Origin of the sequence: Pseudomonas sp. F1_0610 (assembly GCF_047470865.1) — a bacterium.
Taxonomy (GTDB): Bacteria; Pseudomonadota; Gammaproteobacteria; order Pseudomonadales; family Pseudomonadaceae; genus JAZDRH01.
Map to the genome: position 1 here is coordinate 56807 of NZ_JAZDRH010000010.1, position 50809 is coordinate 107615.

General features: G+C 44.2%; 51 protein-coding genes. 18 read left to right on the plus strand and 33 right to left on the minus strand.

Annotated elements, in window-relative coordinates; all coding sequences use genetic code 11:
- Nucleotides 1–54 precede the first annotated feature (54 nt).
- Together VQ643_RS07620 and VQ643_RS07625 are read left to right on the plus strand one after the other, a co-directional pair.
- Nucleotides 55–846: a DNA polymerase beta superfamily protein gene (locus VQ643_RS07620; protein WP_414198952.1), complete on the plus strand. Its 792-nt coding sequence runs from the start codon at nt 55–57 to the stop codon at nt 844–846.
- 8 nt (nt 847–854) lie between these two features.
- The gene (locus VQ643_RS07625; RefSeq protein WP_414198954.1) at nt 855–1907 is read left to right on the plus strand and encodes an FG-GAP repeat protein; all 1053 of its coding nucleotides are present in this window, start codon (nt 855–857) and stop codon (nt 1905–1907) included.
- 35 nt (nt 1908–1942) lie between these two features.
- Here the strand turns inward: VQ643_RS07625 and VQ643_RS07630 are convergent, their stop codons facing one another.
- On the minus strand, nt 1943–2557 hold the full coding sequence (locus VQ643_RS07630; protein WP_414198955.1) for an arylesterase: 615 nt from the start codon (nt 2555–2557) through the stop codon (nt 1943–1945).
- A 10-nt stretch (nt 2558–2567) separates the two neighbouring features.
- Between VQ643_RS07630 and VQ643_RS07635 the strand changes: the two genes are divergently transcribed.
- Complete coding sequence (locus VQ643_RS07635; protein WP_414198957.1) at nt 2568–3236, plus strand: ABC transporter ATP-binding protein; 669 nt, start codon at nt 2568–2570, stop codon at nt 3234–3236.
- Nucleotides 3236–5740 carry an ABC transporter permease gene (locus tag VQ643_RS07640; RefSeq protein WP_414199033.1) on the plus strand — a complete coding sequence of 835 codons (2505 nt, stop codon included), beginning with the start codon at nt 3236–3238 and terminating at the stop codon, nt 5738–5740. Before VQ643_RS07635 ends, VQ643_RS07640 begins: the two co-directional genes overlap by 1 nt.
- 63 nt (nt 5741–5803) lie before the next feature.
- On the opposite strand, the gene VQ643_RS07645 is transcribed toward VQ643_RS07640, so the two are convergent.
- Nucleotides 5804–6472: a hypothetical protein gene (locus tag VQ643_RS07645; RefSeq protein ID WP_414198959.1), complete on the minus strand. Its 669-nt coding sequence runs from the start codon at nt 6470–6472 to the stop codon at nt 5804–5806.
- 169 nt (nt 6473–6641) lie between these two features.
- Between VQ643_RS07645 and VQ643_RS07650 the strand changes: the two genes are divergently transcribed.
- Entirely contained in the window at nt 6642–7241 is a 600-nt protein-coding gene (locus VQ643_RS07650) for a hypothetical protein (protein WP_414198960.1), read from the plus strand.
- Between the two features lie 68 nt (nt 7242–7309).
- Here VQ643_RS07650 and VQ643_RS07655 read toward each other — a convergent pair whose 3' ends face one another.
- Complete coding sequence (locus VQ643_RS07655) at nt 7310–7702, minus strand: hypothetical protein (protein ID WP_414198962.1); 393 nt, start codon at nt 7700–7702, stop codon at nt 7310–7312.
- A gap of 140 nt (nt 7703–7842) precedes the next feature.
- On the opposite strand from VQ643_RS07655, the gene VQ643_RS07660 reads away from it, so the two are divergent.
- On the plus strand, nt 7843–8226 hold the full coding sequence (locus tag VQ643_RS07660; RefSeq protein ID WP_414198964.1) for an acyl-CoA thioesterase: 384 nt from the start codon (nt 7843–7845) through the stop codon (nt 8224–8226).
- Nucleotides 8227–8605: 379 nt separating this feature from the next.
- Here VQ643_RS07660 and VQ643_RS07665 read toward each other — a convergent pair whose 3' ends face one another.
- Complete coding sequence (locus VQ643_RS07665) at nt 8606–9616, minus strand: hypothetical protein (protein WP_414198966.1); 1011 nt, start codon at nt 9614–9616, stop codon at nt 8606–8608.
- Between the two features lie 574 nt (nt 9617–10190).
- Between VQ643_RS07665 and greB the strand changes: the two genes are divergently transcribed.
- From greB to speA, 3 genes are all read left to right on the plus strand, one after another.
- Entirely contained in the window at nt 10191–10700 is a 510-nt protein-coding gene (greB, locus tag VQ643_RS07670) for a transcription elongation factor GreB (RefSeq protein ID WP_414198968.1), read from the plus strand.
- Nucleotides 10701–10932: 232 nt separating this feature from the next.
- On the plus strand, nt 10933–11304 hold the full coding sequence (locus VQ643_RS07675) for a translation initiation factor Sui1 (RefSeq protein WP_414198971.1): 372 nt from the start codon (nt 10933–10935) through the stop codon (nt 11302–11304).
- A gap of 21 nt (nt 11305–11325) precedes the next feature.
- Nucleotides 11326–13239, plus strand: a complete 1914-nt coding sequence (speA, locus tag VQ643_RS07680) for an arginine decarboxylase (RefSeq protein WP_414198973.1) — start codon at nt 11326–11328, stop codon at nt 13237–13239.
- 260 nt (nt 13240–13499) lie between these two features.
- On the opposite strand, the gene VQ643_RS07685 is transcribed toward speA, so the two are convergent.
- The 3 genes from VQ643_RS07685 to VQ643_RS07695 form a co-directional block, all read right to left on the minus strand.
- The gene (locus VQ643_RS07685; protein WP_414199036.1) at nt 13500–13685 is read right to left on the minus strand and encodes a hypothetical protein; all 186 of its coding nucleotides are present in this window, start codon (nt 13683–13685) and stop codon (nt 13500–13502) included.
- Between the two features lie 64 nt (nt 13686–13749).
- Nucleotides 13750–16248, minus strand: coding sequence for an AAA family ATPase (locus VQ643_RS07690; RefSeq protein WP_414198975.1), 2499 nt, complete (start codon nt 16246–16248; stop codon nt 13750–13752).
- Nucleotides 16245–16460 carry a hypothetical protein gene (locus VQ643_RS07695; protein ID WP_414198977.1) on the minus strand — a complete coding sequence of 72 codons (216 nt, stop codon included), beginning with the start codon at nt 16458–16460 and terminating at the stop codon, nt 16245–16247. The genes VQ643_RS07690 and VQ643_RS07695 overlap by 4 nt, the downstream gene beginning before the upstream one ends.
- A 190-nt stretch (nt 16461–16650) precedes the next feature.
- On the opposite strand from VQ643_RS07695, the gene VQ643_RS07700 reads away from it, so the two are divergent.
- Nucleotides 16651–16842 (plus strand): hypothetical protein, encoded by a 192-nt coding sequence (locus VQ643_RS07700; RefSeq protein ID WP_414198978.1) that lies wholly within the window; start codon nt 16651–16653, stop codon nt 16840–16842.
- Between the two features lie 52 nt (nt 16843–16894).
- On the opposite strand, the gene VQ643_RS07705 is transcribed toward VQ643_RS07700, so the two are convergent.
- The 13 genes from VQ643_RS07705 to guaB form a co-directional block, all read right to left on the minus strand.
- Nucleotides 16895–17119 (minus strand): type I toxin-antitoxin system ptaRNA1 family toxin, encoded by a 225-nt coding sequence (locus VQ643_RS07705; RefSeq protein ID WP_414198980.1) that lies wholly within the window; start codon nt 17117–17119, stop codon nt 16895–16897.
- A 64-nt stretch (nt 17120–17183) separates the two neighbouring features.
- Nucleotides 17184–17429, minus strand: a complete 246-nt coding sequence (locus tag VQ643_RS07710; RefSeq protein WP_414198981.1) for a hypothetical protein — start codon at nt 17427–17429, stop codon at nt 17184–17186.
- 4 nt (nt 17430–17433) lie between these two features.
- Nucleotides 17434–19086 carry a P-type conjugative transfer protein TrbL gene (gene trbL, locus VQ643_RS07715; RefSeq protein WP_414198983.1) on the minus strand — a complete coding sequence of 551 codons (1653 nt, stop codon included), beginning with the start codon at nt 19084–19086 and terminating at the stop codon, nt 17434–17436.
- 10 nt (nt 19087–19096) lie between these two features.
- On the minus strand, nt 19097–19333 hold the full coding sequence (gene trbK / locus VQ643_RS07720; RefSeq protein WP_094112760.1) for an entry exclusion lipoprotein TrbK: 237 nt from the start codon (nt 19331–19333) through the stop codon (nt 19097–19099).
- 12 nt (nt 19334–19345) lie between these two features.
- Nucleotides 19346–20128, minus strand: a complete 783-nt coding sequence (gene trbJ, locus VQ643_RS07725; RefSeq protein ID WP_414198985.1) for a P-type conjugative transfer protein TrbJ — start codon at nt 20126–20128, stop codon at nt 19346–19348.
- Between the two features lie 112 nt (nt 20129–20240).
- Nucleotides 20241–20438 carry a FitA-like ribbon-helix-helix domain-containing protein gene (locus VQ643_RS07730; protein ID WP_414198986.1) on the minus strand — a complete coding sequence of 66 codons (198 nt, stop codon included), beginning with the start codon at nt 20436–20438 and terminating at the stop codon, nt 20241–20243.
- Nucleotides 20439–20503: 65 nt separating this feature from the next.
- Complete coding sequence (gene traJ / locus VQ643_RS07735) at nt 20504–20875, minus strand: conjugal transfer transcriptional regulator TraJ (protein WP_414198987.1); 372 nt, start codon at nt 20873–20875, stop codon at nt 20504–20506.
- 982 nt (nt 20876–21857) lie between these two features.
- A complete protein-coding gene (gene repC, locus VQ643_RS07740) occupies nt 21858–22742 on the minus strand; it encodes a replication protein C, IncQ-type (RefSeq protein ID WP_414198988.1) in 885 nt (294 codons plus the stop codon).
- Nucleotides 22729–23523: a helicase RepA family protein gene (locus VQ643_RS07745; protein WP_414198989.1), complete on the minus strand. Its 795-nt coding sequence runs from the start codon at nt 23521–23523 to the stop codon at nt 22729–22731. The genes repC and VQ643_RS07745 overlap by 14 nt, the downstream gene beginning before the upstream one ends.
- Before the next feature lie 27 nt (nt 23524–23550).
- Nucleotides 23551–23772 carry a helix-turn-helix transcriptional regulator gene (locus VQ643_RS07750; protein ID WP_414198990.1) on the minus strand — a complete coding sequence of 74 codons (222 nt, stop codon included), beginning with the start codon at nt 23770–23772 and terminating at the stop codon, nt 23551–23553.
- 147 nt (nt 23773–23919) lie between these two features.
- Complete coding sequence (locus tag VQ643_RS07755; RefSeq protein ID WP_414198991.1) at nt 23920–25122, minus strand: tyrosine-type recombinase/integrase; 1203 nt, start codon at nt 25120–25122, stop codon at nt 23920–23922.
- A gap of 305 nt (nt 25123–25427) precedes the next feature.
- On the minus strand, nt 25428–27008 hold the full coding sequence (gene guaA, locus VQ643_RS07760; protein ID WP_414198992.1) for a glutamine-hydrolyzing GMP synthase: 1581 nt from the start codon (nt 27006–27008) through the stop codon (nt 25428–25430).
- Between the two features lie 86 nt (nt 27009–27094).
- Entirely contained in the window at nt 27095–28567 is a 1473-nt protein-coding gene (gene guaB / locus VQ643_RS07765) for an IMP dehydrogenase (protein WP_414198994.1), read from the minus strand.
- A gap of 136 nt (nt 28568–28703) precedes the next feature.
- On the opposite strand from guaB, the gene xseA reads away from it, so the two are divergent.
- The 3 genes from xseA to VQ643_RS07780 all read left to right on the plus strand — a co-directional run bounded on the left by xseA (nt 28704) and on the right by VQ643_RS07780 (nt 32279).
- A complete protein-coding gene (gene xseA / locus VQ643_RS07770; protein ID WP_414198995.1) occupies nt 28704–30086 on the plus strand; it encodes an exodeoxyribonuclease VII large subunit in 1383 nt (460 codons plus the stop codon).
- Nucleotides 30087–30098: 12 nt separating this feature from the next.
- Nucleotides 30099–30917: a peptidoglycan DD-metalloendopeptidase family protein gene (locus tag VQ643_RS07775; protein ID WP_414198997.1), complete on the plus strand. Its 819-nt coding sequence runs from the start codon at nt 30099–30101 to the stop codon at nt 30915–30917.
- Nucleotides 30918–31022: 105 nt separating this feature from the next.
- Entirely contained in the window at nt 31023–32279 is a 1257-nt protein-coding gene (locus tag VQ643_RS07780; RefSeq protein WP_414198999.1) for a mechanosensitive ion channel family protein, read from the plus strand.
- Between the two features lie 58 nt (nt 32280–32337).
- On the opposite strand, the gene VQ643_RS07785 is transcribed toward VQ643_RS07780, so the two are convergent.
- A complete protein-coding gene (locus tag VQ643_RS07785) occupies nt 32338–34371 on the minus strand; it encodes a TonB-dependent copper receptor (RefSeq protein ID WP_414199001.1) in 2034 nt (677 codons plus the stop codon).
- Nucleotides 34372–34409: 38 nt separating this feature from the next.
- Nucleotides 34410–34835 (minus strand): DUF2946 domain-containing protein, encoded by a 426-nt coding sequence (locus VQ643_RS07790; protein WP_414199002.1) that lies wholly within the window; start codon nt 34833–34835, stop codon nt 34410–34412.
- Between the two features lie 343 nt (nt 34836–35178).
- On the opposite strand from VQ643_RS07790, the gene leuA reads away from it, so the two are divergent.
- Nucleotides 35179–36864, plus strand: coding sequence for a 2-isopropylmalate synthase (gene leuA / locus VQ643_RS07795; RefSeq protein ID WP_414199003.1), 1686 nt, complete (start codon nt 35179–35181; stop codon nt 36862–36864).
- Nucleotides 36865–36927: 63 nt separating this feature from the next.
- Here the strand turns inward: leuA and VQ643_RS07800 are convergent, their stop codons facing one another.
- Together VQ643_RS07800 and VQ643_RS07805 are read right to left on the minus strand one after the other, a co-directional pair.
- Nucleotides 36928–37368 carry a hypothetical protein gene (locus VQ643_RS07800; protein WP_414199004.1) on the minus strand — a complete coding sequence of 147 codons (441 nt, stop codon included), beginning with the start codon at nt 37366–37368 and terminating at the stop codon, nt 36928–36930.
- A 114-nt stretch (nt 37369–37482) separates the two neighbouring features.
- Nucleotides 37483–38259 carry a ferredoxin--NADP reductase gene (locus tag VQ643_RS07805; RefSeq protein WP_414199005.1) on the minus strand — a complete coding sequence of 259 codons (777 nt, stop codon included), beginning with the start codon at nt 38257–38259 and terminating at the stop codon, nt 37483–37485.
- Between the two features lie 96 nt (nt 38260–38355).
- On the opposite strand from VQ643_RS07805, the gene VQ643_RS07810 reads away from it, so the two are divergent.
- Complete coding sequence (locus VQ643_RS07810) at nt 38356–39282, plus strand: LysR family transcriptional regulator (RefSeq protein ID WP_414199006.1); 927 nt, start codon at nt 38356–38358, stop codon at nt 39280–39282.
- 319 nt (nt 39283–39601) lie between these two features.
- Here VQ643_RS07810 and VQ643_RS07815 read toward each other — a convergent pair whose 3' ends face one another.
- The 3 genes from VQ643_RS07815 to VQ643_RS07825 all read right to left on the minus strand — a co-directional run bounded on the left by VQ643_RS07815 (nt 39602) and on the right by VQ643_RS07825 (nt 41532).
- Nucleotides 39602–40333, minus strand: coding sequence for a hypothetical protein (locus VQ643_RS07815; RefSeq protein ID WP_414199009.1), 732 nt, complete (start codon nt 40331–40333; stop codon nt 39602–39604).
- Nucleotides 40334–40891: 558 nt separating this feature from the next.
- Nucleotides 40892–41101, minus strand: a complete 210-nt coding sequence (locus tag VQ643_RS07820; protein WP_414199011.1) for a SlyX family protein — start codon at nt 41099–41101, stop codon at nt 40892–40894.
- Nucleotides 41098–41532: an HIT domain-containing protein gene (locus tag VQ643_RS07825; protein ID WP_414199013.1), complete on the minus strand. Its 435-nt coding sequence runs from the start codon at nt 41530–41532 to the stop codon at nt 41098–41100. Before VQ643_RS07825 ends, VQ643_RS07820 begins: the two co-directional genes overlap by 4 nt.
- Nucleotides 41533–41897: 365 nt before the next feature.
- Between VQ643_RS07825 and acnB the strand changes: the two genes are divergently transcribed.
- Nucleotides 41898–44510: a bifunctional aconitate hydratase 2/2-methylisocitrate dehydratase gene (acnB, locus tag VQ643_RS07830; RefSeq protein ID WP_414199034.1), complete on the plus strand. Its 2613-nt coding sequence runs from the start codon at nt 41898–41900 to the stop codon at nt 44508–44510.
- A 161-nt stretch (nt 44511–44671) separates the two neighbouring features.
- Nucleotides 44672–45337, plus strand: coding sequence for a suppressor of fused domain protein (locus tag VQ643_RS07835; protein WP_414199015.1), 666 nt, complete (start codon nt 44672–44674; stop codon nt 45335–45337).
- Between the two features lie 38 nt (nt 45338–45375).
- Here the strand turns inward: VQ643_RS07835 and VQ643_RS07840 are convergent, their stop codons facing one another.
- Complete coding sequence (locus VQ643_RS07840) at nt 45376–45672, minus strand: DUF1883 domain-containing protein (RefSeq protein WP_414199017.1); 297 nt, start codon at nt 45670–45672, stop codon at nt 45376–45378.
- 192 nt (nt 45673–45864) lie between these two features.
- Nucleotides 45865–47598 (minus strand): hypothetical protein, encoded by a 1734-nt coding sequence (locus VQ643_RS07845; RefSeq protein WP_414199019.1) that lies wholly within the window; start codon nt 47596–47598, stop codon nt 45865–45867.
- Between the two features lie 162 nt (nt 47599–47760).
- Here VQ643_RS07845 and VQ643_RS07850 point away from each other — a divergent pair, with 162 nt between their 5' ends.
- Nucleotides 47761–48189 (plus strand): OsmC family protein, encoded by a 429-nt coding sequence (locus VQ643_RS07850; protein WP_414199021.1) that lies wholly within the window; start codon nt 47761–47763, stop codon nt 48187–48189.
- 9 nt (nt 48190–48198) lie between these two features.
- On the opposite strand, the gene VQ643_RS07855 is transcribed toward VQ643_RS07850, so the two are convergent.
- The 4 genes from VQ643_RS07855 to VQ643_RS07870 form a co-directional block, all read right to left on the minus strand.
- Nucleotides 48199–49194 carry an amidohydrolase family protein gene (locus VQ643_RS07855; protein ID WP_414199023.1) on the minus strand — a complete coding sequence of 332 codons (996 nt, stop codon included), beginning with the start codon at nt 49192–49194 and terminating at the stop codon, nt 48199–48201.
- Between the two features lie 49 nt (nt 49195–49243).
- On the minus strand, nt 49244–49672 hold the full coding sequence (locus VQ643_RS07860; RefSeq protein WP_414199025.1) for an EamA family transporter: 429 nt from the start codon (nt 49670–49672) through the stop codon (nt 49244–49246).
- A 21-nt stretch (nt 49673–49693) separates the two neighbouring features.
- Nucleotides 49694–50449 carry a TSUP family transporter gene (locus VQ643_RS07865; RefSeq protein ID WP_414199027.1) on the minus strand — a complete coding sequence of 252 codons (756 nt, stop codon included), beginning with the start codon at nt 50447–50449 and terminating at the stop codon, nt 49694–49696.
- Between the two features lie 159 nt (nt 50450–50608).
- A partial coding sequence (locus tag VQ643_RS07870) for an integrase core domain-containing protein (protein WP_414199029.1) occupies nt 50609–50809 on the minus strand: 201 nt, incomplete at its 5' end.

The window sequence follows — 50809 nt, forward strand, 5'->3', positions numbered from 1 at the left end:
TCGCCTACTTAATGCATAGCTTTGCATTAAATCACCAGGCACCATTTTTATACTATGCCAAACTCATCTGTTCACAACGAAATACAAAAACGTTTACGCACTATAGAAGACGAGCATGATGTAAAAATATTATTAGCTGTTGAGTCAGGCAGTCGCGCTTGGGGTTTTGAGTCAAAAAATAGCGATTATGATGCACGTTTTATCTATGTACACCCTCAAGACTGGTATCTTTCTATTAATATAGAAAGCCAACGCGATGTTATTGAATATCCCATCGTTGATGATATAGATATTAATGGCTGGGACTTACGCAAAGCACTACAATTGCTGCAAAAGTCTAACCCAGGCTTTGTAGAGTGGATACAGTCCCCCATTGTTTATGAATATAAAGGGTCCTTTCATCAAAAAGCCAAAGAATTACTTCCCAAAGTTTATTCTTTAGAGCGTGGGCATTATCATTATTACCATATGGCAAAAAGTAATTTTAAGCAGTGTTTAACAAAAGATTATATACCGCTAAAAAAATATCTTTATACTCTACGCGCATTACTATCTGCGCGTTGGTTAGAGCTTTATCAACAACCCGCTCCTATTGAATTTGCAAGGCTTTGTAGCATTTTACCTAATCAAATCAGTTTAAAAGAATCTCTTAAGCAGCTGGTTCTACAAAAGAAAACTAACTTAGAGCTAGATTTATCACCTTTTATAGAGCCTATTCACTCTTTTATCACTCAAGAGCTCTTACGTGCTGAATCTGTTATCATTAATGATATTTATTCGATTAAAGAAACTGAACCTTTACTGTCTGATTTATTTCGTAGCGTATTAACCGAAGTTTGGAGCTAAATTAAACCATGTTATTTATTAATTACCTACTTCGTTTCATAACGGCCAGCTTAATTTTAGTTTCTACGTATTCATTAGCTAACGTATTTGAGCCACCACTCAGCCTTGTAGAAAAAAGTCCTCAAGCAATTAAAGTAGGCGATGACTCCCTAGAAATAAGATATGCGTTTCTCTATGACCCAGCGCTTAAGCAAGACTTATTTCATTCAGTTCGACTCTATGATAAAGACAATAATCAACTCCAAGTAATTGAGGGTGAAGCATTAAGAAAAAACATGTTTTGGGGCCAGATTGGTAGCACGCCGATAGCGGTGGATATTAATCAAGATGGTTATCTAGACTTAATGGTGAAAGTATCTGCAGGTAGCCTTGGTGAGTTTTACCAAGTCTGGTTATTTAATCCTCAAACATACAGATACCAACAGACATTAGATGAAATTCAAGAGCCTAGAGTTATTGGAAAAAATTTAATTACATCAACTTCTTATTGGCGTCATGAGCCCTATCCCGTATTTTTATCGCTGTATCATATTCTGCCTGATTTTTCTTTTACTGAAACAAGTGCCGAAAGCGTTTTAATTCCGCTACGAAAAGCCAATAAAGGCTATTACTGCCTAGCTATTCCAGAGGCCAATCAAGAAGGTTCTATTCATTATTCGTTGGCCATTGAGCTAAACCGCAATAACCAGATAACCGAAAAATCACTTGCCGCCTTTAATGCATTAAACCTAGGTGAGCGCTGCTACACAGTACTTAGTGATTTAGGTTATCAATTTCCAACTCATAAGCATGCATTACCTTCAATTGGGCTACCTATTTGGCAGTTAACTCAATACAAACTAGTTACTGTTGATCCTAAATGGACTAAAACAGCAACTCAGTTTGAAGACAACACGGGCAAGTCAGTTCATGCTATGAATTGCCCTGTTATTCCTTATATTGATTTAGATGCAAAAAAACTTGAGCACCTGCCATTACCTGCATTTGAGCAACAATCAGCTGAGAACATTAGTGAAGATTCTGGCTACCCTGCAATTTGCACCCCGATTGATGAGCGTTAAAAGCAAGGTAATAGGTCTAAGCAGTGCTTGTATCTTTACTCATTTAACAGCGTTAAGAAGCTAGCCCACATATTATCCAACAACTGTGGCTGAGCGGCTGTTGTGGGATGAATGCCGTCGTTTTGCATTAAATCTGTCTGCCCGGCTATGCCTTCAAGAAAAAAAGGTACTAAGGCAATCTGATGTTTATCGGCCAGCTTTGCGTAAATTGCCTTAAAGCCATCCGTGTAACCTGGGCCATAATTGGGGGGGATTTGCATGCCCAAAAGTAAAACTTTTGCACCTGAGCCTTTGCTTTGCTGGATCATTTGCTCTAAGTTAGCCTCCAGTTTTGGTAAAGCTAAGGCTCTTAAACCATCGTTGCCGCCTAACTCGATAATGACGTAATTTGGTTGATGCTTAATGAGTAATGACTCCAATCGTGCTAAGCCTTGCGCACTGGTTTCTCCACTAATAGACGCGTTAATCACTTTAAAATCGTGACCTTTATCTAGTAAACGCTGCTCAAATAGTGTTACCCAGCCTTTGCCTATTTCAACACCAAAGCCAGCACTGATACTATCGCCCATCACAAGCACTGTTTGGGTCTGTGCTAATGTTGTGGTTATGTAAAATAACCCTAGAAAAGCAGTGATAAACCATTTACGCATTGGAAACTCCATGAGCCGACCGATTTTAAATGTTGAAAACTTGAATAAAGTAGTTTCTACCGCAGAAGGCGACTTAACGCTACTTCATAGTTTGTCTTTTTCTTTAGCGCAAGGCGACTCTTTAGCGATTGTTGGCAGCTCAGGTTCTGGTAAGTCAACGCTGTTAGGCCTGTTAGCTGGCTTAGATCGACCTAGCGCAGGCAGCATAGAACTAGCTGGGCATAAGCTAGAACTCTTAGATGAGGATCAATGCGCCCAAGTGCGTGCTGAGTATGTCGGCTTTGTCTTTCAATCTTTTCAGTTATTAGAAACCTTAACAGCTGTTGAAAATGTGATGCTACCCTTAGAACTGGATGGATTACCCAACCCAAGAGAACAAGCTGAAGCCTTGTTAAAGCGCGTTGGTCTAGATCATCGTTTAAAACATACGCCATTACAACTATCAGGCGGCGAGCAACAACGTGTTGCTATTGCTCGAGCCTTTGCCGCCAAGCCTAAAATTTTATTTGCTGATGAGCCTACAGGCAACTTAGATAGTGTTACTGGCGAGTGTATTCGTGATTTACTCTTTGAATTAAACAATGAACAAGGCGCTACCTTAGTGTTAGTAACACACGACGAACAACTAGCAGCACGCTGCCAGCACCAATTACGCCTTGAAGCAGGTAAACAGATTTAATTATGCGTCAGTCGTTAAAGCAATTAACCTTACTAGCCTTTCGCCAATTGTGGCGTGAACGCCGCTCAAGCGAAGTACGCGTTTTATTTTGGGCCGTTGTTATTGCTGTTGCAGCAAGTAGCGCTATCGGCCATTTTAGTGAACGATTACAAGGCGCTATGCAACAGCGGTCAGGCGAGTTTCTAGCCGCAGATCTTGCTCTAACAGGCACTATTGCCGCTAAAAAAGAACAAAAAGCACTGGCCAATAATCCCGCTATTAAAGCCGCTAAAACAATAGAATTTGCCACAGCTCTGGTTTCAGATAATGGCATTCAACTAGCAAGCGTTAAAGCTGTTAGCCACCATTACCCATTACGTGGACAACTAGAAAGCACTGCTGAGCTCTATGGCGAAGTAGAAAAAGGTTCTGCTCCACAACAGGGAGAAATCTGGTTAGAGGCGCGGCTTATACCTTTATTAGGTATAGAAATAGGTGACTTCTTAGATGTAGGGGCAACTCAGCTACAGGTAACCCGTGTTTTAACCTACGAACCCGATCGTGGCGGCAACTTTAATAGCTTAAGTCCACGGGCACTGATGAATATACAAGATATTCCTGCTAGCCGTGTGATTCAACCAGGTAGTCGCTTAACCTATAACTATTTATGGGCCAGTGAAGATAAAGCACTCATCGACCAGCTTGCACTCCAACTAAAACCAACGCTATTGCCTCAACAACGCATCAAGGATCTTAGTGAAGACAATCAACAAGTAGGTGGTGCTTTAGATAGAGCCGAACGCTATCTTAACCTTGCAAGTCTTGCTGCGATTCTACTTACGGCGGTAGCTATTGCACTATCTGCTAGCCATTTTGCGCGACGCCGTTTTGATCATGCTGCATTACTGCGTTGCTTAGGTTTAGCACGTCGGCAAACTTCTCAATTATTCAGCATGCAAATTATTTTACTAGGTGTTGTTGCCTGTATTATTGGCTCTATATTAGGCATGAGTGCACAGGCCATACTACTGTTTCTACTTAAAGATATGCTGCCTAGCAATCTACCCAGCATGAGCCTGATGCCCAACATCACAGGCAGCAGCATTGGTCTAATCACACTATTAGGATTTGCATTACCCCCGCTGATGGCATTAGGAAAAGTGCCGCCATTACGCGTTCTTCGCCGCGGGCTAGTGCCAACCCCGCTGAGTAGTTGGTTAATTTATGGTAGTGCTTTAGCGGCTGTTACGCTGATTATGTGGCGCTTAAGCCTTGATCTCTGGCTAACTTTTGCCCTGATCGGAGGTATTCTAGCCGCAGGTTTAGTTCTAGGTTTAATCGTTTGGCTGGGTCTTAAAGCACTCCGCAAACGCTTAGCTAATGCAGGGCTAGCTTGGCGTTTGGGTTTTGGGCAATTGCTAGGGCATCCCATTGCAGCTATTGGTCAAACGCTAGCTTTTGGGCTCATTCTTATGGCAATGGCTTTGGTCATTTTACTACGCACTGAATTACTCGGTAGCTGGCAGTCGCAACTTCCTGAAGACGCCCCGAACATTTTTGCTATTAATATTTTAGATAAAGAACAAATCGGCTTTGCAAGTTTTGTTGAAGGTTTTACTGAGAAAAAAGCCAACATGTTTCCCATGTTGCCTGGGCGTTTATCTCAAATTAATGGCAAGCCTGTTAGCCAACATCCTATGGAAGCCAGCGCACACAGTTCTTTAGAGCGCGATCTCAATCTAACATGGACTTATCAACTACCCGCCAGTAATAGCATTGTTGAGGGTCGCTGGTTCAACAAAAACCACGCTAACATTGGCGCTATTTCTGTTGAAGATAAATTTGCCGAACGCTTACATTTAAAACTAGGTGATAGTCTAACCTTTAACTTTGGTAGCGAACAACGAACAGGCACTATTACCAGCTTGCGTAGCGTCGACTGGAATAGCATGCAGCCTAATTTCTTTGTTATTTTTACACCCAATAGCTTAAATGACATTCCCCATACGTGGATGACCAGTTTTTATCTAGCAAAAGGACAAGAGCAAAATTTACTGGCCATTAACCATAATTTCCCAAGTGTTACACTGTTTCAGCTAGATGCTATTTTAGAACAGCTACGTACTATTCTTGGGCAAGTAACATTAGCTGTAGAGTTTGTTTTACTTTTTGTTTTGGCGGCTGGAATTGCCGTATTATTTGCAGGCTTGCAAAGCACGCTAGAGCAACGTATTAGGCATGGCGCTATCCTACGTGCCATTGGTGCGCCTAGTAAGTTACTACAAAAAGCACGCCGCAATGAATTTGCAGTGATTGGCATGACCAGTGGGCTTATCGCTTGGCTAGGTTGCGAGTTAAGTAGCTACTTACTTTACCGCTACGCCTTTGAGTTTGAATGGAACTGGCACCCTTGGCTCATCACACTTCCTCTTTTCGGCGCCATTATTATTACTTGTGCAGGCTTAATAGGAACACGTAAAGCCATTAACTCAAGCCCTATGTTGGTACTTCGTGGCGATAAATAGCGCATAAAAAGAGTGAGCTCAATGGCTCACTCTTCTTTTAAGATAAATCTATGCTTAGCATAATTACTTAGTAGCATTATCTACGTCTTGTTTTAGTAGCCATATAGTGGCAGCTACAGCGGCTGCAACACCAATCCACTTCACAGCATTTGCTGCTCCGCTTTCACTTTTATCAGCCGGTATTTGCGCCTGTAACTGTTTATCAAGATCAATGATATTTACATCTTGTTGCTTCTCTACTAATACCGTATTTTTTACAATTTCAGGCGCATTAATTAAACGTGTTTTTTGTGCATCAAAATAGTAGGTTCGCGTAGGTACACCATCACGTGCCGCCACTGGATAAATTTCTTTTGGAAGAAAGACCTCAAGCTCAGGAGTATGAGCAAAGCCGTAATTTTCCATTAACGCTTTATTCGTTTTAGCATTGAGCTTTTTAGGATCAATATAGAGGATATAAGCACCTACTAACTGTCCTCCTGTGATGGACAACTCAACACGGTTAAAAAACGCATGCTTTGCATAAGGCGTTTTTAAAAATGCCTGTAAATCGGCTATATCGCCATTTTTAAATTGGTAATGATTTTTCTGCCCTACTACATCAATAGTATTTTTACTAATCTGAGCACCCAGTAAGGTATCGCTTTCCACCAAACCCGCTGGAGCACCACCGCCCACCGTTTTACAGCCTGTTACCAGTAGCAGCATAAAAAATACGCATAGCTTTTTCATATCATTACAAACCTATTTTTTCAGAATTATGTAGTTTCAAGGCAAGATTTACAGGTTTTATTCTTTAATTTTCAGTCATTGAAAGCCTTACAATTAAAGCTTAAAAGAGTCAGCATTACTATGAAAAAAACCTTAAACTAGGAATATTTTCGATACAAGGAGTACTTAGATGAAATACCCATTAAGCTTATTGGCCCTAACCCTCACGCTAGCAGGCTGCACTGACCCACAAGAAGCAACCAGCAGCAACTTCAGCAAGTCAATTCAAAATTTTTACAACGGATTACAGCCTGCTATCTGTTTGCCATTACCTCAGAATAAAACTCCCTTTGTTCTGGTAAATAGCAGTTTTGACAAACGCCAAGCGGATATTCTGGTGAAGCTAGGTTTACTTAGCAGCAAGCCTACCCAAGTAGAAGTCAACCAACTATTTGGTTCTGCCATCAAAGAAGGCATGGAATATGAGATGACTAAGGACGGAGAAAAATACTTCGTTGAAGATACTCATACCAATAAGTTCTGCACGGGGCGCTATAGCGTAAAAAATATTGAGAATTTTACTAGCCCTAACCCACATAACGGCATCACTGTATCTTATGTTAATTTCACCTATACCATAGAAGAACTTGCTAAATGGGCTGAGAACCCAGCCATATTAGAGTTTGACGGCAAATTAAAACAACTGCTAGAAGCCCCAGAGCGCAAAGGAAAAGCGACTTTATTATTGACAAATAAAGGCTGGGTACATGAGCAACTCTTCCGCCAGTAATACTGACGACTTGATATAGCCTTAATAAGCCGCTTCTGATGGAGGCGGCTACAGATTCTTAAACAACATTACTCATCTAAACTACTTTTCTTATACGCTATTGATTCTTCTTTGGCACGCTGTAACCATTTCGCAAAATTTGCAACCTCCCCTCTATATTCCCATCCTTCCAATGCAAAAGCATGAATAAAGATCACTCTAGGATCACCTGATATATCATTAGCATCAAAACAAGCAATATCATCAGAATAGTCTATTTTTGCAAAAGGAATTAAGTGCCTAGCAGGATACTGCTTCTTAAGCGCCTGAAACCAAAAATTCATTAACTTCTCAGATTCACACAACATCCACCAAGGTTCTAAATCTATATCCTTAAATTCGTTATTAATAAAATTAATATAATCTGATGAATAGCTAAACTCATTCTCAGATTTATTTTCAATCTGATAAGTATCTTCCATAAAATTTCCAATTTATATAAATAACTTTAAAATAATAGAAAACCCCAACCTTTAATTATTATCTTCTACGACTAAATAATAAATGATTAAATAATCTAAAAAAGGCATTATTTTACATGAATAATAAAAAGGATAAAGCAATGCAATTAACTATTATACCTCGTTTTTCTGAAGTAGACATTATGGGTCATGTATCCAACACAGCTATGCCCGTTTGGTTTGAGCAAGGTCGAATACCTATTTTCAAACTCTTTAGTACAACGGCTAACTTCTCAGATTTAAGCTTAATTTTACGTCGCCAAGAAGTTGAATACCTTGCACAAACCTTTATTGAGCATGAAGTGGTCATTCATACAAAAATCATCAAAATTGGCACATCTTCTATCACTATTGAACACCAAGCTATTCAAAACAATGTACTCGTAGCTACTGGCATTTGCGTTATGGTACATTTTGATTATCAAGCCCATAAAAGCTTAGCTATTCCAGAAGCCCTATGTGCCAGATTAATGAGTCTTAATTAAATAAGACCATTACAACTGCACTAATACTTTTAGATTTAGTGCAGTGCCCACTAAGAATTTCCCTTTATTTAAAGCCTTAGGCAGCCCATAAATTCCCTATAAGGTAAAATCAAGCCAAATAAAAATAGTCTGCTAATCCATTTTATAGGCCGCTACTTTTTAGCCAGCACTTAGGTATACTTTAAAGCTTTATGCAATGGTTATTTTACTCTGTACTTTCGGAGCTTTTATGAGTCGCTATTACCTAGCAAATAAAGCCGCACTACGCACAGAAATGTGCAGCATCACTAAAGCATGACACATGTCTGCAAGTATTAAACATCATAAATAGCCATGTAATTCATATTAATCTTAAAATTAATAATATTTACAGAGCATCTTATAAGAGTGCTGGCACTATTTTCCCATCTATTTCAGTGAAATAAAAACGATATGTAGCTGTATCATTATCAATACGGTTTTTATACAGAAGCGGAGGGAACATAAAGCTCTCTTTACGAACAAATCTAAAAAGTTTTCCATGACTGGCAATTTCTAACTCATAATCATTTTTATCAATGGCAACAGGTTCATAACCATATGCTTTCCAATTTTGTCTAAACATTTCTAAAATTGCATTCCAACGGCGTGATCCTTCACCGGTATAACCTGTATAGCGATCTGTTTCTTGACTTGCTAATGCAAAGATTGCTTCTAGTTTTTTCTCATCCCGTTTCTCTAATGCTTTTTCTATCTCTGCATATGCATTCCATAATCTTGCTCGATTCTCAGGCGTATTTTGGAATGGTTTTGCCTTCATCCAAGAATATATATTAGTGGGATGATTCACTTGTAAGTGTCGCTTTGCCATTATATCGTTATTTACCCAATCAACATCATATGCTTTACTCTCTAAAGATCTCAATGTAGGCATATCAGTTACTGAAGGTTCAGGATATTTTTTACTATCTGCCACCGTAAATTTACCCTCTACATCATAAGATATTCTAAGGTTAAAAACCTCTTTACTACCTTCTTCTCCTGTTATTTTATTTTCTGCCATTGCAGTTATTGTCATTTCACAATAAGAGTCAGAGCCATCTCTTGTTTGTTGAGGAATTTGAAAACCTTCCATCTCAATTGTATTTTCCCCTTCAACTAGCAAAGCACCAATATCATCCCCCCATGTGATATTTTCAGGCTCCCAGCCATCGTTTAATTTTAAGATAGATGCACTAAACATTAATCCATTGATAATAAAAGAGCAGTGCATATTATTAAACCTAAATTGCCCTGTGTAATTAACAGTAGTATTTTCATTACTAAAATGTTCATACTTCCCTTCTCCCTGTGCATTGACGACAAACTGAGAGAAAATAACAAATCCTGCTAAAATAATTTTCTTAAACATTATTTTGATTATCCTAAAATATACTTATAAACCTGCATAACCAAGTCAGGTAAACTTAAAAAATTATTTTACATGAACAATAAAAAAGATAAAGAAGTTCTATCAACTATTATACTCGTTTCCTAAATTAGATATTATGAGGCTGTGCTCAACACAGCTATACCTGTTCGATCTTAGCTATAAGAAGGTGATCATACCAAATCACCAAGCTATTCAAAACAATGTACTCGTAGCTACTGGCATTTGTGTTATGGTACATTTTGATTATCAAGCCCATAAAAGCTTAGCTATTCCAGAAGCCCTATGTGCCAGATTAATGAGTCTTAATTAAATCAAACCATTACAACTGCACTAATAATTTTAGATTTAGTGCAGTACCCACTAAGAATTTCCCATTATTTAAAGTCCTAGGCAACCCATAAATTCCCTATAAGGTAAAACCAAGCCAAATAAAAATAGTCTGCTAATCCATTTTATAGGTCGCTACTTTTTAGCCAGTACTTTTTAGCCAGCACTTAGGTATACTTTAAAGCTTTATGCAATGGTTATTTTACTCTGTACTTTCGGAGCTTTTATGAGTCGCTATCGCCCACCCCGCTCAGCAGGCACTGCATTAATCACTCCAGCAGGTGAAGCAGCACTACGCGCAGAATTGCATGAGTTATGGAATGTCCAACGTCCTAAGGTCACACAATCTGTAAGTGAGGCTGCTGCCCAAGGCGATCGCTCTGAAAATGCTGAATATACTTATGGTAAAAAAATGCTACGTCAGATTGATAGTCGGGTTCGTTTCCTAACTAAACGCTTAGAAAAGCTCCAGGTAGTCACCGAGCGCCCAGCTGATATCAATAAGGTTTACTTTGGCGCGTGGGTTACTTTGGAAGATGATGAAGGCGAAGAAGTACGTTATCAAATTGTAGGGCCTGATGAGTTTGATTTAAAAAAACAACAGATCAGCATTGATGCGCCTTTAGCACGTGCATTAGTTGGCAAAAATTTAGATGCAGAAGTCGTAGTACACACACCAGAAGGCGAAAAAACTTGGTACATCATTGAAATTAGCTACCCAACGTATGAAGATTAAACAACAGTCGAAATTTGACTTCCCTCCCACAGCTTCTATAGTAGCTCCACACACTTGGTTAATAGCTTGATTTTAGAGGCATTTACAGCTGTTTAGCACAGTCTGTTTTGTGTATCTATATAGTAAGCTGACGATGATTTCATGCTTTTTTACGAAATATCGTATCTAACACTTCAATCCTTGCGTCATAGGGTCTAATCTACGCGCATTATCATTACCCAAGGATTTTATTGTGTCGTCCAAGTTGAATTCTTTCTCAGCATTAGGCGGTTTAGTGTATTCCACAGACCAAGGCAAACTTTGCCCTGAGTGCGAGCAACCTATAACACAATGCAAATGCAATAATGATGTGGTACCACAAGGTGATGGCATTGTTCGTATACGCAGCGAAAATAAAGGGCGTGGTGGAAAAACTGTTACAACTGTAGCAGGTGTGTTACTCAAAGAAAGTGAGTTGAAAGAACTCGCCAAAGCCCTCAAAAAACGTTGTGGCGTTGGCGGCTCACTTAAAGATGGGGTGATCGAGATTCAAGGCGATCAGGTTGATTTATTACTGCAAGAACTACAACAACGCGGTTTTACTTGTAAAAAATCCGGAGGCTAGCCTCCGCTCTAAGGAGTATCCATGGCAGTACAGCGCACGCGCAAAAATGATGGCTCTCAATGGACTGTAGCTGATACCCGTAGCATTTACGGGATGAAACACTGGGGCAGCGGGTATTTTCATATCAGTGATGATGGTAAAATACAGGTTACGCCTAATCGAAACCCTAGCCAAAGCATTGATCTTGCCCAACAAATTAAGCGCTTGCAAGCAGCTGGATTACAACTGCCATTGCTTATTCGTTTTCCTGATATTTTACAAGACCGAGTACGTCGCTTAAACGCTGCCTTTCAAGCCAGTATTGAGCACTACGAATACAACAATACCTATACCGCTTTGTACCCTATCAAAGTTAATCAACAAGAAGCTGTTATTGAAAGTGTAATAGCCACTAAAGATGCTGCCATTGGTTTAGAAGCAGGCTCTAAAGCAGAGCTACTGGCTGTTTTAGCTCTTGCACCTAAAGGTAGCACCATCACCTGTAATGGTTATAAAGACCGTGAGTTCATCCGCCTTGCCTTAATGGGGCAGCGTCTTGGCCATAATGTTTTCATCGTGGTCGAAAAAGTTTCAGAAGTGCGCTTTATTATTGAAGAAAGCAAAACGCTCAATGTGCTACCTCAAATTGGCGTGCGTGTGCGCCTATCTTCCCTAGCCTCTAGCAAATGGGCAGACACAGGTGGCGAACGTGCTAAATTTGGTTTATCTGCTGCTCAAGTATTAAGCGTTGTTGACAGTTTTACCCAAGCAGGTATTGCTGACGGTATTCGTCTGTTGCATTTCCACATGGGTTCGCAAATATCCAATCTTGCCGATTACCGTAAAGGTTTACGTGAAGCCATTCGTTATTATGCTGAGTTACGCGCACTGGGTTTGCCCGTTGATCATATCGATGTAGGTGGCGGTTTAGGTGTGGACTATGATGGTACACACTCACGCAATCCTAGTTCTATCAACTATGATATGGAAGACTACGCAGCCGCTATTGTTGCTACAATCAAAGACTTCTGTGATCGTTCTGATCTACCACACCCGCATATTTTCTCTGAAAGTGGACGCGCTATAACAGCGCATCATGCCATGCTAGTAGTACAGGTTACTGATGTTGAACAGCATGATGATCGCATGCCTGAAATCGATCCTGAAGCTGAGCACCCAGAAGCCCTAGAAGAAATTATTGATCTACTCAAAAACGACGAGCCTGATACCGCCGCAGAAAGCTACTGGCGCGCTACACACTTCATGGAAGAGATGTCATCACAATATGCGGCTGGCAAAGTTAGCCTGCAAGAAAAAGCCTTTGCTGAGCAATGTTACTTTGCCCTATGCCGTCGCTTACTTGACCAACTTAAAGCGCGCCAACGCTCACACCGCGTTGTATTAGATGAATTAAACGATAAGCTTGCCGATAAATATATCTGTAACTTCTCTGTATTCCAAAGCTTGCCTGATACTTGGGCTATTGGTCAGATCTTACCTATTCTGCCACTACAACGCTTAGAAGAAGAACCAATGCGCCGCGCTGTTTTACAAGACTTAACCTGTGACTCAGACGGTAAAATTCGCCAATATGTTGACGAACAAAGCATAGAAACCAGCTTACCAGTGCACGAACTGCGTGAAGGCGAGGACTATTTATTAGGTATTTTCTTAGTGGGTGCCTATCAAGAAATTCTTGGTGATATGCATAACCTTTTTGGCGATACCGATTCAGTGAATCTGTACCAAAAGGAAGACGGCTCTGTTTTCCATTCAGGTATCGAAGAGCATGACACCATCGAAGATATGCTTCGTTATGTGCATTTAGTGCCTGAACAACTGATGACGCATTATCGCAACAAGGTCGCCAACGCTGATTTAACTAGCTACGAACGCTCAATGTACCTAGATGCATTACGCCTAGGTCTAACGCGCTCATCTTACTTAACGCCTTAAGCATAAAACCCCCACTAAATGAACTACTCCAAAAAAGTTGGGCTAACTTTTCGGGGGAGTTTAAAAGTGTAGTTTTTTAGTTCAAGCATCAGACACAAAAAAGCCCATGAAAACATGGGCTTAAATATCATTTAATGCCAACTAGCAGCTGGTGCTAACCTGAGATCATTCCCACTCAATTATAAATAAAGTTAATTTTCACTTTAAAAACAACTAGTTAAAAACCGATTAAATACTAAAGCCATGAAAAATACCACGTTTCATTTTTTACCTTGAGAAGCACGCTCTGCACACTCTTGTTTGTGTCGAGCCATGGCGTCGGATACAGTTTCCCCCTCTCGTAATCCGTACAACTCTCTAGCGTTAGTCGTTGAAATAAAAACAGGCAAGTCAACACTCGGACCATCATCCAAGAAGGCCGGCACGGAAATCTTTTGGTTCTTCATCTCACCTCCTCGGGAGACCTGGACTGAATAAAGCCAGTTACTTGCTCATGCAATCTTTGCGTAATCATTGTCTATCAAGCCTACGATAATATCTGCGTTGATTGTTAGCAGGATCAGTCCAACAAAAACAATCGGCAAGCGCGTCCACACTTTGCAGAACGCCAAGCATGGCATAGGCGTTAAAAGGATTTCCCACGCCCGTCTCATAATGACTGACATAATTTGCCATTATCGACGGCATGTGATGGTTTCGAAGATCGGTTATCTGTTGAACAGAGAGCACGCAGCATCCAGCTGCTTCATACAGCGAGACTGCTGCCGTGATCGCATCCACATATGTAGAAAGCGTGCGCTTGTCGCCCCGCGTCGCATAATCTGGCGGCACGGGAATCTCCAAACGGGTAATGATCTGCCCTAGTTTGTACTCGAGGTACTGACGGACAAACGGCTCTCCAATATCAAGCTGTCCGGCATTCAGATATTGTTCTGCCTGTGCCTTCAGACGATCCGCTTGTTGCGCCGCAATCATCAGCCGTCCTCGGGGCGGCATGCCTTGCAGTTTCTGGTGGTTCCACTCCTGCGTGCCATTGAGCCTGTCAAAATACTTCTCAAGGCTCGTATCATGACTAAGGATGATGAATTGCAGGCCACCAGGTAGCCCGTTTGGTGCTCCATAGCGAAGCTTTGTCCGAATCGTATCCATCAAGCTGAACTGATGCCCAGCATCAAAACTTGAGGTCACATCGTCAAGCACCATGAATCGCGGCACGCCTTGGTGTCGGGTAGCAGCCGCCATGAAGATAGAAGCTGCGACCGCATTGCGGTAACTTTCCGATAAGAGCGCACGTGCACTTTGGTCGGGAAGTCCAAAGAAATCGGCGAGTTTCAAATCCACTTGCTCTGTATTTTGAGCACGATTTAACATCGGTCGCACGTCCGGACCTCCGCGCATCAGACTCCCAAAAAGATCCTGACCACTAGCCTGAATATCTGTAATGCGTGTATTGGCCAGCACGCTTTCGGCCGTTGCGAATTGCCCGGCCATGTTCGTGATAAAGGTTTTCCAGCGATTGAGTTTGGCAAGCTTCGCCCGTTTGGCATCCAGCGCTGGAAGTGCTACCTCATATTCCGTCATAGCGTCGCGGAATTGCTTAGCCTGTCCGAGGGTACGAGTGACAGCAACAAGCGAGGGAGGTAAGCTGGCTTGCAGTGTCGTAATCTCGGCATTGACCTCCGCAATTACATCCACCCTTTTTTTCTCCAGCACGTCGAGCGCAACCTTTGCGCGCTCCAGATCCGCCGTTGAAACTGATGACTGGCGTGCAGCCAGCATCAGGGTCGGCGCGATACGATCGACGTCGTCAATGCCAAGGCGTGCTTGCTCTTCGAGTTGGCGGAGCTTGCCGATACATCCCGCATTCTGCACCTGTCGCTTCAGCTCTGCGTCAAGTTGTTCGGCCTCATCATACAAGGCGATTTTAGCTTCCAGTTGATCCCGAAGCGGCCCATCACCGGCCTTCTCGCAGACGGGGCAAACCTTAGGGTCGTGCCAATCCGCACTGTTCACGACAGTCAGGGCGTCTTTGAGCAAGGCGTGCAAGCTGGCGGCACCGACCTTGCGCATAGCGTCGTCGCGCACCTTAGCCGCAGCCACCAATGCGTCGATCTCCGCAAGGTCAGCCGCCGAGACTTGCAAGCCAACGAAAGTTGTGACGGCATTATTAAGGCCATCAAGGTTTTTTCGGGCTGCGCCGCCTTCCTCCTGGTCAACAATCTTTTCAGCGGCGTCAAAGTCGAGGTCCATCACTGAGGTGTTGGCAAGTAGTGGCGTGAAAAGAGATATCCCCTCCAGCCCGGCCGTCACCTGTGCTTTCAGCACAGCGGTATCCGCCATCTGACCACCAGCCTGGCCGGTTACTTCCTGATGCGCAGCGAGAATGCGCTGCTCAGTGCTCACCAACAAGCGGTTATTGGCAGTAACTTCACCCTCAAGTGTGGACAATCCGAGATCGTTGTTGATATTGCGAGTGTGTTTGGCTCCATCGAGCGCTTGCCGAAGTTGGGAGTAGCGGCTCATGCCAACCAATGAAGCGAAGGAACGTCCACGCTCCAGCGCCGAGCAGTCCACAAGGGATGCGAAACGTGGATAATCGACGAGCACGAAATCTTCGCAAAGATCAGCAAGGAATCGGCCTGGATCAGCATGACCTGAAGGCGAAGTAACGATCCTATCGCTCGCCGGCGTTCGGGTTACGGTGATCGACACATCAGGCGTACCGTCATCACTTCTGAAAACAAGGGCAATCGTCGCCTGTTGCGCCGGATGGAACTTGTTGACGATGTAACTTCCGCCCTGCTCGGCATCCTGCATTCCCTCTAGGCGCGGCACCGTGCCGTGCAGAGCGAAGTGTAACGCCTCAAAGATAGAGCTTTTTCCGTGTCCATTGGGCGCATGCACGGAATTAACAGCATCGTGTTTAAATTTCAAGATGAGCGGATCGCCATCATTGTTGATGCCGCGAAACCCCTCAATAGAGGCGGAGGCGAGAAAATATCTACTCATACAGCTGGCCCTTCTGGCAAGTTGTCAAGCGCGGCAAGAACCGCCCGATTGAACTCCTGAACAGCCTGACGAATATTATTCCCATCACCATCGCGCATAAGTAACGTCAAGTTTTCGAAAAGAATATGAGCACAATCAGCATCAATGCGCTCCGCTTCCGCCCGGAAACGAGCAAGGTTGTCCGAAAATGATAGTCCTGGATCGAATTCCATACCCTTCCCCTTTAATTGCCTCTCTTAAAAGTCATAAAAGTGACTCTAAATGATTCATTTTCTTTCAAATTTGTAGTTATGCTAACACTCGTAGAAAGTTTCGACGAGCCAGAGAACCAGTACCATCTTAATTTGGCTATCACGCGAGAGGCCACTATCGCAAGGTTTGAGCATAAATAGAGGAACAAGCATGGAAAATACAAATCAGCAAGAGAAAAGCGCGTTGACCGACACAGCAGCAAAACCATCCAAGTCACGCTATACACTGCGCGAGTTGCTGGACGAGGCTGAAGTCGCTGGCGTATACCCATTGCTGTCAGAAGAACGTGAATGGATCGATGCTCCACCTGTAGGCCGAGAATGGCCCAATGATGAGCAATAAAAAGGCGACCATTGGCCGCCTTTCTTCATTTGCGCATTTACTCAAAACACCATTAGCCACATGCTTGACGTAGGGTTCTCATAGCTTCCTGAAAATCTGCCTTGGTCGCCCGGCCCGTTTCGGCCTGGTAGTACACCACCATGAAAGCGTTAACGACGGCTTCGGCCAATGGCCCCAAGCTCTGCGCTGCGGCCTGGTCTATGTACTCCAGAGAAGCAAGAATGTGGGCGGCCTGATGCACTACTTGCCCGGCTTCGATAATATGTTGTGTTGTCATGATTCACCTCTCCAATAGGTGTTGATTGAAAGTGCCGGGCTGGCCACAACCAGCCCGGTGCGCCTCACAAGTACAGCCCCGCCGCTTCCGCGAATGCCGACCGCTGATTACTGCCTCCCTTGGCCTCGATGCGTACCGGCTTGGCTTCAAGCTCTCGCATAGGGTCTGGCCGTGCGACAAAAGCCGCCGCTTCCGCCTCTCTATCAACCTCGGTCGATTGGTCGCCCAGCGGCGAAAAAAACGCTTGGCCAGCTTCTTCCCTTGGCGTTTCATCCAGGGCCGTCAATGCGGCCATGTAAGGTGTTGTCATTGGTCTAGCTCCTTCCTTCGTTGTTGTCAGCGTTAGGACTCACGAAACCAGCAACCTCAACATTCCGCTCCTGCTGCCGCTCCTGGGCATACGAAACGTAGTCCTCGACTCCGAACGTATTGCCCTCACTCTTGCCCTGCCATTCGGCATGAGACGCCATTGCCTGCGCCTGGTCAGACTCTGACAGCGCGTTGAATCCGCCGGTTTGATTTATCCAGCCGCCGCCACTTGGTTTGCCGGAACTGCCAGCATCACCGCCAAGGCTGTTACCCTCAAAATTCTGCCCTTCGGTACTCTGCGCCGTGTTTTCTCCTGGCTCCATGCTGGCCCTGATTCCAGCCGCCAGTTTTCCGCCGGTTGTCTCTGCTACCCGCTCCTGGAACCCTTGCTGCATTTGAGAACCGACACCCTTGGCCAGCTCGGATGCAGTACCAGCGGCCAGCTTCGCCGCCCTGGCAAAACCGCCACCACTTGAGCTGCTACCGCTGTCGCTAAAGCCTGCTGCCTGGGCAAACGGTGAACTGCCAGCCGTACCAGCCTCACCACCGCCGCTGCCGCCACTGTTGACTATCGACCCCATGCTGGGCATATCGCCACCGGCGCCCATGCTGGCTGATGCTTTCTGGAATGCCGCCTGGATGGCCGATGCGCCGCCCACAGCCCCGGTAGCAGCTCCCATCACGGCCTTACCAGCCATTGCCGCGCCGCCGGTGGCCATGCTTGCCGCTGTCATTGCAGCCCCTATAGCTGCGCCTGCACCGAAGCTACCCGCTCCACCGATAGCGCCCAGGCTCGCGCCCGTCACAATCCCGGAAATCATCGAAGGAACCTTGTTGACCAGGAACAGCAATATCAAAGCAATCACCAACATAACGGCCAGCTCTTGAGAGGTCACACCCTCGCTGATTTGCGCGTAATAGTGATTGATGAACTGCTTGCCAATTGCGACCAGCAGCACCATCGCCATGAGCTGCGCGGCCACGCCCAACACGGTCTTGTAGTAGTTGATCGCCATGTCGGAAGTCCAACGCGACCCACCAAATCCGAGAAAGAAAATGCCGGCATACATCAGAATCCAAGCCGATGCCATGACCAGCAGTAGGTTAATCGCGATCAATGCCATGACGATCAACACAGCAATGGCCAACAACTCCATGACCAAGGCCGTTGCGAACTGTCGCCACCCCAGTTCCGACGTGGCCTGTACTGTTTTGTGATACAGCTCAAAACCCAAGTCGAGGATGCTTGATGGCCCCAGCTTGCTATCAGACAAACCTCCTGCCTGCGCTCCCAGCATTTGCAAGGACTCAACCATCGTTCCAGCGATATTCATGCCGGTAGTGGCATTCGTCAGCAGCCACCAGAAAAAGCCGGTGAAGATCGTGAACCGGACGAACTCCGCGAAGAACTCGCCAATGTCGGCCTTGCGCAAGGCCATCATGCCGAACGTCCAGACCATCGAAATCACAACCAGCGCCCAGAACAGCCGGGATGCGGCAGCTTCAATGGCAGGCCCCCAGGTTGATGCCGTATTGTGAAAACGCTCCAGGACGTCATTCATGACACCGCTACTGCTAAGTTCCTGCGCCATTGCCGGTTCAGCTAACACCGCAGTAACTGCCACCATCAGGCCACCAAAAACAATTTTCTTAACCATGCTGGCCACCTCAATAATTGTCTTTAGGGCTGGGCTTGAACTCCCATTGGCGCATCTGCTTGGCCTTCTGGAATGCTCTGCATTCCTCGGTGAAAGCCGCGCGGTTCGCCTCGCTGCGCATTTCATTCAGTGCTGCCTGGAATGCATCAGGTGCACACGTCGCCGCGTTTGGTTCGGGCATCCTCTCCTGTTCGCATCCAGCCAATAACAGCACCGCAGCAGCCGCAGTAAAAAAGATTTTATTCATCTCACCGCCTCCCTAGTAGTTGTCTGCCGGACTCGGGCGAAACGTCCAGGTACGCATTTGCTCGGCCCTGGCATCACCTCGCGCCTCGGCATCGAGTTCTGCCGCAATCCGGGCTGCCTCTGCGTTGTGTTGGGCGGTCAACATGGTGCGAATCTGCAAGAGCTGATTGGCCTGCTGGCTGGCAAGCTGGTTGGCATAGCCGATGGCCTGTAGCTGGCCAGTTGCACCCTGGGCCGCGCCTTGCAGCCGCTCCAGGGTACGGGCGTCATCCTTCAAAGCCTTTTGCTGGTCGGCCACGGTCTGGAACAGGGCATCGTTGGCCTTCTTTTGCGACTCTGACCCCAGGCGACGGTTTTCAGACATTGCAGCCCGCTCTGCATCCGTGCATCCGCCGCTGCCGTTGAAGCATGGCGAGCTGCGGTAATAGGCCACGTCCTGAAACTTGGCCAGGTAACGATCCAGGCTGCCTAGCTGGTTCTCGTAATAGGCCAACGTGTTTTGCGCGGCAATCAGCCGGTTGATCGTAGTCTGCGCCTGATCCCAGATATACGCGGCTGGGGCCATCGTGTTCTGGAGCTGATTTTCGTACTGCTGCAACTGGGTCTGGTACTGCTCGATTTGCTTGAGCGTCTGCGCTACCGACTCGATGGCAGTCATGATGTTCTGGGTCAGATTACCGCCGTCGATGACGGGGATACCAGCCTGAACAGAAGTGACAGTGGTGGAGAGAATGCCGGTTGCAAGCGCAACGGCTAGGGCAGTTTTTTTAGCCGCTAAAATTCTATTTTTTCGCATGGTCAATACCTCTCAAATGAATAGTTGCTATCCATCGAGTAGCTGCACTACGCGCTATTCGGTAATTGACCTGCCCGATGCCGGTGGGCGGCCTTTTTATAAAATCACGGCATCAAGTTCGAGTTTTCTCCGCTGGCTCCGGTTTACTCAACCCAACTTCCCGTCCAACCTCATCCAGCTCCAGCGGTTGTACTGCCGCTGTCAGTATTTCGCGTATTTCCGCGTCGGTGCTCCTCTCATTTAGCGCTGCTCGAACTTTCAACGCACGGTGCACCTCGGCGGGCAAGTTTCTGATTAGCACGTTGGCCATACCATTTCCCTTTTGGTGTACCCGAAGCCAATGCTATCAAAGCAATCAAAAATATCAAGTATTGATTATTTTCTGTCTGGCCTCACCACACTTTTCATGACGCGTCCCATTTCGTCCTGGGTGGCCTCGATCCGGCCCAGCAGCGCCAAGATGGTGGCCTCGGTAAACTTGGCCGTCCGTACGTCATCGGTCAGCCAGAGTTTCAGCAGGCCGCCAAGTCGACCAAGATCACCATTGATCCGGGCCAGCTCCCGAACCCGCTCGTAATCGGTTATGCCCTTGATTTCATATCCCTGGCCGACTTCTCGCAAGTAGCGCGCAACGCTCAAGCCCGCTTGTCGAGCCTGGCGTTCTATCTCTTCTTTCTCATCCGGGAACACCGGCACCCGTAAATGGTGGTGGCGCTTCCGGCCTGTTTGCTTTTCGTCTTTCTCCATAGTCCAACCTCGGTTGTTGCTTCTTTGCCAGCGGTAGCCGGCTGCCTCGCAGAGCAGGATTCCCGTTGAGTGCCCCCGGCGCGAATAAGGGACAGTGAAGATAGATAACCGGCTTGCCGGTTAGCTAACTTCACCCATCCTGCCCGCATCCCAACCACTATTGCAAATCTAGCGGATATCGAACACAAGGCGTTTTATCGTCAAACCAATGCCGATTCTTAGCAACATGCTCATAATCGCTAAAGAATCGGCATGTAATCGGCGTGGTCGCTTAATAATCGCTGTTAAATCGGCCTTGAATCGAAATCCAGAATAGCTAGAAATCGAAGAACACCATTCGCCCCAATGGGGCGAGTTGGACGCCAAGAAGGAAGGCATAGCCCGCCCCTCAAGTGTCAATGAACACAAGAAATTTTCCTTCCCTCCCGTCATACCACTAAGGCGACGTATTGATACTTGAGGGGCAACCTTTCCGGATGTTGACACCTTCACGCAGGCTACTGGCGATGAGCATTCAGCACGCATGCCTCATTCCAGCTTGGTAATAATAAGAATAATAATCTTCTTATTATTCTTACCGAACGGATGGGCACTGCTTAGCCGTTTCAAGTTTTGAGCCAAGGTTTCAGTACAGATAGCCCATAAGCGAACACAGAGGCCCTCCAACGCCGTTAGACGCGGGTCCTGCTTCAGAGCATGGGTCAGCCCCACCGGTTGCTTGCCCCTCTCACAAGGCGTTTCAGCGGCCACTGGAGCCGCCTTCTCTTCCTGGCGTTAAACCATCGGCCTATGGCCGATTGATAAAGCCCGCCGGGGCTTTATTGGCAAGGTCAGAACGCGCCCTCAAGGCGCGAGCTGCACCGCGCATGATGGATTATCTTTAGATAATCTTGGATGGATTTCTCAAACTGCCCGCAAAGCCGCTCCTCGTCTGGGTTTTTCAAATCAGGACGGGTGGCGTTACGACGGTGAAAGGGTGACGTTACGACGGTAGGCGGGTGGTGTTACGACGGTGAACAGATGTTGTTGCCGTGTGGCCAGGCCTCTTGATTTCCCATTTTCCCTTGGCGTACTCGTTTACTACCCAACCCACGGCGGCAAGTTCTGCCAGAGCCTTGCGAGCAGTCTGACGGCGTGTTTTAAGTGTGTTGGGGTTGGTGACCTCACCCGGCCAGACATAGCCGCAAAGCGTGTCCAGTTCTACGCGCCCGGACTTGCTGGGGTCAATCCAGCCGCATAGCCGTTGATGCATCAGCCGTGCTGGGTCAGTCTGTAGCACCCGCACTTCTGCCATGTCGATACGGGCATATGGACGATGCCCCAGGATCGCTTCGGCAATGCGCGGATTCAGGGCAACCCATAGTCTGCCGTCCGCCTCGTCAAAAGCGTGACTCATCAGATGGAACGCGGCTTGCCGCCGTCCCTTCGTCACAAGGATGGTGACGTTCGACATGCGTAGCAGGCTGGATTTCAGCGCCTTGATGTTGTCGCCGCTATCCGTCATGCCCGTTTCTGAGAGCAGTTTGGTCAGGCTCTCACGCACCACCAAGCCGTCTTGCTCAATGGCCTCAAAACGAGGCTCAAGGAATAGCCGTAGCTGTCGCCCCGTCTCACTGGTCGGTTCCGGGGTTAGCAAGATGCCGTTCGGGCCGCCAAGCGCCACGATGCCTTGCAAAAGACGCATATCATCGGCCCCAAGAGGTTCGAATCCCACGAAACGCATGGATTCGTCCTCACCAAAGGTGTAGGTCACGTCCAGCTTGCAGCGTTTGCGATCGCCACGCTTGAGGCTGCGGAACAGGCCAGGTGCCAAACAGTGCGCGGGATCATGTCGGACGTGGGTCAGGTCATGCTTAGGCCTCTTCACGCTGCCTCCTTTTCACCTTGCACTGCCGCTCCAGTACAGCAGGCTTCAACACGCCGCCGTCGTGCCGTCTAAACCAGAGTTCTTGAAAAGGTGCGCCATAGTTGGCCTTGCTGACGCCAAAGCGGACAAAATACCCGCGCTGACAATCATCGACCCCCAGTATCTCGGCCTCGCCTTGCGTCATGGCGGATAGGTACGATTGCCAACGAATGTTATCGACCAATACGGACGATCCACGACTGGCCTGCTGTTGATCGCCCGACCCCATCATGGCTGCGCTTTTGCTCGCGTGGTGCAGAAACACAACGGAGCAGCCTGTATCAGCGGCAATGGCCTCCATGCGCCCAATAACCTGCGCCATCGGCCCACTAGCGTTCTCCTCCTCGATGTGGAAGCGTCGCAGAGTGTCCAAGATCATCAAGCGACGACCTTCAGCGGCTCGCTTGAGAGCATCTAACCAGCTAGCAGCCATGATGTTGGGGCATTTACCGATCAAGGGTTCAATGAGCAAACCATCAGCCACGGCTTGCCGTTCTGCGGCGCTGAGGTGTGCCCCAAGGGCGTGCAGACGATGGTGAATAGCGGACGGTGGATCTTCAGCAGGCAGATAGACCACTTGCCCGGTGGGAAACTCACCTATTTCAAGTAAATCAGGCCCGCCGGCAATCTGTGCAGCCAATTGAAGGGCCAACATGGATTTACCAGCCCCACCAGGCGATACAAGAGCACCAACAGTGCCTGCAACCATATTAGGCAGAACATAATCAATGGGTGGCGGCAAGCCGCCATAAGATCAAGAGCCATATAACTAGCCCTCTATAGGGCCAGGTCGCGCAGCTTGATCACCCGATGATTTCCGTGCCTCAATCCACTCTTCGACCTCTGACAAATCCCAGGCGACATTCCTACTGGTTAGCGCGATACGGCGTGGAAAGTCCCCCCGCTGCTCCAGGTTATAAATTGTTCGTGTCGAAAGCGGGATCATCTCCAGGAGCTTCTTCCTGTTGATGAGCGTCTTGATAATTTGCATGGGTCAATACCTCTCGAATGAATAGTTGCTATTCATCGAGTAGCTGCACGAAGCAGCTAATCGGTAATTGACCAGCCCGATGCCAATGGCGGCCTTATTTATAAAGTTACGGCATCAAGTTCAATGCTATCAAAGATAGCAAAAACATCAACCCTTATTGCCTCCCGAAGTCCACTCGTCAACCATATCCGCCCAATCCTGCAACATAGCTGCCCGTTGCTCACGATATTCCGCCTTGTTGTAGACCGCCCTTACGCCCTTCTGCTCGTGCGCCAGGCACTTCTCAATCCAGTCGGTGTTGTAGCCGGCCTCATGCAACAGCGTGCTGGCTGTGCGCCGCAAGTCATGCGGCCCGAACTTGGCAAGTGACTTCCCATCTTTCTGCGCCGCTTTGTAAGTCAGGGTCAGCACCTGGTTGAGTGTGGCAGCGCTCATCGGCGCATCCGAGTCGTACCGTGATGGCAAAACAAAGTCGGAACCACCGGCAAAGGTTTTCAGGGCAATGAAAATATCCAGAGCCTGCTGGGACAGGAATACCAGGTGCGGGTTACGGCGCTTCATCCGCTCCTTGGGAATCGTCCACAGCGCTTCGCTGAAATTGATCTCGCTCCAGGTCGCATTGGTCAGTTCGCTTTTGCGCACCATGGTCAGCAAAAGCAGCTTGGCCGCCGCACGATTTGTTGGGCTTGTACCCACCCGCTCCATGTACTGATACATCAGCCCGATTTCTTCTGGCGTCAACGCTCGGTCGCGTGGCTCGAATCGGGCGATGCTGGTTGGGCGCACCAGCTCCGCCGGGTTTTCGACCTTCTGCCCACGCTCGGTTGCCCAGCGAAACACTTGCATAACGATTTCACGCACATGAACGGCGGTGGCCGGTGCCCCTCGCTCGACGATGGCATCGGTCAGCGCCCTCAAGTCCTCATGGGTGATCTCCACCAGCTTCTGATTGCTGAATTTCGGCTTCAGCTCGCGTTCATAGACTGAACGGCGCATATCGCGGGTGGAGTCGGCCATCTGGTAGCCGCGCAGCCATTTCTCGGCCCAGGCACCGAACGTCTCTGCATCCTTGACCCGCGCCTTGTCGCGGGCCTTCTCCTTGGCCGGTGACTTGCCCGCCGCAACCATCCTCTTGGCGTCACCTAACTGCTCTCGCGCTTCTGCCAGGGTGATGCCACCAACGCCGTAGCGGCCAAAGGTGATGGTCTCCTGCCGTCCGTTGAGCGAGTAGTTGTAGCGGAACGAGACAGCACCAGCAACCGTGACGGCAACATACAGGCCATCCCGGTCATTCACCTTGTAGAGCTTGTCCCTGGGCTTGAGATTGCGCAGCTTGGTATCGGTCAGCATGTACCTTGTCCTTCTTCGTTTTCGATACCATGCTGAAAAAACGTCAAATTTAGAGTGTTTTTTCTATAAAAAACAACAAGTTAGTAAAACCAAATACCATGAACACATAAGAGAAAGCAGCATGGTATCAGAATCAATCATGGCATCATCAGTCGATAGTACCAGCTTTAATGCCATGCTCAAACGGTGCTTGGTGCTTCCTCCTGTTGCCAGATCATGCCAGACGAAAATACAAAAAAGCCCGCAATTACGCGGGCTTATCGGCTTTTCATGCCTTCAGGTGCCTGGCTGTGCCAGACGCGGGATCATTCCCACTCAATAGTCGCTGGCGGTTTGCTTGATACGTCATAGACAACACGGGAGATGCCTTCGATTTCATTGATGATACGACCTGATACCTTTTCTAGCAGTTCGTAAGGTAGGTGTGCCCAGCGGGCGGTCATGAAGTCGATGGTTTCTACTGCACGTAGTGATACCACCCAAGCATAGCGTCGGGCGTCGCCTACTACGCCTACAGAGCGTACGGGTAAGAATACAGCGAAGGCTTGGCTCGTTTTATCGTACCAACCTGCTTTGCGCAGCTCTTCAATAAAGATGTGGTCTGCTTGGCGTAGCAAGTCGGCATATTCTTTTTTCACTTCACCCAGAATACGTACGCCTAAACCTGGACCTGGGAATGGGTGACGGTACACCATATGATGCGGCAGACCTAGTTCAACACCTAGTTTACGTACTTCATCTTTAAAGAGTTCGCGCAGTGGTTCGATGAGCTCGAACTTCATATCCTCAGGCAAGCCGCCTACATTATGATGCGATTTAATCACATGGGCTTTGCCATTTTTGATGGCTGCTGATTCGATAACGTCAGGATAGATGGTGCCTTGTGCAAGAAAGTCGATACCTTCTAGCTTATCTTGTTCTTCATCAAAAATTTCAATGAAAGTACGGCCAATAATTTTGCGTTTTTGCTCAGGATCGCTAACACCTGCAAGCAGTTTCATGTAGCGATCTTCGGCATTTACACGAATCACATTAACGCCCATGTTTTCTGCAAACATTTGCATTACTTGGTCGCCTTCATTAAGACGCATTAGTCCATGATCAACAAATACGCAGGTTAACTGCTTGCCGATTGCTCGATGCAATAAAGCAGCCACAACAGAAGAGTCTACTCCGCCAGATAGCGCTAAGAGTACTTTGCGCTGCCCCACACGCTCACGAATAGAGGTAACAGCATCTTCAATGATATTGGCAGGTGTCCAAAGCGCTTCACAACCACAAATATCAACCACAAAGCGTTTCAGTAATGCTTCACCTTGTTTGCTATGCGTTACTTCTGGATGGAACTGTACGCCAAAGTAGTTTTTAGCAGCAAGCTGCATACCTGCAATAGGACAGCTTGGTGTGCTCGCGATAAGCTCAAAACCTGCTGGCATACGTGTCACTTTATCGCCATGACTCATCCAGACATCTAAGCCTTCAGCCGATTCATTAGTAGCGGCGTCACGCAAGCCATCTAGCAAACGGCTAGCGGCAACAACATCAACACGAGCAGCGCCAAATTCGCGCACCTCGCTACCTTGTACAGCGCCGCCAAGTTGCTCTGCCATGGTTTGCATGCCATAGCAAATGCCAAGTAATGGTAGGCCGCTATCAAATACGTATTGCGGTGCGCGAGGGCTGCCCGCTTCGTGCACAGATTCAGGACCGCCAGATAAAATAATGCCACGAGGGTTAAATTGGCGAATAACAGATTCATCAACATCGTATGGATGAATTTCGCAATACACACCAATGCTACGAATGCGGCGTGCGATCAATTGGGTGTATTGTGAGCCGAAGTCCAATACAAGAACTCGGTGAGCATGAATATCTTGAGCAGCCATGAGGATGTTCTCAGTAATAAGTTTTTAAACAAGAAAAGACAAACCGCCTCGGCGGCGGTTTATCTATAAGCAATTACCTGTGGAACTTAGCCCACACGGTAGTTTGGTGCTTCTTTGGTGATCTGTACGTCATGTACGTGAGATTCTGCCATACCTGCACCCGTAATGCGTACAAATTCTGGCTTAGTACGCATATCTTCAATGGTTGCACTGCCTGTGTAACCCATGGCTGCGCGTAGTCCACCCATTAATTGGTGGACAATAGCACCCATTGCGCCTTTATAAGGTACGCGACCTTCAATGCCTTCTGGTACTAATTTTTCAGCGCCAGCATTCGCATCTTGGAAATAACGGTCTGATGAGCCTTGTGATTGAGCCATTGCACCTAATGAACCCATACCACGGTAAGACTTATATGAACGCCCTTGGAAGAGTTCAATTTCACCTGGTGCTTCTTCAGTACCAGCAAACATTGATCCCATCATTACAGCATTAGCACCAGCGGCAATAGCTTTAGCCAAGTCGCCAGAGAAACGAATACCGCCATCTGCAATCATAGGTACGCCGGCTGCTTTTAATGCAGTGGCTACATTAGCAATAGCAGAAATCTGCGGTACACCTACGCCCGCTACAATACGGGTAGTACAGATAGAGCCAGGACCAATACCAACCTTAACCGCATCAGCACCAGCTTCAACTAGCGCTAAAGCGGCTTCTGCGGTGGCAATATTACCGCCAATAACCTGCACTTGTGGGAAATTTTGTTTTACCCAACGTACACGGTCAATAACGCCTTTTGAGTGGCCATGTGCGGTGTCTACTACAACCACATCAACCCCTACAGCGGCTAAGGCAGCTACGCGCTCTTCAGTACCAGCACCAGTACCTACGGCTGCACCAACACGCAGACGGCCTTGGCTGTCTTTGGCAGCTAGCGGATAGCTTTTTGCTTTCTCAATATCACGGAAAGTTACCATTCCGCGCAATTGGAACTGCTCGTTTACCACCAGCATTTTTTCAATGCGATGTTCGTACAGTTTTTCTTTAATTTGCTCAAGGCAAGTGCCTTCAAGCACTGTAATTAAGCGCTCTTTTGGCGTCATGATAGCAGCGACGCTATCACCAGCATTTGGCATAAAGCGCAAGTCACGACCAGTAACGATACCTACTAGCTGGTTATCGCCTGTAATTACTGGGAAGCCCGAAAAACCTAGCTCTTTAGCGCGTGCTAACAGCTCACTGATTTTCATATCAGGGCAAACTGTTGCAGGATCATGAACAATTGCAGTTTCGTGGCGTTTTACTTTACGTACTTCAGCCGCTTGTTGCTCAATGGTCATATTCTTGTGGATGATACCTATACCACCCTCTTGAGCCATAGCAATAGCTAGGCGGGACTCTGTTACAGTGTCCATCGCAGCAGAAAGCAAAGGGATATTGAGTTCGATATCACGGGTAAGACGAGTTTTTAAACTCACATCTTTAGGTAAAACTTCAGAATAACCTGGAGTTAATAGGACGTCATCAAAAGTCAGGGCTTCTTGACTAATACGCAGCATGATGGTGCTCCCACACTGGGAAAATGGAAGCACGTTATTATAGCGCTAGTAGGCATTCTTCTCAACTACAAAGGCATAAATTCAACAGATGTATTATTATCCTTTCTTATTTACCGCCAGATTTTCAAGTTAACCTATGCTTACTGACCCTTTTACCCGCCTTGGCCTTGACCGAGACATCCTTAGTGTAAGCCAACTCAACCAGCGCGCAAGGCACTTATTAGAAGACGTATTTACTCAAGTGTGGGTTGAAGGCGAGCTATCGAACCTCGCTCGGCCTTCTTCTGGGCACATCTACTTCACATTAAAGGATAGCCAAGCACAGATTCGTTGTGCGCTGTTTAAAAACAATGCAGCTAAAGTACGCAATATATTACGCGACGGTTTAGCTGTTCGTGTTTGTGGTCGCGTCTCTATTTATGAAGGACGTGGCGACTATCAAATGATTTTAGAACGCTTAGAAGCTGCTGGTGATGGTGCCTTACGCTTAGCTTTTGAAGCACTAAAAACAAAACTTGATGCCGAAGGTTTATTCGCTCAAAACCATAAAAAAGTTCTACCTAGCCATCCTCAGCGCATTGGTATTATCACCTCCCCCTCAGGCGCGGTTATTCGCGATATGATTAGTGTGTTTGCTCGACGCGCACCACAGGTGGAGTTGGTTTTAATTGCCAGCCCAGTGCAAGGTAAAGAAGCAACGCCTCAACTGGTTAAAGCACTAGAGCTGGCCGATAATGCGGGGTTTGACGCCTTGATTCTGGCTCGTGGTGGCGGTTCTTTAGAGGACTTATGGTGCTTTAACGAAGAAGCTATTGCTCGTGCGATATTTGCCTGCAAAACACCAATTGTTAGTGCTATTGGCCATGAAACCGACGTTTCTATAAGCGACTTTGTAGCCGATGTTCGTGCCCCAACACCTTCTGCAGCAGCTGAGCTATTAGCTCCTGATATGAGCCATCTAGCGCGGCAATTAGAAATGCTACAAAGCCGTTTAGAGCGTTGCACACGCCGTTGGTTATTCAACCAGCAACAAAGGCTAGATTATTTACGCTCACGTTTGCGCCACCCCAAAGAACGGCTTGATCAACAAGCACAGCGTTTGGATGATCTAGAATTACGCCTAAAGCGCAGTATGCAACAGCACTTACAGCACAACAAGCACAGCTTGGCGCATCTAAATAGCCAATTACAAGCCTACCATCCTAAGCGCCTACTACCGGCTTATCACGCTAATGTGCAACAACTTGATCAACGTTTAAACAGTGCGCTATCACGAGTTATCGCGCATAAGCAACAAATGCTCGCCGCCAAAGTACAAACCTTACAAGCCTTTAGCCCACTGAATACACTTAGCCGTGGCTATAGTATTTTGCTAGATGCACAAGGTAAGAGTGTACAAGATGCACACACTGTCACGGTTGGGCAGCGGCTCACTGCCCACCTTGCCAAAGGCAGCATCGCAGTTGAAGTGTGCACAACTGACGAGTCTCCCTCTCAAGCACAACTATTTAACGAGTAAGAAGGATTCCAAATGCGTATTTTAGCCAGCCTACTCTTAGTATTTGTTAGCCTCAGCGCACATGCAGAAGGTTTTATCAGCCGCTTACTGCATCATCCAGTGCAAGGTGGTGTTGCTGTTGTACCATTGATCACAGCACATGCACCCAAAGTGCGTTTTAACAATAAGCCTGTACTGGTCATCAACGAAGACAACAAACGCTGGATTGCTATTGTAGGCATACCACTGACAGCCAAAGCAGGGCAACATAGCCTTGAAGTGGATGGGAAAAAAGTGAGCTTTCAGGTTGAACATAAAAACTACACTGAACAACGTATTACCTTAAAGAATAAGCAGTACGTTAACCCAGACAATAGCAATCAGGCACGTATTGAGCGTGAATTTGCCCAGCAAATGAAAGCCTATGATACCTTTAGCCCGCGCCAGCCTAGCAATCTTTACTTTGACATGCCTGTCAATGCTAGACTCTCCAGCCCTTTTGGTTTACGCCGTTTTTTTAATGGCGAGGAACGCGCTCCACACTCAGGTTTAGATTTAGCGGCACCTCATGGAACAGCTGTTAAAGCACCAGCGGCTGGGAAAGTGATCTTGACAGGCAACTTATTTTTTAATGGCAATACTGTCTTTGTTGATCATGGGCAAGGGCTAATCAGCATGTTTTGTCATTTATCACAAATTAATGTCAAGGTAGGAGATGAAATTCCACGCCAAGGCGTACTTGGTAAAGTAGGTGCTACCGGCCGCGCTACTGGACCGCATCTGCACTGGAATGTAAGCCTAAATGCAGTGCGTGTTGACCCTGCTATTTTTATTGGGAAATTTCAACGTTAATAATAATTAGGAACATTTCCTTTAACCAGAACGCCAAAGTTAAAAACTGAATGTGTTACCCTGCCCAACAGAAAACACAACTCGATCAATCACTTTGGAGATTTTATGCAAGAGGTTATCCAGCAACCATTAAATTGGCTTGAAGCTTACCCTCAATTAAAAACCGTACTCTTTTGCTTTGGCTTTATTTTACTGGCTATGATTGCCAACTTTATTGTTAAACGCATTTTGGTACGTGGTTTTTACAAAGCATTAAGCCAGCGCCTACAGCAACAAAATGTCACTGATTTTGGGTTAGTTAAACGCCTTTCGAATGTAGTGCCTGCGCTCATTATTTATCACGGCAGCTTGGTGGTTACTGGCTTGCCAGAGGTCATTACACAGATCATTCAAAATGTATGTAACGCTTTTATTATTCTTACCCTTGCATTGGCATTAGGCGCTGCACTGAATATAGTTAACCACAACTATAATCAACGTAAAGATGCTCACTTAAAGCCGATTAAAGGCTACATTCAAGTACTTAAACTAGTTATTTATTTAATTGCTGCCATCTTGATGATCTCCGCCTTGATTGATAAATCACCTGTGATTTTACTATCAGGTATTGGCGCTATGGCCGCTGTTATGATGCTGATTTTCCAAGACACCATCCTGTCGTTGGTGGCTAGCGTGCAAATTTCTAACAGCGGCATGATACGCGTTGGCGATTGGATTGAAATGCCACAGAAAAATGCTGATGGCGATGTGATTGATATCGCACTTCACACAGTCCAAATTCAGAACTTTGATAAAACAATTACTGTAGTTCCAACCAAAAATTTCATTACTGAATCTTATAAAAACTGGCGCGGCATGAGCGAAAGCGGTGGTCGCCGCATCAAGCGCTCCCTGTATATTGATCAGCAAAGCATTCACTTTTTAACCGAAGATGAAAAACAGCGTCTATCTCAGTTCGTATTGCTAGAAACCTATTTTGAATCGAAAAAAGATGAGATAGAAGCTTGGAATAGCAAATTATTGCAGCGCCATGATGGTGAATGCCATCCTGCTAACCTGCGTCATTTAACCAATATAGGCACCTTCCGTGCTTATATTGAATGGTATTTAAAAAACCATCCACACATTCATCAAAAAATGACGCTCTTGGTGCGCCAGCTAAACCCAACAGCAGATGGACTACCCTTAGAAATTTACTGTTTCACCAATACCACTGCTTGGGGCGCTTATGAAAGTATTCAGTCGGATATTTTCGATCATCTTTATGCGATTGCTCCACAGTTTGGTTTGCGTATTTTCCAAAACCCAACGGGATACGATATGCAGCAACTAGCCCCAAAAAATACTCCATCTAATCACTAATAAAAAAAGCCCACACTTAGAGTTTATAAGTGTGGGCTTTGCTAATTAGCTATACGCTCTAAAAACTCATATCTACACGCATCCACCATGTACGCCCTGTTTCTTTAACAGCACCCGTCGCGTAACCATACAAAGTTTGGTTACCCATTAGGTTTAAATGCTCGGTGTAGGTTTTGTTAAACAGATTATCAATGCCTGTGCTTAGCTTCCAATTATCATTCACACGATAAGCCACATTCACTGCAAAGACACCAAAGCCAGAAGTACGGTTAAAGTCACGACCAATTAATGTGCCATGCCCTTCATCAATACGCGTTTGTTTATTTACGACCCGCCATAATGCGCCTGTACTCCAATTATCTTGTTGGTAATTCAAGGCAAAACGCGCCTCTAATGGAGGAATTTGCGGTAAAGCTTTGCCATCACTGGTATTTTTACCATAGGCGTAAGCAAGGCTGACATCACCTTTTAGCCCAGCAGTAAATTGATAACTAGCACCTAACTCTCCACCAAAAATACGCGCATTAACATTACTGTCTTGGGTACGATTACCTGTTTGGTTGTAGTTAAAGATAATAAAATCTTGGACATGCCCTACATAGCCCGAAGCCCAAGCCTCTATTGGCCCTTCTTTATATTGAATACCAAAATCTAACTGGGTAGTTTTTTCAGGCTTAATGTGATTAAACGCATTAGGCCCGCCACTGAATAACTCCCAATAATCAGGGAAGCGCTCAGCATGCCCTAATCCAATATAGGTAGTGGCTTTAATGGCACTTAAGTCATGCTCATAGCGGGCAAAACCACTTGGTAAGGTTTTTGTACGTTGATCGCCATAATGGACATTAGATGCCAAAGTGCTTTTTGCTTTATGACGGTCAGCACGTACGCCAGTGACAACTCGATCCGTTTCAGCCACGCGCCAAGTCAGTTCGCCAAACAAGCCGTACTGGCTCATTTCTGCGTCTTTGTTCCACTTCATATGACGGTAATTATGATTAAAGCCAAAACTCATACGTTTCCGGTGGATGCTAGTTTGTCCATCAATACCCACGACTAACTCAAACGCATCCCAAGCAAAGGTGCTGTTAACACGCATACCTGTAGTTCTACGGTCAACATTGCTTGACATAGGTTTAGCAGAATTGAATGGACGCAAACGGAAGTTATCCATCAAGTGGTCAGCGTAGTTGTAATAGATTTGCGCCTCAAACGACTTCCATACATCACTGATATTATCTTGCTTAAAGCGTAGTCCAGCCGTTTCACGAGCAAACTGCGTGCCATCCATACCACGCCCTGCATAACGGGACTCACCATCACCTTGGCCATAGGTCAGTTCTAACAAAGTGTCATCTGTTGGCGTCCAACCAATGGCCATATCCGCATTCCATTTATTGAATCGCGAAGGCACACGGTTGCCATCTCCATCGTAATAATCATCTGATTTAGAGCGATTTCCAGTAAAACGCAAATACCCCTCTTTACCACCAACAGCACCGTCAATGTTGCTATCAAATCGATTACGGGTACCATAGAGCATGCTTGCATCAAGACGATAATCAGCCTCTTCAAAGCTTTCAGGACCACGGTCAAACAATACTGTAGCGGCAGAGCCCATAGGTCCATATTTAACGCTTTGTGGCCCCTTAATCACCGTCAACTTATCGTAGTTATCTGGACTAATATAAGAACTTGGCGCATCCATACGGCCCGGACAAGCGCCTAGCATTTCCCCGCCATTGGTTAGCATTTTAATGCGTGAACCAAACATCCCTCTAAATACTGGATCGCTATTGACACCACCACTGCGGCTCGCCACAAAACCTGGAATAGTTTTCAAATAATCCGCTGCATCACTCGCGGGAACAGGCTGTCGAGGCTGTTTCGGATCAGTCACCACCATAATAGGTGACTGCTGAGCAACACCTGTCACCACACTAATAGGCAGCTCTACTTTATTATTTGCCTGCGCAATAACAGGTAAGGCAGCGACCCCAAATAATGCAAAATGCGCGGCTAAAAAGCTCAGCTTAAATTTTTTATACGTAAATACTGGGCGCACAACTACGCCATGATGTGTTTGCGTCATTATCTATATCCATCAATTTTATAAATTTAAATGATTTTTTAACTGATAAAATTGACAGGAGGCGCTCGCGGATAGGCTGTAGTCCAAAGCGCCGGCGCGACATACGGCAGCTCTGAAACCCATTCGACCCTAGGGCTGGAAGGTATAAAAGGAATATGATTAAAGACAGCCACAGTTAATGGTGGATTTACTGTAAGTAGATCACAGTAACCACACATAGCAAGCTGGTTGACCCAATCAGGAACACCGTAGGCTGCTGTATGGTGCCCCATTACAGCATGATGATCAGCGCTCTCCGCCATTTCATGCTTAGCATGCTCAACTGCAGCGACAAAGGCTTCAAAACTTTGAAACTGATGCTGACTGTAAAGCTGTACAGAAGATATCAACGGACCTAAATGAATCATCAGCATGGCAAATAAGCCAAGCCAGATTCCTGTCTGTTGATATGAAGTTTTCTGCACTCAGAAGCCCTAAATAATGGATAGGTGAAAGTGAAGTATATATCAGCTAATTCGATTTATTTTGCGCTGCGACATAAAGACGCCTAAGCAAATAACTCAAGCCCCTAGATCCTTATCGAAATAAAATTGCTTAAATTTATATATTTTTGAGATAAATCATCAATTTTAAAATAAATATTGAAATCAAACAAAAGTGATCTTATCTTTTTACGCATGAATACATCACATACTCTTATACAGCGACGACAATTTACTTCCTTGTGCTTAGTCAGCCAACGACTGCCGCGCTAACACTAAGCTGTATACAACCACTTACTCAATTAAAAACGTTAAGGTGTTAGTTATGTCAATGTTGAAAGATCCTTCAAAAAAATACCATGCACATCCTGTTATTCAATTTCCTGAGCGCACTTGGCCTAGCAAAACGCTAACTCAAGCACCTATCTGGGCAAGTTCTGACTTGCGCGATGGCAATCAATCATTGATTGAGCCAATGGATAGTGCTAAAAAAATGCGCTTTTTCAAAACCTTAGTCGCAGTGGGCGTAAAAGAAATTGAAGTGGCATTCCCTTCGGCTTCGCAAACTGATTTTGATTTTGTACGTCAATTAATTGAAGAGCAACATATTCCTGACGACACCACCATACAAGTATTAACCCAAGCACGTGAAGACTTAATTGCCCGTACTTTCGAATCTTTAAAAGGCGCAAAAAAAGCTATAGTGCACTTGTATAACGCTGTTAGCCCAAGCTTTCGTAAAATTGTTTTTAATACCGACCAAGCTGGCGTAAAAAATATTGCCGTAGAAGGCGCCAAACTATTCAAAAAATACGCTGCCATGTATCCAGAAACCCAATGGACTTTTGAATACTCTCCTGAAACCTTTAGCATGACGGAACCTGAGTTTGCTATTGAGGTCTGCAATGCAGTCACCGAAGTATGGCAACCTACTCCAGACAACAAGATCATCTTCAATCTGCCAGCCACAGTGGAAGTTACAACCCCTAATGTTTACGCTGACTTAATCGAAAATTTTTGCAATAAAGTAAATAAGCGCGACAGTATTATTGTGAGCTTGCACCCACATAACGACCGTGGCACAGGTGTCGCTGCCGCTGAATTAGGCGTATTAGCAGGGGCCGACCGTGTTGAAGGCTGCTTGTTTGGTAACGGCGAACGTACAGGTAACGTGGACTTAGTAACCTTGGCGTTAAACCTATACACCCAAGGTATTGACCCTGAATTAGATTTTTCTGATATTGATGCTGTGCGCAAGGTTGTTGAAGACTGCAACCAAATTCCAGTCCATCCTCGCCATCCTTATGCTGGTGATTTGGTTCACACTGCTTTTTCTGGCTCTCACCAAGATGCCATCCGCAAAGGCTTTAGTAAGCAAAAAGCAGATGCCGTTTGGGAGGTACCTTACTTACCTATAGACCCTGCTGATATTGGTCGCGACTATGAAGCTGTGATTCGCGTTAACAGCCAGTCGGGCAAAGGTGGGGTTACGTATTTATTAGAGCAAGAATACGGTATCAGCTTGCCACGTCGTATGCAGATCGAATTTAGCTCCGTTGTGAAAAATGAAACGGATCGTTTAGGTGAAGAAGTAACAGCAACTCAAATATTCAAATTATTAGATAGTGAATATTTACAAGCTAACTCACCCTTTAGCTTAAAGGGTCACCGCATCCAACAAGAAAACGGGCACTGTGCTATTGAATTACAGGTGCAAAAAAATGGACAAATCAGCACTTGGAAAGGTGAAGGCAAAGGGCCTGTTGAGGCATTAGCTGCTTGTTTACCTATTGAAGTAGAAGTAATGGATTACAATGAGCATGCCATTGGCGCAGGCAGTAATGCCAAAGCAGCTGCCTTTATTGAATTACGTATTGGCCAGAATCGCCCTGTATTTGGCGTAGGCATTGACGAGAACATTACCACTGCCAGTATTAACGCTTTATTCAGCGGCTTAAACCGAGCCTTGGCTGCACAAAGTATTAGCATGGCGCAAGCTGTAAATGCTTAATAGCTAGCTAGATATAACAAGCCCTGCTTTTGCGGGGCTTGTTATTCATAGCCACTCAGTAAACTATAAACGTACCAGCAATAAAAACCCTGCCAATATCCCCAGCCCTGTGCCCAAAAAGCCGGACACAAATGTTAGCCATAATTGTTTTTTCTGCTGCATCCGCAAAAACATTAATCCAGCATAAGCGCCCAAGAATATCCCCAAAAACGAACTTAAATAGGTTACCCAGAATGCTGCTTCTGCCAATGCTAAACGCGTCAATACAGCTAGATAAATATCCATGGCCAAAGATACGCCAGCTAAAAAAATCATTTTAGGTCGAAAAAATAATAAAACGCCCACTACAGCTAACTGCGGCAGCCAGATATACATCAAAAAAGGTAGAAAGTAGCTTGTTACCGAAAAATATCCTCGATACGCATCTACGACTAGAATGAAGCCAACTACTAAACTAAGCGCTAAAATAAGACCCGATCGCGAAAAAAAATCTTTGGCTAACATAACAGCCCTGCATTTATATAAATATATTGGAAATTTATTTTATACAATGTAGAAGGAATATAAAAAAAACCCAGTGAAAATCACTGGGTTTATTTAGCCATAGTTCAGCTTTTTCTATTGCTCAACAAAAGCACGTTCAATCAGGTAATCGCCTTGAATTCCACGCTTAGGTGATATTTTCAAGCCGAAACTATCCAACACATCACATGTATCTTTCAGCATAGACGGACTACCACAAATCATCGCACGGTCATCTTCTGGGTTAATGGGCGGCAAGCCAATATCTTTAAACAACTTACCTGTGCGCATTAAGTCTGTTAAACGTCCATTATTACGGAATGGCTCACGCGTTACTGTTGGATAGTAAATGAGTTTTTCGCGAATTTGCTCACCTAAATATTCATGATTAGGCAAATCTTCAGAGATTTCTTTGTAATACGCCAAATCATTTACGTGGCGTACACCATGAACCATGATAACTTTCTCAAACATATCGTAAATGTTTAAATCAACCATTAGGCTCAAAAATGGCGCCAAACCTGTGCCTGAACTAAGCATATATAGATGCTTACCTGGCTTTAAGTCACTGAGCACTAAGGTGCCTGTTGGCTTACTACCAATGATTACATCATCACCTACTTTAAGATGCTGTAAACGTGATGTTAAAGGTCCGTTTTGCACTTTAATTGAGAAAAATTCAAAATAATCAGCATAGTCTGGACTAGCAATAGAATAGGCTCGCATTAAAGGACGGCCATCCACCTCTAAGCCAATCATGACAAACTGACCGTTTTCAAAACGTAAGTTTGGGCTACGAGTCGTACGAAAGGTAAATAAATCGTCATTCCAATGCTTTACAGCGGTAACACGTTCTGTGTTGTATTTGCTCATATCTAATTTCCAATGATTCTCATTACTACTAGTGTACTTAGCGGCGTTCAATCTGTTAAGTTGATATTCAATATATAGCTTATCGAAAAAATGGATATGCGATTTACTTTACGTCAACTTGAAATATTTGTAGCCACGGCACAACTGCAAACTATTTCGCAAGCAGCTTATAGCTTAGCGATGTCTCAGTCAGCTGCAAGCAGCGCCTTAGGCGAATTAGAGCGCCAATATAACTGTCAGTTATTTGACAGAGCTGGAAAACGCTTAATTTTGAATAAATTAGGCACACAGCTATTACCGCAAGCCATTGCTGTGCTTGAACATGCATCCATGCTAGATAAGGAATTACAAGGGCAAACCGCCCTTCCCGACTTATCTATCGGGGCAACTATGACCATCGGTAATTATTTAGCTACATTACTGATTGGCGAGTTTATACAGCAGCATACTAGCTGCAAAATTAACCTTCATGTGCAAAATAGCGAGCAAATTGAGCATCTTGTTGCCCAATATCAACTAGATTTAGCTCTTATTGAGCGCTTATCGACTAATCCTAATATTGAGACACTCCCTTGGATTAGCGATGAGTTAGTCGTTTTTTGTGCGCCTGAGCATCCTCTTGCGCAGCAGAAAAAGGCAGATTTAAACGAACTCTTAGAACACACATGGATTTTGCGTGAAAAAGGATCAGGAACTCGACAAACCTTTGATCACGCTATTCGTCACTTACACAAACCGTTACATATTTCTATGGAGTTAGAACATACAGAAGCTATTAAACGCGCCGTAGAAAGCGGATTAGCTATTAGCTGTATTTCTCGGCTTGCCTTGCGTGATGCTTTTCGTCGTGGCAGCTTGGTGCCTATTGAAACACCTGATTTAGATTTAAAGCGACAATTCTTTTTTATTTGGGCAAAAAATAAATATCAGTTTTCAAGCATGCGTACATTCATTAACTATTGTTTAGCGCGTACAAAACATATTAGTGCAAGCCAAGACTTCCCTCTTCCCAATATTGCTTAAAAGCGATTGAATCAGCTCATAGCCGATTTATGGCTGGTTCAAGATGCTGTTTTGAATAAGACACTCTGACGTAATAATAATTAGACCACTGTTAATAGCTAGCCTTTTAAAGTAGTATAATTATTTATTATTTTACTCTATACTTAGCCTTTAGATGAACAATACCACTATATACAAAACAACTACTTGCCACTAGAATAACACCAATAAAGAAAATTTAAAAAACACAACACTGTCTGCTAGAATCTAAAGTAAAAACCACTAATATTCTAACGCATAACATCATAATGCGAGAACACTAGATATTAAAACCTGTTGATCAAGCTTGTATTTTACACTCAATTAACTTCCAAGTTTTTGCAACACCCGCTTCTTCTAGCTTTTCTTTTAAGGTATCAGTTAAAAACAACATGCTCTCTACAATTGGATCTTGCCAAATATCAACAGTACAATTCAAAGCATCACTAGTTAAAACAATATCATTAGTTTTAATATTTTTATAAAATAGAGCATATTTGCTAGGCAGATTTTTTTTTGTTAAACCGATATCAATTAATGACTGCTCAACAACAAATCTCCGCTGTTCAAAAGGATGAAATCTATATAAATAAAATCCCTCAATAACTGTATTTTTTTTATCAAAAACATTCATCTTAAATAACTGACTTTCTCCCAAGCGCACACTTAACAAGGCATTCGCAGATGCCTCATTACAAATATAATCAGCATGCACTCCTCTAAATATTGATCTTTTTAAGTTTTTCGCTAGGTTGTTTCTTGTAAGAGCACCCGTTAAATAGCAACTTACTGGCGCATATTTTTCTGGAATTTTTTCTTTATACCGAAAAACATCATGAAAAGTTTTAAAATACTCATCAGTTATATGATTAAATTCTATTTTTTCATCATCTGTTGCAGTGCTATTTGCATACTTCCTCAAGAGCTCATACTCTCTTCTAGCATCCAGTAAATCAGGATAGCTAACCGCAATATCTGCTTTGACTGAGATTGTTCCATCCATAAATTTTGCAGCCCAAATTCTCTGTTTCATATCAATCCTATCTTTTTCAGTGTCGACTCAACGCAATAAATCAATAAAAGCGTTCTGCTAAAATCAAAAACTGTACATTAGCTGAACATGCGCTAAAATCAAGTTGCACGCTTATACTAAAAATGACTTAACTCAACTATTTATAACTATGAATCCCTGCACTTCTCTCCATGCTTTATCTATCATTGCCCACTACCATGGCGTCTCTGTTGATGCAGCCGATATAACACAATTAATTATAGGGAACAATACACTAGCTATGAAGTCAAACACATAACTACTAGCTGTTAGTTTATAATTTAAAAGCTAGTTTCTTTTGAAGTTTCTATCCACTATCTAGTGTTAGCTTGATGTTAACATACTGAGCATCTTAATTAAATAAAACACCCTAACTTAGTATATTCTTTTATTTAAAACAAAGTCATTTAGTTGTAGATTAGTTTTATTATTCAGTTAATTTGATATCTAGCACTCTACTTGAGACAAGTAAGCAATTGCAGCTTATACAGAATGGATACTTAAGTACAAAAAAGGATGCTTTTTAGCATCCTTTTTTGTTTAATAATGCGGTGGTGGTGGTTCCTGCCCAGCTGGCGTAATCGCAAAACTACGCGACTCCTCTTGGCGTTGATGCAGCACTTTTATTTGCTGCTGCATGCGTTCCATTTGAAGTTGCAACTGCACAATCACATCATTTAAAGCGGCAATGGTGTCATCTTGAAAGGCCAAACGCATCTCAAGTTCTACCACCTGCTCTTCTAAACTCATTGGGCGACCTTATTTAAAAACTCGAAATTTTCAGTTAGTGCCATCCGTAATTTCTCACAAACAACTTTCATTTGCTCTGCCGAGTAAGCTTGGGCTTCTACCTTACCCCATACTGGTCCAGGCCATGCTGCGTCTGTAGTTTTACGCCCAATCACATGAATATGTAATTGGCTTACTACATTGCCTAAGGTAGCAATATTAATTTTTTCCACATTGAAGGTATCTTTCAAGGTTTCAGCAAAGGCGGAAACTTCACGCCACATCTGTTCTTGATCTTCTGTTTTTAGCTGAAAAACCTCTGTAAGGTTGCGGCGCTTAGGTACTAAAATAAACCACGGATAGTGGTTATCATTCATCAGCAATAAACGGCACAATTTAAAATCACCCACCAAAAGTGTGTCGGCTTGTAAACGCGCGTCCAACTCAAACATAACCACCTCTTATTCAATACAAGATGCAAATCATAGCTTAGCAAGCTCAATCATTATAAAAAAGCCCTCTCATTCAACTAAAATAGCAGCCAAAACGAGAGTCATTTACAAAAAACGTCTTTGAATTAATACCTTTGGAGCAGCGCTTTGCCAATATCGCCCCTTAACTTTATTTGCTATTTGGCATAGAATAGTCAGGCTATTTTATTAGTAAATACATCTGAACCGAAGCTGTTTTCAAAGCGTCACGCGCAGCACATACCCGCTTCTGTCTAGTGGCAGACTCTCTGCCACTACAACGTAAAACTTTGAAAACAGCTTCTGGAAAAGCGTCTCTGTTAGAGACCACTGATGAGGGTATAACTGTGCTTGAAGCCTATCGCAAACATGTAGCAGAACGTGCTGCACAGGGCGTCGTCCCACAGCCGTTGAATGCTGAACAAACCGCTGGTTTAGTTGAGCTTCTAAAAAATCCACCGGCTGGTGAAGAATCGTTCTTACTAGAACTTATCACTGACCGCGTACCACCTGGGGTGGATGAGGCCGCTTACGTTAAGGCAGGTTTTTTATCAGCCGTTGCTAAAGGCGAAGTCACTTCCCCACTCATTGACAAAGCGCATGCAGTAAAGCTGCTTGGCACTATGCAAGGTGGTTACAACATTGCAACTTTAGTTGAGTTACTAGACAGCGCTGAATTAGCGTCACTAGCCGCTGAGCAACTAAAACATACGTTGTTAATGTTTGATTCATTCCATGACGTAGCTGAAAAAGCAAAAGCAGGCAATGCTAATGCTAAAGCAGTAATGACTTCTTGGGCTGAAGGCGAGTGGTTCAAAAACCGCCCAGCACTAGCTGAGAAAATCACGCTGAGCGTATTTAAAGTGATTGGTGAAACCAACACTGACGATCTCTCTCCTGCACCTGATGCTTGGTCCCGTCCTGATATTCCTTTACACGCTTTAGCGATGCTAAAAATGACGCGTGAAGGTATTAATCCCGATCAACCAGGCAGCGTTGGTCCACTAAAGCAAATTGAAGAAATCAAAGCTAAAGGTTTCCCAGTTGCTTATGTAGGTGACGTTGTAGGTACGGGTTCTTCTCGTAAGTCAGCTACTAACTCTGTGCTTTGGTTCTTTGGTGATGACATTCCGAATGTGCCTAACAAGCGCGCGGGCGGTTTCTGCTTTGGTACCAAAATTGCCCCTATCTTCTACAACACAATGGAAGATGCAGGCGCATTACCTGTAGAGTTTGACTGCACCAACCTAAACATGGGCGACGTTATTGACGTTTACCCATACAAAGGTGAAGTGCGCCGTCACGGTTCTGATGAGTTAGTAACTAACTTTGAACTAAAAACTGATGTACTTTTAGACGAAGTACGTGCTGGTGGTCGTATTCCGCTAATTATTGGCCGTGGCTTAACTGAAAAAGCACGTGCTGAATTAGGCATGGGGCCTTCTGATTTATTTAAAAAACCAGAAGCACCAGCTGATAGCGGTAAAGGCTTTACTCTAGCGCAAAAAATGGTAGGTCGTGCATGTGGTTTAGCAGAAGGCCAAGGCGTTCGTCCTGGTACTTACTGTGAACCTAAAATGACCACTGTAGGCTCACAAGATACTACAGGCCCAATGACTCGCGATGAGCTAAAAGACTTAGCTTGCTTAGGTTTCTCTGCCGACCTAGTTATGCAGTCTTTCTGCCACACTGCTGCTTATCCAAAACCAATTGACGTAAACACTCACCACACATTGCCAGATTTCATTCGCAACCGTGGCGGTGTATCTCTACGCCCTGGTGACGGTATTATCCATAGCTGGTTAAACCGTATGCTACTACCTGATACCGTAGGTACGGGTGGTGACTCACATACTCGCTTCCCTATCGGTATTTCGTTCCCTGCAGGTTCTGGCCTTGTAGCCTTCGCTGCGGCTACTGGTGTTATGCCACTAGATATGCCGGAATCTGTATTGGTTCGCTTCAAAGGTAAAATGCAACCTGGCATCACTTTACGTGACCTTGTACATGCAATTCCTTACTATGCGATCCAACAAGGTCTATTGACTGTTGAGAAGAAAGGTAAGAAAAATATCTTCTCAGGTCGCATCCTTGAGATCGAAGGTCTAACTGACTTAACCGTAGAGCAAGCATTTGAACTTTCTGATGCCTCTGCTGAGCGTTCAGCTGCAGGTTGTACTATTAAACTTCCTGAAGATTCAATTGCTGAATACTTACGCTCTAACATCACCCTGCTACGCTGGATGATTGCAGAAGGCTATGGTGACGCACGTACTCTAGAACGTCGTGCGAAAAAAATGGAAGCTTGGTTAGCAAAACCTGAGCTACTAGAAGCAGACGCTGATGCTGAATACGCTGCGGTGATCGAAATTGATCTAGCAGAAGTTAAGCAGCCTGTACTTTGCGCACCAAATGACCCAGATGATGCACGCCTACTTTCAGACGTAGCTGGCCGTACTATCGATGAAGTATTCATCGGTTCATGTATGACCAACATCGGTCACTTCCGCGCAGCAGGTAAACTGCTAGAGAAAGTTAAAGGCGGTATCCCTACTCGCTTGTGGTTAGCACCACCAACTCGTATGGACCAATACCAATTAACCGAAGAAGGTTACTATGGTATTTATGGTCGTGCAGGTGCGCGTATGGAAATGCCAGGTTGTTCATTATGTATGGGTAACCAAGCACGTGTGAAAACAGGTGCAACTGTAGTTTCAACTTCTACACGTAACTTCCCGAACCGTTTAGGCGATTCAACTGATGTATTCCTAGCCTCTGCCGAACTTGCAGCGGTAGCCTCAATTCTTGGTAAACTGCCAACCGTTGAAGAATATATGCAGTACGCGCAAAACATCGACACTATGGCTGCTGATGTATACCGCTACCTAAACTTCGACCAAATTGCGCAATACCAAGAAGCTGCTGCTAACGCACAGATTCCTGTAGTAGAAGTGAAGTAATACCTCGCTTTAATGCGACGCTTTAGTGCTACCTATTACTCTTACAAAGCACTAAACACAAAGCCCCAAGCATGCTAGCGCTTGGGGCTTTTTTTATGTAAGCCTTTCAAGCGCTGTAGATCCAATGTCATAATGATTTTATTTTGCATAAGAACAGCACAATGACTAAAGAAGAATACTGCCAACAATTTACTGAAGACGATGCTGTAGGCTGGGATGCTATAGCTTCCACACTAGAAAAACTTTATGGCGAACAACAAGCCGAACACTACGGCACAACTATCCCTTATATTTTAGGCGGTGAAGATCCTTTAGATGGTATTAGTATCTATCTTAGCCATGAACAAGAAGACCATTATCATTTTGTTACCTATGGTTTTTCAGAGCTTTATTTTGACGAAGAAGCTGCCGGAAAAGAGTTTAGTAAATTTGGCATGGAGCTGACCCTCCGCCTAAAAAAAGTAGATGCTGATGATAATAAAACTTGGGTGTGCTCCCTCATGCAAAATTTAGCACGCTATGTATTTGACTCAGGCAATTGGTTTGATGCCAACCACTTTATTCCTACCAATAGCCCTATTCGTTTAGATTCAAATACTGATTTGTGTGGATTAGCTTTTACTGTAGATCCACAGCTAGGGAAAATCCACACCGCTCACGGTGAGGTTCAGTTCTTACAGATGATAGGCTTAACCAGTAAAGAAGTTGAGTATCTAAAACAGGCTAACAATCAGGACGAGGTACTGCAATTAATACAACGCATGCAACAAGATAATAATCTGTTGCTAATTACTGACCTGCAACGCACGCATAGCTATCTTGTTTAATATATAAATGGCTAGCATAAAGCTAGCCATTTATAACATCACTCCAACTTAGTATTGCGTACTATTTTAATTTTATATTCAAAGTTAGGCTTACGCGTTACGCTAATTGGGCGACGAGTTACCGCATCTAAGGTGATATTCCAGTAACCGCTGCTTGGTACTCGAATTTTTGCGGGAAAACGATCAAAACAGCCACCATGATAGGTGTGCTTACCACCATTACGGAAACTGCGAAAATTAGCATCATTCATTAAGCGTATATTGCACATTTGTGAGCACTGAATAACCACAAAATCGCCTTCTGTGAGCATTTCACGTTGATGGATAAATTTCATAAGCCAACCAATTTAATAAAACAAAACGTTATTTTAAGGCTTTTATACACTGAAAACAGCTTTTCTTTTTATTCAGTTGTAATTGAAAGCATCCAGCTTACTAACCTCACATATAGCTTACAGTCAGTACACAAATAAATAGCTAGTATGCTTGCAAGCTATACTAGCCATTTTATCTGGCACTTTTATTTTTTAGTTAAGCGAGCTATCGTCAGCTTTTATCACAATTTGCTGCCATTCTTTTGGCTTAATTTCTATATTTCCCTTAAGTAATTCCCCCCAAGCAGCTTTGCGTTGCGCTGGCGTTGAATAATTAAACATCTGCTCATCAGTATCAATCCAGATGTCAGAACTTTTTTGCTGCCAAACGGTACAGCTAATCACTCTCGCTTGCTCATGACCACTACAAATTACAACCTCATTTTCGCCATCATTATTTATATCCTTAGTAAAGCCTAAGCAGTTATAGGGACTATAATTTTTGGTACAGTCTAAATATTTATATTTATTTCCATCCGCATTAATAAACTTCCACCAACTTTCAGGAAGTGGATCACTACCAGTTGAAATTAGCATTACATCAGACAGTAGTTTATCTAATTCATCAGAATTATTTTTATAATAACTGTTGTCTGTCCTAGCCTTATATTTCTCATCCTTTAATAGATTTTCCCATGCTTCTTCACCTGTTTTACCTAATTTCACGAACTGATACTTTATAATAGGATCATCATCAGCGTTAATTCTTTCCAATAAATTATTCGTTGCAATCTTATAAAAATCGACTGCCGGGCTACTGGTTGCAAGAATACTAATTACTAATAAAAGTAATATCGTTTTATTGATAGCCCCTAAGCATAAGCTCCAGTTATTTCGTTTAAGGATAACGGAAACACTGTAACTTATAGCAGTTAAGCCAATTAGCATGGTGATAAAGAATGCATAGAGTCTTGGATAGCTCCAACCATACTGATTAACTCGGGCAAGAATTCCATAAATAGTAAAAAGTGCAAAAATACTAAGAAAGCCAATATTAATTAACACAAAACCATTAAGCCAAGGTCTAAACTTAAATCCTTGCTTTCCATCTCCATATACAATATTTATTAAAATTATACTTATAATTAAGAAAATTAAAATTGGAGGTGAGCTTAAAACTCTACTACTCGCTACCCTGACACTGCTATCTAGCATATCCGAAGATATAGAATTGATTAAAGAAAAAAGCATTCCAACTAAAAATAACATGCCTACCAAATTAAGTATTGGTAGAAAAAAACGGGCAATTAAACTAAAAATACGGGTTGCTTGTATATCTGAAAAACGACGTAAAAAGAGTAAACATATATTAAAGGCTAGACAAAATAAGACCCAGCGGAAAAGCTCACGAGACATAATATAAGCTAGTGAATTCATCTGTACTAAGTCAAACAAGTACGTGGCCAATACCGAAAGAAGTACTACTGCTCCACCAATGGCAGCTGCAAATACCGCAAACAAGGTATTTAACCCGTACAAACCAATTAAACACGAATAATTGGTGCTCCATTTACCTGTCATTTGGCGTAACTGCAACCAAGGTAGAATAATAAATACTAAAACAATAGAGATAAAAATAGATTCTTCGTGCTTATAGTTAACGTCAGCCACATTGGAGTCAAACCATAATGAAACCCACAGGACACAAGCAATAACTATAAAAATATTCAAATAAAAAACAGGACGCTTTAAATCTGAAACTAAGAAGCTAAAAGCAGAGGGAATAATTAAAGCGCAAGATAACGGTGTTAAATACAGGCCGGCAAAGGGTTGATCATATAGATATGCAGGAAACTCCTTAATTAACCATGCTTGCAACACTGCTAATAGCATCACAGGAAGATAAGTGTAACGAGCAATCGCAGGCTCAGTATTGGTTATGCTCATGGCAGTCCTTAACACATAGAGGAAATTACCAATACGACACACTATGTAACAAAAAGTTGTATCACTCTAGCGTTATTTAAGAAAACCGAACGTAGATTTTAAGCCTCTTGAATTATATACCCCCACCTGTATAATGAAAAATCAATCACTCGGAGATATACAATGAAAACAGTACTGGTTTCAGGGGCAATGGGCAGCAACATGACAATCAGCATGCAGTGTGGCAATCATGAAATACGAATGGATCAGCCAAAAAATGCAGGCGGTAGCGACAAGGGTCCAACGCCACCAGAACTTTTATTAGCTTCTTTAGCAGGCTGTGTTGGTAGCATTGCGCGTATTGTGGCGCATCAACAAAAACTAAACATAAAAGGCATGCAGTTCAAAGCCGAAGGTGATTTTAATCCTGACAAGCTATTAGGCAAAGACACTGAGGATCGTGCTGGATTTCAACAAATCCGCTTAGAAGTCTCTATTGATAGTGATTTAAATAAAGAGCAGCAGCTTGCCTTCTTAGCGGAAGTTGAACGCCGCTGCCCTATTGCAGACAACCTACTTAATTTGAGCACTATTGATACTCAGTTAGTATAAGCAGTCAGGTTACTGCCGCTTTTTACGTGGCAGTAGCGCTAACATATTTTCTTTACTTATTTTGCGTGCCACTGTTGCAGGTAAAGCATCCAAAACTGGACTAAAGGCTTGCATTATTTCTGCTTGACTCTTAAAACGTCCCACTACATCAGAGCCTAGCACAAATCGCGTAGGGTATTTATTCAGTAATGCCAGCCATTCTTTGCTGGGAATGCCCTTGCCATCTAACATGTAGGGCTCTAGTACTACCCAAGATAAATCAATATAAAGATTCTTATATTCAGCTAATAACTCATCTAATAATCTAGGCAAAAATACTAATTTTTCCTGATGACGATGAATCTCCATACTGGTGCCTGCATGCGCCCAAATAAAGCGCACTTTTTTATTAGCCTGTAAAACTTCTCTTAATTCTTCCTCATAAAGGGCTTTGCGCTCACGCTTGGAGGTAATATTAGTATGTAGTAAAACAGGTAAATCATACTCAGCTGCTACTTTATAAACACGCATCATAGCTTCATTATTAATACGTGGTGTTTCACCCAAAGTAAGAGCGGTAATATCATCATGACGGGCAAAAACTTCGCCAATGCCCTGCCAGAAATCAGGATGCATTGCTAATAGTTGGCGAATCTGTGTTGCAGCATTTTTATCATTAGGGTTAAACCCAGATAAAAATGGAATTAAACGTGCTTGATCTGCTGGTTTTGCTTTACTAACTAAATCATGCACTAAAAAGTCAGTAGCGCTGTACCAATAAACAGGGGCGTCATCCCCTGCATAAAATCTTGGTTTTTGTGGTTCATCCTCATGCCATTTTTTAGCAACAGGAATACCCATTACAACGCTTTTTTCAATATTACCTTCATCCATTGCCTCAATGAGGGCTTCTACCCCTTCTGATTGCTGAAAAAAATCAAACAAATGTGCGTGGCTATCTATATAAGTGTGCGCCCATACTGTTGGAATAATAAACAACCCTAACAGTGCTATAGTAAATCGCATAAGCCCTCCCTATTGATTAGCTATGAGGGCGAGCAATAAAAAAGGTTCATTAGCCTAAAGCAACAAGCAAAGCGCCAGCTGTTATCATTACAACACCAAGACTGGCTAGCCAAGAAAGTTTTTCACCTAATAAGATAACCGCTAAAACTACAGCAAATACCACGCTGAGCTTATCAATAGATACCACCTGACTTACTTTGCCATGTTCAATAGCGAGAAAATAAAATAACCAAGATAAAGCTCCAGCCACGCCACTTAAGGTAATCCATAATAATGCTTTATGGTTGCTCATTACTTCGCTGAACAAATGCAGCTTACCTTGCAAGAAAACAACTAAAAATAAGAAAAGCGCCATAATAATGGCTCTAATAGCTGTGGCTGTATTTGCATCTAGGTGCTGTAACCCTAGTTTGCCAAAAATACCGACTAAAGCAGCAGTAATTGCTGACAGCAATGCATAAATCAGCCAAGCACTCATAAATGCCTCTGTTAATAACAGTTAAGCTAACTGCTGCCAAATAAGCTTCGCAGCCATACTTAAACTCATAATAATTAGCATAGGTTTAACAATCGCCGTTCCATATTTAATTGCAAACCGTGAGCCTAGCTGAGCGCCAATAAGCGCGCCAACAGCCATGACAATAGCCACAGATAAAATAATATGTCCTTGAAACGCAAATATTGAAAGCGCTCCAAGATTACAAAACATATTGGCTAATTTGGTGTAAGAAATAGCTTTAATCACACCATAGCCAAGCAGCGAGATAAAAGCAATCATATAAAACGAGCCTGTTCCTGGCCCTAAAATACCATCATAGAAACCAATAAATGACACTATAACGGCGGCAAAGGTGAAAAATGGTAATTTTGCTTTTTTCTCTTCATTACTCATTTTAGGCGAAAAAAACAAATAAACAGCAACAGCGACTAACAAAAACGGGATCGCCAGTTGCAACTTTTCTTTTGGTAGTTGTGAAACAAGCAATGCACCCAACAGACCACCGGTATAAGCAAACAAGGCAATAGGTAAACCTTGCTTAAATTTAATATAGCCTTTCGCCATAAAGGTGATAGCCGCTGAACTACTACCTGCAGTACCTTGCATCTTGTTAGTTGCCAAAGCCTCTACAGGTGCAAATCCGGATAACAGTAAGGCTGGCAACGTCAATAAGCCTCCACCACCTGCAATAGCATCAATAAAGCCTGCCAAGGTAGCAACACCTGCAAGTGAAATAATTGTAAAAGTATCAACCATAAATGCCTAAACCTTAATAATTACTATCTAATACTTAAGAAAAAAGCATTGTACTCCAGCATGCTCAGTTATGCTGAGCCTATTTAAGGCTTTAGGTACAATTTAGTCTGTCTGACCTTATCCCAAGTTTAGTACCACAGCTAGGATGGGGTTTTTGCATTATGCCGCCTTTCTCGCGTATTCGGATGGTGGCATATAATTTAATGAGCTGTGAGGGCAGACATCATTATAATGTTGTCTCCATTGCTCTATTTTATAAGTGGCTTCCGCCAGCGTTCTAAACCAATGTAGGTTCAAGCACTCATTCCTAAACTTACCATTCAAGCTTTCTACAAATGCATTTTGTGTAGATTTTCCTAA

Bases quoted from the DNA above. Each gene is read 5' to 3' on its own strand.
- VQ643_RS07825 (WP_414199013.1), bottom strand. From the start codon at position 41,532: ATGTTTGAGTTGGACGCGCGTTTACAAGCCGACACACTTTTGGTGGGT.
- VQ643_RS07660 (WP_414198964.1), top strand. From the start codon at position 7,843: ATGCAATTAACTATTATACCTCGTTTTTCTGAAGTAGACATTATGGGT.
- VQ643_RS07865 (WP_414199027.1), bottom strand. From the start codon at position 50,449: ATGGTTGATACTTTTACAATTATTTCACTTGCAGGTGTTGCTACCTTG.
- VQ643_RS07860 (WP_414199025.1), bottom strand. From the start codon at position 49,672: ATGAGTGCTTGGCTGATTTATGCATTGCTGTCAGCAATTACTGCTGCT.
- VQ643_RS07835 (WP_414199015.1), top strand. From the start codon at position 44,672: ATGACTAAAGAAGAATACTGCCAACAATTTACTGAAGACGATGCTGTA.
- VQ643_RS07730 (WP_414198986.1), bottom strand. From the start codon at position 20,438: ATGGCCAACGTGCTAATCAGAAACTTGCCCGCCGAGGTGCACCGTGCG.
- VQ643_RS07665 (WP_414198966.1), bottom strand. From the start codon at position 9,616: ATGTTTAAGAAAATTATTTTAGCAGGATTTGTTATTTTCTCTCAGTTT.
- VQ643_RS07780 (WP_414198999.1), top strand. From the start codon at position 31,023: ATGCAAGAGGTTATCCAGCAACCATTAAATTGGCTTGAAGCTTACCCT.
- VQ643_RS07810 (WP_414199006.1), top strand. From the start codon at position 38,356: ATGCGATTTACTTTACGTCAACTTGAAATATTTGTAGCCACGGCACAA.
- VQ643_RS07650 (WP_414198960.1), top strand. From the start codon at position 6,642: ATGAAATACCCATTAAGCTTATTGGCCCTAACCCTCACGCTAGCAGGC.
- VQ643_RS07695 (WP_414198977.1), bottom strand. From the start codon at position 16,460: ATGGAATTCGATCCAGGACTATCATTTTCGGACAACCTTGCTCGTTTC.
- VQ643_RS07630 (WP_414198955.1), bottom strand. From the start codon at position 2,557: ATGCGTAAATGGTTTATCACTGCTTTTCTAGGGTTATTTTACATAACC.
- guaB (WP_414198994.1), bottom strand. From the start codon at position 28,567: ATGCTGCGTATTAGTCAAGAAGCCCTGACTTTTGATGACGTCCTATTA.
- trbJ (WP_414198985.1), bottom strand. From the start codon at position 20,128: ATGCGAAAAAATAGAATTTTAGCGGCTAAAAAAACTGCCCTAGCCGTT.
- VQ643_RS07840 (WP_414199017.1), bottom strand. From the start codon at position 45,672: ATGAAATTTATCCATCAACGTGAAATGCTCACAGAAGGCGATTTTGTG.
- VQ643_RS07750 (WP_414198990.1), bottom strand. From the start codon at position 23,772: ATGCAAATTATCAAGACGCTCATCAACAGGAAGAAGCTCCTGGAGATG.
- VQ643_RS07785 (WP_414199001.1), bottom strand. From the start codon at position 34,371: ATGACGCAAACACATCATGGCGTAGTTGTGCGCCCAGTATTTACGTAT.
- xseA (WP_414198995.1), top strand. From the start codon at position 28,704: ATGCTTACTGACCCTTTTACCCGCCTTGGCCTTGACCGAGACATCCTT.
- VQ643_RS07655 (WP_414198962.1), bottom strand. From the start codon at position 7,702: ATGGAAGATACTTATCAGATTGAAAATAAATCTGAGAATGAGTTTAGC.
- VQ643_RS07820 (WP_414199011.1), bottom strand. From the start codon at position 41,101: ATGAGTTTAGAAGAGCAGGTGGTAGAACTTGAGATGCGTTTGGCCTTT.
- VQ643_RS07635 (WP_414198957.1), top strand. From the start codon at position 2,568: ATGAGCCGACCGATTTTAAATGTTGAAAACTTGAATAAAGTAGTTTCT.
- VQ643_RS07710 (WP_414198981.1), bottom strand. From the start codon at position 17,429: ATGACAACACCTTACATGGCCGCATTGACGGCCCTGGATGAAACGCCA.
- VQ643_RS07620 (WP_414198952.1), top strand. From the start codon at position 55: ATGCCAAACTCATCTGTTCACAACGAAATACAAAAACGTTTACGCACT.
- VQ643_RS07815 (WP_414199009.1), bottom strand. From the start codon at position 40,333: ATGAAACAGAGAATTTGGGCTGCAAAATTTATGGATGGAACAATCTCA.
- VQ643_RS07800 (WP_414199004.1), bottom strand. From the start codon at position 37,368: ATGTTAGCCAAAGATTTTTTTTCGCGATCGGGTCTTATTTTAGCGCTT.
- VQ643_RS07690 (WP_414198975.1), bottom strand. From the start codon at position 16,248: ATGAGTAGATATTTTCTCGCCTCCGCCTCTATTGAGGGGTTTCGCGGC.
- VQ643_RS07755 (WP_414198991.1), bottom strand. From the start codon at position 25,122: ATGCTGACCGATACCAAGCTGCGCAATCTCAAGCCCAGGGACAAGCTC.
- VQ643_RS07805 (WP_414199005.1), bottom strand. From the start codon at position 38,259: ATGAGCAAATACAACACAGAACGTGTTACCGCTGTAAAGCATTGGAAT.
- VQ643_RS07855 (WP_414199023.1), bottom strand. From the start codon at position 49,194: ATGCGATTTACTATAGCACTGTTAGGGTTGTTTATTATTCCAACAGTA.
- greB (WP_414198968.1), top strand. From the start codon at position 10,191: ATGAGTCGCTATCGCCCACCCCGCTCAGCAGGCACTGCATTAATCACT.
- VQ643_RS07700 (WP_414198978.1), top strand. From the start codon at position 16,651: ATGGAAAATACAAATCAGCAAGAGAAAAGCGCGTTGACCGACACAGCA.
- VQ643_RS07845 (WP_414199019.1), bottom strand. From the start codon at position 47,598: ATGAGCATAACCAATACTGAGCCTGCGATTGCTCGTTACACTTATCTT.
- speA (WP_414198973.1), top strand. From the start codon at position 11,326: ATGGCAGTACAGCGCACGCGCAAAAATGATGGCTCTCAATGGACTGTA.
- VQ643_RS07625 (WP_414198954.1), top strand. From the start codon at position 855: ATGTTATTTATTAATTACCTACTTCGTTTCATAACGGCCAGCTTAATT.
- VQ643_RS07850 (WP_414199021.1), top strand. From the start codon at position 47,761: ATGAAAACAGTACTGGTTTCAGGGGCAATGGGCAGCAACATGACAATC.
- leuA (WP_414199003.1), top strand. From the start codon at position 35,179: ATGTCAATGTTGAAAGATCCTTCAAAAAAATACCATGCACATCCTGTT.
- VQ643_RS07685 (WP_414199036.1), bottom strand. From the start codon at position 13,685: ATGAAGAACCAAAAGATTTCCGTGCCGGCCTTCTTGGATGATGGTCCG.
- VQ643_RS07645 (WP_414198959.1), bottom strand. From the start codon at position 6,472: ATGAAAAAGCTATGCGTATTTTTTATGCTGCTACTGGTAACAGGCTGT.
- trbK (WP_094112760.1), bottom strand. From the start codon at position 19,333: ATGAATAAAATCTTTTTTACTGCGGCTGCTGCGGTGCTGTTATTGGCT.
- traJ (WP_414198987.1), bottom strand. From the start codon at position 20,875: ATGGAGAAAGACGAAAAGCAAACAGGCCGGAAGCGCCACCACCATTTA.
- guaA (WP_414198992.1), bottom strand. From the start codon at position 27,008: ATGGCTGCTCAAGATATTCATGCTCACCGAGTTCTTGTATTGGACTTC.
- trbL (WP_414198983.1), bottom strand. From the start codon at position 19,086: ATGGTTAAGAAAATTGTTTTTGGTGGCCTGATGGTGGCAGTTACTGCG.
- VQ643_RS07775 (WP_414198997.1), top strand. From the start codon at position 30,099: ATGCGTATTTTAGCCAGCCTACTCTTAGTATTTGTTAGCCTCAGCGCA.
- VQ643_RS07705 (WP_414198980.1), bottom strand. From the start codon at position 17,119: ATGACAACACAACATATTATCGAAGCCGGGCAAGTAGTGCATCAGGCC.